Genomic DNA, 57,671 nt, shown 5'->3' on the forward strand with positions numbered 1-57,671 from the left:
TCTGCTGGATGTTTCGGGCCCTGCCCTGAGAGCCATCGCCCCTGCTCGCGTAGTTCCTCTTCCAGTTCTTCGCGTTCGGTGCCATTCATACGACCGTGTTCCATCAGATAGATCTGATGATGGCAATTTCGGTACTCATGGGATCTCTTCAGCAATTCATGCATGCGTTCCGGCGTCCCGAATGTCTGGCTGAGGAACTGCCCGTCTGCCAGGCTCAGCACCGACCTGCGGCGGCCCACCGAGCGGAGGGCGTAGAGAGAGAGGATGATCAACAGGAACCACAGGCCATAAAATGCCGCGGAGGCGCCCGCGAACACGAGCTGTCTCAGCCCCACGAGGAAGGCGAAGAGCGCGGCCATCAGAAGAAAATCCGGCCCCTCCGGACCCAGGGAAACCCTTTGCAGGCGATTCCCCTCAGACCGCTGCTTCTCGACCCTGATGCGCAGCAGCGCGACGAGCGCGATGCCGGCCAGCACCCAGGAGTAGGCGTACACCCAGCCGAGGCTCAGCAAGGGGAACCCGACCAGGAACTCGCTGACCTCTCGGGGGGTTCCGGTTCGTTCGCTGGGCCATGTGACGCGCTTCCAGTCGAGATTCGTCGCCCACCAGAAGCAGCACAGAATGACCGCTGTGATCGCCGCCAGCAGGGCCGAGACGACCGCGACCCATCGGGCCGGCGCTCTGTCCCATCTCTCGGTCCAGGATTCCCGGACCAGCCCTCCTTCCCGTGCGAAGCGCCATGCCCAGGCCGTCATGGCGGCCAGCCCCAGCCACAGCGTCGTCAGCCCCAGCAGTACGAGCCCGAAGTGGCCAGGGCTCTGTGTCGTCGGCTTCAGAACCGGCCCCTGGCCGAAGAGATGCGGGGCCGCGACCATGAGCGCGCCGAGCAGGGCCACTCCGGACGCGGTCACTTTCACGACACGGGCCTGACGGCGTTGACCACCGGGTGCGACGCTCTTCTCAGCCCCGGGCTTCTGCGCGGAGGGCCGCTCGGGTCGAATCCACGGGCGGGCGACCAGGACCAGGGCCAGCCCCGTCGCGATGCCGATGAGAGCGCGCCACGAAGGCGACTCGATCTCCTTCATGAGCAGAAGCAGCGTCAGAACGACGGCCGCGCTCAGCACGGCCCAGTACAGAACGGCCTGTCTGGGGCCCTCGTTGTGCAGCGCCCTGCCGATCCCGCCGGCCAGTCGGCGGAAGGACCTGGAGGTGTTCCCCGACTCGTCCTCCGCGGAAGACGGCCGCCGCGGCAGGGCGCGGACCGCGGCGAGCGCCATCACGACGGAGGCGCACACCCACCAGGAGGCCACGCCCACGTTGCTCAGCAGCAGCCAGAAGTGGGTCAGGACGAAGTACCGCTGCCAGGGCGGCTCCACATCGACACGGATGCCGAGGCTCTTCCCTGTGGCCCATACCAGCTCGCCATCCTTGACGGACGAGGGCTCAGGTGAGATGTGAGTGGTACCGAGGCCGCCCAGATCGACCTTGACGCGCTTCCAGTCCGCGCCCTTCAGGGCGTCCGGCGGCTTGAGCACGACCGGCCATTTCTTCTCACCGACATCGATGTCCCACGGCCCGATCAGGAAGGGTCCCGTTTGCTTGATCCAGGCGAACGCCTGGTACTCCACTGTGATCCAGCCGTTCCCTGCGGTGACCCGCGGGTTGTGGAAGCGCCATTCGGCAGCACGTTCGCCGGGTTCCTCGTTTCCGCGTAGGAGACAGTGCATCGCGTTCCGCTGCTCAGTGGATCCCTCCCCCAGGATCAGATCTCTCGCGTGAGGCCAAGTATCCGGAACCTTGACGGTCATATACGAATGCACCTGGGTCGACATGCGACCACGGTGCTGAAAATCCAGATCAGCAGCCTCGACACGCGCTTTGAGTCCGCCCGTTTGGCAAGCATCACGGGGGGCGGCGTCAGCCACATCCGATGACAGCGCCCACCACCCGGCGACCACCAGCAGCAGCGACAGCAGACGCCACCGGAGAATTCCGAATTGCGGGATCACAGTCAGAGACCGATCATGAGTACGAAAATTGAGTAGGCACTCTGCAGGAGGAGCCATGACCGAGACAGAGAATTCCCCCACCTCAACGGTGTCGCTTCCCTCTTTCGAGGAAGCCGAAGGGCTGGGGCCACAGGACGCGGAGTTCGTACGGGATCTGGTCGGAGTGCTGACGAAGCACGGAAACCTGGACCGCTTCGGCCTGTGTCTCCTACATGATCACTTCCCGCTCGGTCCGGGCGAGGTTCTGGTGGAGACGAACGATCCCAGGACGCGCACGCTCCACGCCCAAGTGGAGAAGGCGGGACAGACGAGGCATGCCAAGGCGTCGCAGTGGAGGTTTCTGCGACATGCCCAGCGCTCACCCGGCGCGGAGCTGAAGGGCGATCCCTATCAGGTGATCATGCTGTGCGATCCGCTGAAGGATCTGTGCCCTGGCCGCGAGCGCACGGGCTGACCAGAGCGCTCTCCCGTCCGGCTGGTGGGGCATGCCCGATCGACCTTCCTATGGGGAAGCGGAACGCTGCATGCCCAGAGTGAGGTGCGGAAGACGGCCACGCATCCGGGGCGCGGGAGCGATCGGCCGGACGGGCGAAGAGCCAGGCGTACCGGAAGGACCGGCGCCCGGAGCAGAGCCGCCGGACCTCAGGTCTGCGCCATGTCGACGAACCGCGAGTAGTGGCCCTGGAACGCCACCGTGATCGTCGCCGTAGGACCGTTACGGTGCTTGGCGACGATCAGGTCCGCCTCGCCGGCGCGGGGGGACTCCTTCTCGTACGCGTCCTCGCGGTGGAGCAGGATGACCATGTCCGCGTCCTGCTCGATGGAGCCCGATTCACGCAGGTCGGAGACCATCGGCTTCTTGTCCGTGCGCTGTTCGGGGCCACGGTTCAGCTGGGAGAGCGCGATCACCGGGACCTCCAGCTCCTTCGCCAGCAGCTTGAGGTTCCGGGACATGTCCGAGACCTCCTGCTGACGGCTCTCGGCGCGCTTGGAGCCACCCGACTGCATCAGCTGGAGATAGTCGATGACGACCAGCTTCAGATTGTTGCGCTGCTTGAGCCGTCGGCACTTCGCCCGGATCTCCATCATCGACAGATTGGGCGAGTCGTCGATGTAGAGCGGCGCCTGGGAGACGTCCGGCATCCGGCGGGCCAGCCGGGTCCAGTCCTCATCGGTCATCGTGCCCGAGCGCATATGGTGCAGCGCGACCCTGGCCTCGGCCGAGAGCAGACGCATCGCGATCTCGTTTCGCCCCATCTCCAGGGAGAAGATCACGCTGGGCAGATTGTTCTTGATCGAGCAGGCGCGGGCGAAGTCCAGCGCGAGCGTCGACTTACCCATGGCGGGCCGGGCCGCGATGACGATCATCTGGCCGGGGTGCAGACCGTTGGTCAGTGAGTCGAAGTCCGTGAAGCCCGTGGGGACACCGGTCATCTCCCCGCTGCGGGAGCCGATCGCCTCGATCTCGTCGAGCGCGCCCTCCATGATCTCGCCGAGCGGCAGATAGTCCTCGCTGGTGCGCTGCTCGGTGACCGCGTAGATCTCGGCCTGGGCGGAGTTGACGATCTCGTCGACATCGCCGTCCGCCGCGTATCCCATTTGCGTGATCTTGGTGCCGGCCTCCACCAGCCGCCGGAGCACCGCCCGCTCATGGACGATCTCCGCGTAGTAGGAGGCGTTGGCCGCGGTCGGCACCGACTGGACCAGGGTGTGGAGATAGGGTGCGCCGCCGACCCGGGTGATCTCGCCGCGCTTGACCAGCTCCGCCGCGACGGTGATGGGGTCGGCCGGCTCGCCCTTGGCATAGAGGTCGAGAATGGCCGTATAGACCGTCTCATGCGCGGGCCGGTAGAAGTCATGACCCTTGATGATCTCGACGACATCGGCGATCGCGTCCTTGGACAGGAGCATGCCGCCGAGAACGGACTGCTCGGCGTCCAGATCCTGCGGAGGCACCCGCTCGAACCCGGGGGAGCCTCCCTCCCAGCCCCCGCTGTCCCTGCCGCGCTCGTGCTGATCCTCACGGCCGCCGCGGCTGTCGTTACGGCGCTGCCGTGAGACGGGAAGACGATCTCCGGGGCCGCCGTCGGCCGCCCACGGGTCGTCCAAGGGCTCGGAAATGCTCACCCGGGCCCCCTCCTCCCGTCCGCTCAGCGGACCTCGCCATGCCTCCTCTTTCTACGGCACAGCACTGACAAAACGAGTGGCCCAACTCCAGTTCCGGCGCGTCGGGCGACGGTCCACGGTAGGCCCCCCGGCACCGTCAGCCAATCTGGTTATCCACAGGCCATGTGGACGAGCGACCAGATGCTGTGGAGAACCCGGCAGAACCTGTGCACGGACCGGGGGACAGCACTGTGGACAAAATCATGTCGAGCCAGATGCACCCGCTCTGACCTGCATCTTTTCCATCCACTGGCTGTGGGGAAGAAAAACTTTCCCGCCCGGGCCAAGATCAGAACAAACGGCGCACACTCAAGCCGTCACCACCCGGTGATGTAAGAGTCACTCGGCAATTGCATCTCTTACCTGTGGAAGATTACATTGAGCCCATGACACAGGCCCCCGTGACGCCGAAGGCGCTCCGGCGAAGCCATGACCGGGAGATCATCGCACTCGCTGTTCCCGCGTTCGGCGCACTCGTCGCCGAGCCGCTCTTTCTGATGGTCGACAGCGCCGTCGTCGGCCATCTCGGCACCCCGCAACTCGCGGGTCTCAGCATCGCCGCCGCCCTTCTGATGACCGCGGTGAGCGTCTTCGTCTTTCTGGCATACGCGACCACGGCGGCCGTCGCCCGCCGAGTCGGCGCGGGCGATCTCACGGCGGCCATCCGCCAGGGCATGGACGGCATCTGGCTGGCGATCATCCTGGGCGCGGCCGTCGTCGCCGTCACCCTGCCCACGGCCCCCTGGCTGGTCCAGCTCTTCGGAGCGTCCGACACCGCCGCGCCCTATGCCATCACCTATCTGAAGATCTCCAGCCTCGGCATCCCCGCGATGCTGATCGTTCTCGCCGCGACCGGCGTGCTGCGCGGCCTCCAGGACACCAGGACCCCGCTGTATGTCGCCATCGGAGGATTCGCCGCCAACGCGATCCTCAATGTCGCACTCGTCTACGGCGCCGGCCTGGGCATCGCCGGTTCCGCCTGGGGCACCGTCATCGCCCAGTACGCCATGGCCGCCGCCTATCTGATCGTGGTGGTACGCGGGGCCCGCCGCCACCGTGCCTCGCTCCGCCCCCACAGGGCAGGCATACTGGCCAGCGCCCAAGCCGGTGCGCCCCTTCTGGTGCGCACCCTCTCGCTGCGTGCCGTACTGATGATCGCGACCGCCGTCGCGGCCCGCCTCGGGGACGCCGAAGTCGCCGCCCATCAGATCGCGCTCTCCCTCTGGACCCTGATGGCCTTCGCTCTCGATGCCATCGCCATAGCCGGACAGTCGATCATCGGCCGCTATCTGGGAAGCGGTGACGCCGAAGGCGCCCGCCGGGTCTGCCGTCGGATGGTGCAGTGGGGCATCGTCTCCGGGGTGGTGCTCGGCCTTCTGGTAGTGATCTCCCGCCCCCTGTTCATCCCCTTGTTCAGCAATGACCCGGCGGTGCATGACACCCTGCTCCCCGCCCTGCTGGTGATCGCCTTCTCCCAGCCCATCGCCGGAGTGGTCTTCGTTCTCGACGGTGTGCTGATGGGAGCGGGGGACGGCCCCTATCTGGCATGGGCGATGCTGGCGACCCTGGCGGTCTTCGCGCCTGTGGCGCTTCTCGTCCCGTCCCTGGGCGGCGGACTGACCGCCCTGTGGTGGGCCATGACGCTGATGATGACCGTACGGATGGCGACCCTCTGGGCGCGCACCCGCTCCGGTCGCTGGATCGTCACCGGAGCCACCCGCTGATCCGGCTCGTAGCCGGGGTCCAGCGGGCTCCATGTTTCACGTGAAACATGGAACACCGTCTCTGACGGAGAAAGGGCCGCACCCGATGGGTGCGGCCCTTTCTTCAGCTCAGTCGAACAGCTCAGTCAACGCCACACTCAGGCGGCGATGACCTCGATGCCGAACTTCGCGGCAACCTCGGGGTGCAGACGCACGGACACCTGGTGCGAGCCCAGGGTCTTGATCGGCGCACCGAGCTCGACGCGACGCTTGTCGACCTCCGGGCCACCGGCGGACTTGATCGCCGTGGCGATGTCGGCCGGGGTGACGGAGCCGAAGAGACGGCCGGCGTCGCCGGAGCGAACAGCCAGACGCACCTTGACGGCCTCAAGCTTGGCCTTGACCTCGTTGGCCTGCTCGATGGTCGCGATCTCGTGGATCTTGCGGGCGCGGCGGATCTGCGCCACGTCCTTCTCGCCGCCCTTGGTCCAGCGGATCGCGAAACCACGCGGGACCAGGTAGTTGCGAGCGTAGCCGTCCTTGACGTCAACGACGTCACCGGCAGTACCGAGGCCGGAGACCTCGTGGGTGAGGATGATCTTCATTATTCGGTCACCCTTCCCTTAGCGCGCGGTGGACGTGTAGGGCAGCAGCGCCATCTCACGGCTGTTCTTCACGGCCGTGGCGACGTCACGCTGGTGCTGCGTGCAGTTGCCGGTAACGCGGCGGGCACGGATCTTGCCGCGGTCGGAAATGAACTTCCGCAGCATGTTCGTGTCCTTGTAGTCCACGTATACGGTCTTGTCCTTGCAGAATGCGCAGACCTTCTTCTTCGGCTTGCGCACAGGCGGCTTCGCCATGGTGATTCTCCTGTGTGATCAAGAAGTGGGGATGCGAGCACCCCAGGGAGCGATCCCTAGAAGGGGGGCTCGTCCGAGTAGCCGCCGCCGGAGCCGCCGGAGCCGCTGGAGCCGCCGGAGTTTCCACCCCAGCTGCCTCCGCCGCCCTGCTGCTGACCGCCGGAAGGCGCGCTGGTGGCCCACGGGTCGTCGGCGGGTGCACCGCCGCCGCCCTGCTGGCCGCCGCCGGAGTTTCCACCCCAGCTGCCTCCGCCGCCCTGCTGCTGTCCGCCGCCGTAACCACCCTGGCCGCCGCGACCGGTGGTCTTGGTGACCTTGGCCGTGGCGTTCTTGAGGCTGGGGCCGACTTCCTCGACGTCCAGCTCGTAGACCGTGCGCTTGACGCCCTCGCGGTCCTCATAGGACCGCTGCTTCAGACGGCCCTGCACGACGACACGCATGCCGCGCTGGAGCGACTCGGCGACGTTCTCCGCCGCCTGACGCCAGACCGAGCAGGTCAGGAAGAGGCTTTCGCCGTCCTTCCACTCATTGGTCTGACGGTCGAAGGTGCGGGGGGTGGACGCGACACGGAACTTCGCGACCGCCGCACCGGACGGGGTGAAGCGCAGCTCGGGGTCGTCGACAAGATTGCCGATGACCGTGATGACGGTCTCGCCTGCCATGGGTGAACCTCTCGGCGGGGATTGCTTCTGGCTGCTTGCTGCTACTCAAACCCGATGACCTCTGAGCGGGAAGCTCAGTGGGTCTCGGGACGGAGGACCTTGGTCCGGAGGACCGACTCGTTCAGGTTCATCTGGCGGTCGAGCTCCTTGACGACCGCAGGCTCGGCCTGAAGGTCGATGACCGAGTAGATGCCCTCGGGCTTCTTCTTGATCTCGTAAGAGAGACGACGACGGCCCCAGGTGTCGACCTTCTCAACCTTTCCGTTGCCCTCGCGGACGACGGAGAGGAAGTTCTCGATCAGGGGAGAGACAGCGCGCTCCTCCAGATCGGGGTCGAGGATGACCATCACCTCGTAGTGACGCATGTGGAACCCACCTCCTTTGGACTCAGCGGCCACGGTCGTTCCGTGGCAGGAGGGTCGTGATGCGTAAGCAACGGTGTCCGAGTAGACCAGCCGCCACTGACAGCGGCGGACGATCCGGCTTCAGCCTGAGCAGACACCGGTGCAGACCGTACACAGTACCCGCAGAGGTGCTTCCGGTTGAAATCCGGAGGCCGGGGGCCGCAATCTGTACACATCGGGTGTGCGCGGCACTACGATGCGCCGCGCTCCGGCAACGCCAGGAGGTGCCCTATGGCACAGGCAGTGCGACGTCAGACCTCCCTCTTCGCCACGGACGGCAAGCCTCATCCCCTCCAGGACACCCTGGTCGCGGTGACGCTGGCCATGGGCGTCATCGCCTTCGTCTCGTCGATGTTCGCCCATCTGCATCTGCTCAGCTCATGGGCGGGGCTCGTGGGGATCCTCACGGGCGGCTACGGACAGTTCATCTCGGTGACGACGCGCGAGCGCACCGCACTGATCATCGGGCTCGGCGCCTCCGGCTTCGGGTTCTTCCTCGGCATGGCCCACGGCGGTCTCTTCGGCGGCCTCATCGGCTGATCCGGAGGCCCTCGCGGCCGACCGGGTGAGCCGGGCGGGGGTCTCTTGAGCCGGCGGCGACCGCCTCAGAGGCGTTCAGCCGCCGGTCCAAGGGCCCTGCGCCCATTTGGGGCGCTCCCCAAGCCCAGTAGGCTTCGGCGCGAGAGCCGGAGCCCCTGACCCATGGGGACACACCTGCCGAGGAGCGCCCCGCATGAGCCTGACCCTGAGGACCATCAGCCGAGAGCAGCATCTGGCGTATATCCAGTCCCTGCCATCGGCAAGTCACTGCCAGGTTCCGGCATGGGCCGATGTGAAGACGGAATGGCGCTCGGAGAACCTGGGTTGGTTCGACAAGACGGGCCAGCTCGTCGGCGCGGGTCTGGTGCTCTACCGTCAGCTGCCCAAGATCAAGCGGTATCTCGCGTATCTGCCCGAGGGCCCGGTGATCAACTGGTACGCGCCGAACCTGGACGACTGGCTCCAGCCGATGCTCGCCCACCTGAAGCAACAGGGCGCGTTCTCCGTGAAGATGGGCCCCCCGGTGGTCATCCGCCGCTGGGACGCCCCCGCGATCAAGTCCGGTATCCAGGACCCGGATGTGAAGCGTCTGCGGGACGTCGAGGCGACCCATATCGAGCCGCGTGCCTTCGAAGTGGCCGACCGGCTGCGGAAGATGGGCTGGCAGCAGGGCGAGGACGGCGGTGCCGGCTTCGGTGACGTCCAGCCGCGGTACGTCTACCAGGTGCCGCTGGCGAACCGCTCGCTCGACGATGTCCACAAGGGCTTCAACCAGCTGTGGCGACGCAATATCAAGAAGGCCGAGAAGGCCGGTGTCGAGGTCGTCCAGGGCGGCTACTACGACCTTGAGGAGTGGCAGCGGCTCTACGAGATCACCGCGGTGCGCGACCGTTTCCGCCCCCGCCCGCTCTCGTACTTCCAGCGCATGTGGTCGGTGCTCAACACCGAGGACCCCAATCGGATGCGGCTGTACTTCGCGCGCCACAACGGAGTGAACCTCTCCGCGGCGACGATGCTCGTCGTCGGCGGGCACGTCTGGTACTCCTACGGCGCCTCGGACAACATCGGCCGTGAGGTGCGCCCCTCGAACGCGATGCAGTGGCGGATGCTCCGGGACGCGTACGCCATGGGCGCGACCGTCTACGACCTGCGCGGCATCAGCGACTCGCTCGATGAGACCGACCATCTCTTCGGTCTCATCCAGTTCAAGGTCGGCACCGGCGGCGAGGCCGTCGAGTACGTCGGAGAGTGGGACTTCCCGCTCAACAAGCTGCTGCACAAGGCCCTCGACATGTATATGTCGCGCCGCTGACGGTGGCCGTGACGCCGGACGGGCGATGCGCACAGCGTTGCTGACGCCGCGCCCGTCCACGCCGTAACCTCGTAGATCTCGTATCTGTTCTGTCCCCGACGCACACCACAGCCACCAGAAAGGTCCCGGGCCGGCCATGGCGCTCTCCCTCTACGTCGACACCACGCGCTGGCGGGCGCATCAGAAGTCCGTGATCGACCAGTTCCCCGGACTGGTCCCGGTCTGCAAGGGGAACGGTTACGGCTTCGGCCATGAGCGGCTCTCCGAGGAGACCTCCCGCTTCGGCTCCGACATGCTGGCCGTGGGCACCACCTACGAAGCGGCCCGGATCAAGGACTGGTTCGGCGGTGACCTCCTTGTCCTCACCCCCTTCCGCCGGGGCGAGGAGCCGGTTCCGCTGCCCGACCGCGTCATCCGCTCGGTCTCCTCGGTCGACGGGGTGTACGCCCTGGTCGGCGCGCGTGTCGTCATCGAGTGCATGAGCTCCATGAAGCGTCATGGGGTGTCGGAGCAGGATCTGAGCCAGCTGACCGGGGCCATCGACGACGTACGGCTGGAAGGCTTCGCCCTCCATCTGCCGCTGGACCGCACGGACGGCTCCGACGCGGTCGAGGAGGTCATCGGCTGGATGGACCGGCTGCGGGCCGCCCGGCTGCCGCTGCACACCATGTTCGTCAGCCATCTGCGGGCCGAGGAGCTGAGCCGGCTCCAGCAGCAGTTCCCGCAGACCCGCTTCCGTGCCCGTATCGGCACCCGGCTGTGGCTCGGCGACCATGAGGCGACCGAGTACCGGGGGGCGGTGCTCGATGTGACCCGGGTGTCCAAGGGGGACCGCTTCGGCTACCGCCAGCAGAAGGCCGCGTCCGACGGCTGGCTGGTCGTCGTCGCCGGCGGCACCTCCCATGGCGTGGGCCTGGAGGCCCCCAAGGCGCTCCATGGGGTGATGCCGCGCGCGAAGGGGGTCGCCCGGGCCGGTCTGGCGACCGTCAACCGCAATCTCTCGCCGTTCGTCTGGGCGGGTAAGCAGCGCTGGTTCGCCGAGCCGCCGCATATGCAGGTCTCGATCCTGTTCGTACCGTCGGACGCGCAGGAGCCGAGGGTCGGTGACGAGCTGGTGGCGCATCTGCGGCACACCACGACCCAGTTCGACCGCCTGGTGGACCGCTAGGCCGCTTCTGACGGATCAGGCCGGGGCAGTGAGCCGGCCTGATCCGAACGGAAGACCCTGGGGCCTACCGGTCCGAGGCCGTCCCGGAGGGCGGGGTGCCCCATTCCACCCTGGGGCCGTCCGCCGGGAAGCCGTCGTCGGCGGCCGTCCGCCCCAGCACGAAGACGTCATCGGCCCCGTCGAGCACACCGCCCGACGGGTCGTCCGAGCCGTCCCGTCGTACCTCGTCCCGCTCCGGCATCAGGATGTCGCGGACGACCATCGCGCACAGATACAGCGTCCCGGCCAGATGCAGCGCGATCGCCAGGTAGTAGCCGTCGGCCGGGAGTCCCTGGTTCTTCCCCCCGGTCGTGTACGCGAGGTACATCCAGATCCCGAGGAAGTACATGACCTCGCACGCCTGCCAGATCAGGAAGTCGCGCCAGCGGGGCCGGGCCAGCGCGGCGAGCGGGATGAGCCAGAGCACGTACTGCGGCGAGTAGACCTTGTTGGTCAGGATGAACGCGGCGACGATCAGAAACACGAGCTGGGCGAAGCGCGGCCGGCGGGGAGCGTACAGCGTGAGCGCCGCCATCCCCAGGAAGATCAGGACCATCAGCAGCATCGCGTAGTTGTTCGCCGTCTCCGGCTCGATGGCCACGCCCGCGCGATTCTTGATGATCAGCCAGAACGATCCGAAGTCGACCTGGCGTTCCTGGCTGAAGGTGTAGAACTTCTTCCACCCCTCGGGCGCCAGCACCATCACGGGCAGATTCACCGCGAGCCAGGTGCTCGCCGCCGCGAAGGACGCCGTGGTGAACTCGCGCCACTTCCCCGACCGCCAGCACAGCAGCAGCAGGGGAGCGAGCAGCAGGCCGGGATAGAGCTTGGCCGCGGTCGCCAGCCCGATGAGCACACCGAAGGCCACGACCCGGCCGCGCGACCACATCAGCATCGCGGCGGCGGTGAGCGCCACGGCGAGCAGATCCCAGTTGATGGTGGCGGTGAGCGCGAACGCGGGGGCCAGCGCCACCAGGAGCGCGTCCCAGGGGCGGCGGCGGTGGGTACGGGTCACACAGACGGCGATGACCGCGGTACAGATCATCAGCATGCCCGCGTTGATCAGCCAGTAGACCTGCTGCTGATTCTGGAGGGATCCGCCCGCGAGATCGAGCCAGGAGGCGATCTGCATGAAGAGCCCCGTCAGCACGGGGTACTCCAGATAGGCCATATCGCCGGGGAGCCGGTCGAAGTACGGCACGAGCCCTTCCGAGAAGCCGCGTCCCACGAACAGATGCGGGATATCGGAGTAGCAGGCGTGGGTGTACTGCGAATTGACGCCCCTGAACCATGCCCAGTTGTAGCAGGGCATCTTCTGCACCATGCCCAGCGCGAACATCCCGATGGCGACCAGTGCCACGACGCGTACGGGCGTGAGACGGCCGCCGGGGGCGCGCAGGGCGCGGCGGCCGGCCGGGCCGCCGATCAGCTCGCTGCCGGATGCGGCGATGGAATCCCGCCGGGTGGGCCGTACATCCGGCCGGTCCTGGTGCACGCTCGTCTTCTCTGCGCTGGGCATGGTGCTCATCCTGCCGTACGGAAAGGGGTACGCAGCGAGGGCCGCCGCATCGGTACGCGCAGCCGTCTGTCGTGTCCAGGCTGTGCGTACCGGGTGCGGCGGCCCTCGTGGCCGGTCCAGCCGGTGGGGTGCGGATAGGCGGCTCTAGCGCCTGGCGCCCCCTACGGGGTTTCCGTTTGCGGCTCCTTCGCTTGCCGCGCCTTCGCTTGCGGCTCCTTCGCTTGCCGCGCCTTCGCTTGCCGCGCCTTCGCTTGCCGCGCCTTCGCTTGCGGCTCCTTCGCTTGCCGCGCCTTCGTTGGCCGCGCCTTCGTTTCCGGAGCCTCCCGGCTTTCCTCCGTCGGAGCCTCCTGGCTTTCCTCCGTCGGAGCCTCCTGGCTTTCCTCCGTCGGAGCCGCCCGGGTCACCACAGGACCAGTCCTCCCACGGGTCACAGCTCTCGGACGGGGTCTCGGAAGGCTCGTCGGACGGGGTCTCGGAAGGCTCCTCGGAGGGGGGCTCGGAGGAAGGCGTCTCGGAAGGCTCCTCGGACGGGGTGGGGGGCGGGCTCACCGCTCCGCCGCCCCAGACGGCTTCGCCGATCGGCTCCGGCTTCGGGAACTGCTTCACCGGCTCGCCCTCAAGCACGTCCGACATGTACAACTTCCAGATGTCGGACGGGAACGATGCACCATGGATCTTCTGCTGGCCGCCCGTGCCGAACATCTTGAGGAACTCACGGTTCTTCTTGCTGTCGTCGTCGTCGAAGCGGTACATGTCGATGGCGGTCGACAGCTGCGGCGTGTAGCCGACGAACCACGCCGACCTGTTTCCATCGGTCGTACCGGTCTTCCCGGCGACCGGGCGGCCGGGGATCTCCGCGTTGCCGCCGGTTCCGTTCGGGGCCTCGACGACATCCTTGAGCACATCGGTCACATTGTCCGCGACGGCCTGGGTGAAGGCCCCCTTGGGCGCGTCCTTGTGCTTGAAGATCGTCTTGCCGTTCTTCTTCGCATGGGTCACGGAGTACGGATCGCGCTGCTCTCCACGGGCCGCGAAGGTCGCGTACGAGCTCGCCATGCGAATGGCGCTGGGGCTGGAGATGCCGATCGAGAACGACGGAACTTCCGCCCGGGTGAGCGAGTCCTCCAGCAGGCCCGCGTCCACGGCCGCCTGGCGCACCTGGGGGATGCCGATATCCATGCCCAGCTGCACATACGGCGAGTTCGCGGAGACGATCATGGCTTCGCGCAGATCCATGTCGGGATACGACTGATCACCGTCATTGACCTGCCGGTGATCCTTGCCGGTGTCGTCCCGCCACACCTCACCGTCGTATCTGTTGATCCTGAGCAGGTTCTTGCCGTTGTAGATCGCCTCGTCGGGGTTGATGAGGGTGCGCTGCTTCAGCGACTGCTCGGGCCCCAGCTCGGGGTCGCGTACGCCGTCACGCATCGCGGCGGCCAGAACGAACGGCTTGAAGGTCGATCCGACCTGGGCTCCGGTCACATCCGCGTTGTTGGTGAAGTGCTTGGTCGCGTCCTCACCGCCGTAGATGGCCACGATCTTCCCCGTCGCCGGCTCCACCGACGCGCCGCCGAACTGAACGTGCGTATCGGTGTCCGGGCGCTTCTTGGGGTCGATGTTCTCCTTCTGGATCTTGGTGACGGCCTTTTCCAGCTTCTTGATCTTCTCCTTGTTGAAGGTCGTGTGGATCTCATAGCCGCCCTGGGCGAGATCGTCGGCGTCGACGCCCAGGTCGTTGTTGCTGAGGAAGTTCTGCTTGGCGACGTCCACCAGGTAGCCGATCTGACCGCCGAGCTTGGCGCCCTTCTTGACCGGGTCGGGCATGGGGAAGCCCTCCTGGACGAATTTGTCGCGCTCGGCGGCGTCCAGGTGCCCGTCCTTGACCATCTCGTCGAGGATCCAGTTCCAGCGGTCCTTCGCCCGCTTGTAGTTCCCCTCCGGGGTCGCGCGGGGGTGGATGTCTGTGGCGCCCGCCGGGTCGAACCAGGTCGCCCCCTTCAGCAGCGAGGCGAGAACGGCGCACTCACTGGCGTTCAGCTTCTTGGCGTCCTTGCCGTAGTACGTACGGGCCGCGGCCTGGATTCCATGCGCGCCCCGGCCGTAGTACGAGGTGTTCAGATAGCCGGCCATGATGTCCGGCTTCTCCACATTGCTATCGATCTTGATAGAGATGAAGAGTTCCTTGAACTTACGGCTCAGGGTCTGCGACTGGTCGTTGAGTCGCGCGTTCTTCACATACTGCTGGGTGATGGTGGAGCCGCCCTGGGTGTCCTCGCCCTTGGCCATATTGAGCAGAGCGCGGCCGATGCCCACCGGGTCGACACCCGAGTCATTCCAGAAATCCTTGTTCTCCGCCGAGATCACGGCGTTCTGCATATCCATCGGGATCTGGCTGAGCTCGATGTTCTGCCGGTTTCGCTCACCACCGGTGGCGGCCATCTGGGTGCCGTCGTCCCAGTAGTAGACGTTGTTCTCCGCCTCGGCCATCTTGTCGGGGTCCGGCACTCCCACCATCGCGTAGGCGATGGTGGCGGCGGTCATCAGCGCTCCGAAGAAGCCCAGGCAGAGGCCCGAGACCAGCTTCCAGGACGGCATCCAGCGCCGCCATCCGTACTTGCCGCGGCGCGGGTAGTCGATCAGGCGCTTTCTGCCCGGCTGCCCACCGCCCCCCTCATGGCCCCCGCCCCCGCCGCCACGGCGTCCGCCGCCACGGCCGCCGTGGCCGGAGCCCGCACCGCCGTCCATACGCCGACGACTGCCGCCGCGCTGTGCGGCACGGCGGGCCTCGGCCCGGCCTCCATAAGGCCGCTCATCACTGTGCGGAACGGAAGCAGAACTCATGGTGGTTTCTCTGGGGGGGGTTGTATGGCCGACAGAGGGCTGCTGGGCGGCACGTCTGGCAGCCGTACGCCCGCCGTCTTGCTGCGGCGGTTTGCGACGGTGCTCGCTCATCGAACGACTACTCCTCGGGCAGGCGAGACGCCTGGAAGCGGCAGTGGTGTTCCGGTCCCCCCGACATGGATACGGACCGGCCCCGCAAGGGCCCCATCCGCTGTGCATCCACTGCGAGGACGCCTGAAGGCGTCGCGTGGTTCCCGGTGGTCTGCATCCGCACAGACTACGCAGGCTCAAAATATCCGTAGAGCCGAAGTTCACCCCAAAACAGGCAAGTTGCACGACATCCATTGCCGATGTGACGCCGTTCACCTTGACCCCTCTTGTCGCAGCAGGAACACCGTCCTATCGTGCTGATGTATCGAGTCGATACATCAGTCCGGCATAGGCGGCTGAGACGGCGAAGGAGGGCGATGGTGAGCAGACGCTCGGGCATCCTTGAGTTCGCCGTGCTCGGTCTGCTCCGTGAGGCCCCGATGCACGGGTATGAGCTGCGGAAACGGCTCAATACCTCGCTGGGGATCTTCCGAGCCTTCAGCTACGGAACCCTCTACCCCTGCCTGAAGACGCTGGTCGCCAACGGCCGGTTGATCGAGGAACCGGGAAGCGCTCCCGAGGACGCCCTCGCCGCTTCACTCGCGGGGCGCCGCGCCAAGATCGTCTACCGGTTGACGGCGGAAGGCAGAGAACACTTCGAGGAACTGCTCTCGCACACGGGTCCGGACAGCTGGGAGGACGAGCACTTCGCGGCTCGCTTCGCCTTCTTCGGACAGACCGAGCGCGAGGTACGCATGCGGGTGCTGGAAGGCCGGCGCAGCCGGCTGGAGGAGCGCCTGGAGAAGATGCGTGCCTCCCTGGCCCGGACCCGGGAGCGTCTCGACGACTACACCCTTGAGCTTCAGCGACACGGAATGGAGTCCGTGGAGCGCGAAGTGCGCTGGCTGAACGAGCTCATCGAAAGCGAGCGGGCGGGGCGGGATCAGCGACAGTCCGCCACCGACGGCTCGGCTCAGCAGGACAACACCACTGGTTCGTCGGGCGGCCTGCCCCGGCACAGGGATGTCGGGCCCACCGGGGACACCTCCCCCGGGCCTTTCACCCCGCCGGATCCGCCCGACGACACCGTCAACTGAGACCCCGCGGTCCGCAGGGCCTCATCCGAGATCACACAGGGAGCAACCGGAATGGGTTCGGTTCGCGTAGCCATCGTAGGCGTGGGCAACTGCGCCGCCTCACTGGTGCAGGGCGTCGAGTACTACAAGGACGCCGACCCGGACGGCAAGGTGCCGGGTCTGATGCACGTCCAGTTCGGCGACTACCACGTCCGTGACGTCGAGTTCGTGGCCGCCTTCGACGTGGACGCCAAGAAGGTCGGCCTCGACCTCTCGGACGCCATCGGCGCCAGCGAGAACAACACCATCAAGATCTGCGATGTGCCGAACAGCGGTGTCACCGTGCAGCGCGGCCACACCCTCGACGGTCTGGGCAAGTACTACCGCGAGACCATCGAGGAGTCCGCCGAGGCCCCGGTCGACATCGTCCAGGTCCTCAAGGACAAGCAGGTCGACGTTCTGGTCTGCTACCTGCCCGTGGGCTCCGAGGACGCCGCGAAGTTCTACGCGCAGTGCGCCATCGACGCCAAGGTCGGCTTCGTCAACGCCCTTCCGGTCTTCATCGCCGGCACCAAGGAGTGGGCGGACAAGTTCACCGAGGCGGGCGTTCCGATCGTCGGTGACGACATCAAGTCGCAGGTCGGCGCGACCATCACGCACCGTGTGATGGCGAAGCTCTTCGAGGACCGGGGCGTCATCCTGGACCGCACGATGCAGCTGAACGTCGGCGGCAACATGGACTTCAAGAACATGCTGGAGCGCGACCGGCTGGAGTCCAAGAAGATCTCCAAGACTCAGGCCGTCACCTCGCAGATCCCCGACCGCGACCTCGGCGAGAAGAACGTCCACATCGGCCCGTCCGACTATGTGGCCTGGCTGGACGACCGCAAGTGGGCGTATGTCCGTCTTGAGGGCCGTGCCTTCGGCGATGTCCCGCTGAACCTGGAGTACAAGCTGGAGGTCTGGGACTCCCCGAACTCCGCGGGTGTCATCATCGACGCGCTCCGCGCTGCGAAGATCGCCAAGGACCGCGGCATCGGGGGCCCGATCCTCTCCGCGTCCTCGTACTTCATGAAGTCCCCGCCGGTGCAGTACTTCGACGACAAGGCCCGCGACCAGGTCGAGAAGTTCATCAAGGGCGAGGTCGAGCGCTAAGCATCCGCTCCACCGGTTCGGTCCAGGCGTCCGCGTGAAGCCTGGTCCACCGGCGTTCAGCCGATCGACCGCGGAGGGTCCCCGGGTCATGCACCCGGGGACCCTCCGCGTATGTGACGCTTGATCGCATGCCTGCCGTGCGTGACCTGCGCGTACTCCTGCGTCTGACCGACTTCCGACGACTGCTGACGGTCCGGCTGCTCTCCCAGTCGGCCGATGGCGTCTATCAGGTCGCGCTCGCCTCCTATGTGGTGTTCTCCCCGGAGAAGCAGACCTCACCGGCGGCCATCGCCTCGGCCATGGCCGTACTGCTGCTGCCCTACTCCGTGATCGGCCCCTTCGCCGGTGTTCTGCTGGACCGCTGGCAGCGACGGCAGGTCTTCCTCTACGGGAATCTCCTGCGGGCCCTCCTCGCGATCTGCACCGCTCTGCTGATCGCGGCATCCGTGCCCGACTGGCTCTTCTATGTCTCGGCCCTGTCCGTCACCGCGGTCAATCGCTTTGTGCTGGCCGGTCTGTCCGCCGCACTGCCCCGGGTCGTCGACCAGGACCGACTCGTCATGGCGAACTCCCTCTCGCCGACGGCCGGCACACTGGCCGCGACCGCGGGCGGCGGGCTCGCCTTCGTGGTGCGTCTGGCCTCGGAGGATTCCGATGCCGCGGTGGTGCTTCTCGGCGCGGCGCTCTATCTCTGCTCGGCACTGGCCTCGCTCAGAATGGGCCGTCATCTCCTCGGCCCCGACAGCGCACCGGTGCGGCCGGGAGTGATCAGCGTCATCGCCTCCACAGCGCGCGGCCTGGCCGACGGTCTGCGGCATCTGAGGGAACGCCCGGCGGCAGCCAGGGTCCTGGTCGCGATGACCCTGATGCGCTTCAACTATGGAGCGCTGACGGTCATGCTCCTGATGCTCTGCCGCTATGCCTGGTACGACAACGAACAGGACGGTCTCGCTCTTCTCGGGCTGGCCGTCGCGGTCTCCGGCGCCGGGTTCTTCGCCGCGGCGGTGGTGACCCCCTGGGCGATCGGGCGGTTCGGCCGATTCGGCTGGCTGGTGGTCTGCGCGGGAGCGGCCGCGGTCCTCGAACCCGCTCTGGGCCTGCCATTCGCCCCAGGGCCGATGCTGGTCGCCGCCTTCGTGCTGGGGTTCATCACCCAAGGATCGAAGATCACCACGGATACCGTGGTGCAGACCTCGGTGGACGACGCCTACCGCGGCAGAGTCTTCTCCCTCTACGACGTGCTGTTCAATGTCGCGTTCGTGGGAGCGGCGGGAGCGGCGGCCCTGATGCTCCCGCCGGACGGACGGTCGGTTCAGCTGGTTGTCGTCGTCGCTCTGATCTATGCGGGGATCGCCGTGACCATGGCCCGATGGCGCCGGATGAGCACCGCTCGATAGCGATGAGGGCGATGTTTCACGTGAAACATCGCCCCTCGCTGCTTCCGCCGCCATGTTTCACGTGAAACATGGCGGCGTTTCACGACCGGCCCCACCGACTCGCAACGGAGCCCGCGTGCCCTACTCCGACTCCTGCGCCGCCCACCACGCCTTCAGCGCCGCGACCGCATCGTCCTGCTCCATGGGCCCGTTCTCCAGGCGCAGCTCCAGCAGGAAGGCATACGCCTTGCCGATCACCGGGCCGGGCCCCACGCCCAGGACCGTCTGGATCTGGTTGCCGTCTAGGTCGGGCCTGATGGCGTCGAGCTCTTCCTGCTCCTTCAGCTGGGCGATGCGGTCCTCAAGCCCGTCGTAGGCCCGGGAGAGGGCGCTCGCCTTGCGCTTATTACGCGTGGTGCAGTCCGAGCGGGTCAGCTTGTGGAGGCGGCTCAGCAGCGGACCCCCATCGCGCACATAGCGTCGAACGGCCGAGTCGGTCCACTCCCCGGTCCCATAACCGTGGAACCGCAGATGGAGCTCCACCAGTCGTGAGACGTCTTTGACCATCTCGTTGGAGTACTTGAGCGCGGCCATCCGCTTCTTGGTCATCTTCGCCCCCACCATCTCGTGATGGTGGAAGGAGACTCGCCCGTCGCTCTCGAAGCGCCGTGTCTTCGGCTTGCCGATGTCATGGAGGAGCGCGGCCAGCCGGAGCACGAGGTCCGGGCCGTCCTCCTCCAGGTCGATGGCCTGCTCCAGAACGGTCAGGGAGTGCTCGTACACGTCCTTGTGCCGGTGGTGCTCATCGCTCTCCAGACGGAGCGCGGGCAGCTCGGGAAGCACATGTGCGGCAAGGCCGGAGCCGACCAGCAGGGCCAGTCCCTTGCGGGGGTTGGCGGAGAGGATCAGCTTGTTCAGCTCGTCACGCACTCGCTCGGCGGAGACGATCTCGATGCGCTCCGCCATCCCCTTCATCGCCGTGACGACCTCGGGCGCCACCTCGAAGTCCAGCTGGGCGGCGAACCGGGCGGCGCGCATCATCCGCAGGGGGTCGTCGGAGAAGGATTCCTCGGGCGTACCGGGCGTCCGCAGCACCCGGGCGGCGAGATCCTCCAGGCCCTGATGCGGATCGATGAATTCCTTCTCGGGCAGGGCGACGGCCATCGCGTTGACCGTGAAATCACGGCGGACGAGATCCTCCTCGATGGTGTCGCCGTAGGACACCTCGGGCTTCCGGGACGTTCTGTCATACGCCTCGGAGCGATAGGTGGTGACCTCGATCTGATAGCCGTCCTTCTGGCAGCCGACCGTGCCGAAGGCGATGCCCACATCCCATACCGAGTCCGCCCATGGACGGATGATCTTCAATACGTCCTGGGGGCGGGCATCCGTCGTGAAGTCCAGATCATTGCCGAGCCGGCCGAGCAGGGCATCCCGGACCGAGCCTCCGACCAGGGCGAGACTGAATCCCGCTCCCTGGAAGCGGCGGGCGAGATCATCGGCAACGGGCGCTACACGGAGTAGTTCCGCAACCGCACGGCGTTGCACCTGGCTCAGTGCGGTGGGGTTGTCTTCATTGGCGTTCGGCACAACAGAAAAGGGTACGTGCCCCCGCACTCCCAAGCGTCCCACTTCACAGCCGCCCCACGGCCCGTTTCGCGGCGGCGCCGAAGCCCGCCGCCCGGAGGATCAAGGATCCTTGCGATCTTGTGAGGCGGTCCGCGGCACTTCGGCCCCGCGCATCTCGTTACCATGCGTGGACGCAACTAGCGACAGCGACCAACGGCAACAGACGACGAAGGACGGACGTGCGCGTGGCCGAGGCGGCAGACTTCCACGGGACGTCCCCTTCTCCTGCCCGACGGTGGCTCCGCCGCACAGCCTCCCTGCTGATCGGGGCGCCGCTGGTGGCCGGTCTGCTGGGCGGGCCGGCCGTGACTCCCGCCCATGCGGCCGTCGACAAGGCTTCCTCGGACTCCCGCACGGTGGATGTGTCCCTCAACACACTGACGCCCGCCGCGCCGGTGAAGGGCGACACGCTCACCGTCAGCGGCACGGTGGTCAATGAGGGCAAGCAGACCATCCATGACGCGGAGATCGATCTGCGGGTGGGCCCGCAGGTATTCGGCAGGACCGGAATCGACCGCGCCACCGAGCGCGACGGCTTCAATGCCGCTCTCGACGGTTCGTCCATCGACGACAAGTTCGGTGTGGAGCTGCCGAAGCTCGTGCCCGGCGTCAGCCGGGACTTCTCGCTCACGGTCCCGGTCTCCGAGCTCGGCCTCGGCGCGGACGGTGTGTACCAGCTGGGTGTGACCCTGTCGGGCCGGACGTCCCAGCAGTCGTTCGAGCAGGTGCTGGGCATCGAGCGGACGTTTCTGCCCTGGCAGCCCGAGGACCTGGAGAAGAAGACCCGGATCACCTATCTCTGGCCGCTGATCTCCTCGACCCACCTCACCTCGGAGACGGGTTCGGACGAACGGCAGACTCCGGTCTTCGAGGACGAGTCGCTGGCCGAGGAGCTCAAGCCGGAGGGAAGGCTCGGCCAGCTGGTCTCCCTCGGCCGCGATCTGCCCGTCACCTGGGTGATCGACCCCGATCTGCTCTCCACCGTCGACGCCATGACCGGCGACTACAAGGTGAAGAGCGGCGACGATGTCGTCGCCGGCAAGAATCAGGAGATCGCCAAGGCGTGGCTGAGCTCCGTCCAGTCGGCCGTCCAGGGGGAGAAAGTGATCGCGCTGCCGTTCGCCGACCCCGATCTGGCTTCGCTGGCGCACCGCGGCAAGGATGTCTCCGGCTCTCTCCGCCATCTGCAGCAGGCCACCGCGGTCGCCGCGTCGACCGTTGAGACGATCATCCATGAGAAGCCGTCCACCGACTTCGCCTGGCCCGTGAACGGGGCGATCGACTCCTCCATCGTGGACGTCGCCACCTCGGCCGGCGCCGACAAGGTGATCGCCCGGAGTGACAGCCTGCGGGACGACCTCGACTACACGGCCAGTGCGGCCCGCCCCATCGGCGGCGGGACGACGGCCGTGGTCGCCGACGTCCGGCTCTCCAGGGCCTTCGAGGGCGACATGCTGCGGGCCGGCCGCTCGACCCTCGCGGTCCAGGAGTTCCTGGCCCAGACGCTGGCGGTGACCCTTCAGGGCACCGATGAGCAGCGCAGCCTTGTCGTCGCCCCTCAGCGGACGCCGAGCGTCTCCCAGGCGCAGTCCATGGCCCGGGCGCTGGAAGCGCTGGAGCCGCAGCGCTGGACCGAGCCGCAGGACCTGATCGCGGCCTCGGCGGCCAAGCCCGACGACAACGCGAACACCAGAGTGCCCCCCGCCTCTCGCTACCCCGCCGAGCTGCGCAAGCAGGAACTGCCGGTCCAGGCGTTCCAGGACATCCGCACCACCCAGAACGAGCTCGACAACTTCACGGTCATCCTGACCCAGCGGGACCGGGTGGAGACGCCCTTCGGCCGGGCCATCGACCGGGAGATGTCCACCTCCTGGCGGGGGAACCCCGAGGCGGCCCAGCTGTACCGCGACAGTGTGCGGAGCAACCTGGACGTCCTCACCCGGCAAGTGAAACTGATCGAGAAATCGCAGATCACCCTGTCGGGGCGGAGTGCGACGATCCCGGTCACCGTGCAGAACCAGCTGGTGCAAGGGGTCGACCATCTCGTACTGCGGCTGAGTTCCGACAACGCCGCCCGGCTCAGCCTCGGCGACGGCGACCGCATCGCCGATCAGCCGATCCAGGTGCAGGGCGGTCACAGCCAGTCCGTGAAGTTCGACGCTCTGGCGAACGCCAACGGCCAGGTGCGGATGACGGCCCAGCTCCTCACCGAGGACGGAAAGCCGTACGGCGAGCCGATGCAGTTCACGGTGAAGGTCTCCGAGATCACCCCGACCGTGATGCTCGTCCTCGCGGGCGGCGTCCTGCTGCTCGTCCTCGCGGGTATCCGGATGTACACCCAGCGCAAGCGCTCGGCCGCTGCCCAGGGGCAGCCGGCGGATACCGAAGCGGACGGGACCGCCCCCGACGGAGACGACTCATCGAACGGCGGAACAGAACGCCCCGAGGGTGACATCGACGGCCCTGATCCCGGGCAGGCGAGTGACCTGACACCGGACACCGGACCGGAAAGCGACAACCCGTCGGGCACGGGTGAGAAAGTGGACCGTTGAGCGATGTCGTGGCCGGCCGGCCCGGGGACGATGAGGTGGGGTAGCAATGAACGCGCCGTACGACGGTGACCGCGGTCAGGGCGCGGGCACGGACCCGGCAGGCCAGGTTCCGCCGCAGCCCGTCCCCGACCCCGTCGCGCACGATCCATACGCGCAGGACGCCTATGCGCACGATCTGTACGCCCACGAGCAGCCGGTCCAGGATCAGCACCTCCAGGGCCCCTATGCACAGGGGCCCTATGGTCAGGACCCGTATCTTCAGGACGCCTACACACAGGACCCGTACCGGGCCCAGGATCTGTCCGCCCAGGACCCGGTGGCCGAGGCGCTCTACGACCGCGCCTCCCACCCACCGCCGCCCCCGGGCACCTACCAGGAGCCGCAGGCGCTGTACCAGCAGCCGCCCGCGCCCCAGTACGCCCCCGACCCCCGGGTCTGGGCCCAGACGCCGCCTCCCGAGCCCGCGGGACCGTCCCGGCATCTGCCCTACGGCGACGACGTCAGGACCACTCAGTACACGGGCGTCGACGAGCTGGTCACCCGGGCCGGCGAGCAGGAGCCCGAGCCGGACGCGTTCGCCCATCTCTTCCGGGACCAGCAGGGCGCCACCCAGACCGTGCCCGCTCCCGCGCCGGAACCCGCTCCGGCCCCACCGGCGCCCAAGAGCTCCGGCGGCAGATCCACCAGCCTGCTCAAATCCAGCGCCGTGATGGCGGCGGGCACGATCGTTTCGCGGATCACCGGCTTCCTCCGCACGCTGGTCATGGCCGCGGCGATCGGCGTCGGCACCCTGAACGACTCCTACCAGGTCGCCAATGTGCTGCCCACGATGATCTATGTGCTGGTCGGCGGCGGCGCGCTGAACGCGGTCTTCATCCCGCAGCTCGTTCGCGCCATGAAGAACGACGACGACGGCGGCGAAGCCTATGCCAACCGCCTGCTGACACTTGTCGTGGTGCTGCTCGCCGGAGTCACCACAGTCTGTGTCCTGGCGGCGCCGCTCCTCATCCGCATGCTGTCGGCGCCGATCGCCGCCGACCCGGAGCGGATGGAGGTGGCCGTCACCTTCGCGCGCTACTGTCTGCCCGCCATGTTCTTCATGGGCATTCATGTGGTGCTCGGCCAGATCCTCAACGCACGAGGCCGCTTCGGCGCGATGATGTGGACCCCGGTCCTCAACAACATCGTGACCATCGTGACCTTCGGCGCCTTCATCTGGGCGTTCGGCAGCTTCACCGACTCCAACGCCAGCGAGTCCACCATCACCCCCGAGGGCGTCCGGCTGCTCGCCATCGGCACCCTGCTGGGCCTGGTGGTCCAGGCGCTGGCGATGATCCCGTATCTGCGGGACGCGGGCTTCAAGATCCGGCTGCGCTTCGACTGGAAGGGCCAGGGGCTCGGCAAGGCGCTGGGGCTGGCGAAGTGGACCTTCTTCTTCGTGCTCGCCAACCAGCTCGGCATGATCGTCGTCACTCAGCTGGCCACCTGGGCCGGATCCGAGGCCGCCGAGGACAACATCCAGGGCGCGGGCATCACCGCCTTCAACTACGCGCTGCTTCTGTGGCAGATGCCGCAGGCCATCATCACGGTCTCGGTGATGACCGCCGTACTGCCCAGGATCTCCCGCGCCGCCCATGACGGCGACCCCGCCGCGGTCCGCGACGACATCTCCTACGGACTGCGCACCTCGGCCGTCGCCATCGTGCCCTGCGCCTTCGCCTTCCTCGCGCTCGGTGTGCCCATGGCGACCCTGCTCTACGCGGGCTCGGGGCCGGGCGCGCTCGGCATCGGATTCACCCTGATGGCCTTCGGACTGGGCCTGATCCCGTACTCCGTGCAGTACGTCGTACTCCGCGGTTTCTACGCGTACGAAGACACCAGGACGCCGTTCTACAACACGGTGATCGTCGCGATCGCCAACGCCTCCGGATCCACGGTCGCCTTCCTGCTGCTCCCCGCCCGCTGGGCGGTCGTCGGAATGGCGGCGTCCTACGGTCTGGCCTATATGGTCGGCGTGGGTGTGGCCTGGCGCAGGCTGAAGAAGCGGCTGGGCGGCGATCTGGACGGTTCCCATGTCATGCGCACCTACGCCCGTCTCTGCATCGCCTCACTGCCCGCCGCGGCTCTCGCGGGCGGAGTGGCCTACATGATCATCAAGGCTCTCGGCAGCGATGCCCTCGGCTCCCTCGCCGCTCTCCTGGGCGGCGGGATCGTGCTGCTGGGCGTCTTCTTCGTGGCCGCGAAGCGGATGCGCATCGAGGAGTTGAACTCCATCGTCGGCATGGTGCGCGGGCGGCTGGGCCGCTAGCCCGCCGCACTCCGCACAACCATCGTCCGCGGCCGTGTGTCGTGCATAGCAGCGGACTGTGGGCACAATTGGCTTGGCTGTTGGTTATGCGCAACGGATGGGGAGGCAGGAACGACGGTGGCGGAACGTAGCACGGCCGCCGTCGACGTGGCCGACAACAGCGGAGACGAACCGCTGACCGCCCAGGCGGACAAGGCCACGGCCGACGGGGCGGCTCAGACTCAGGAAACGGCGGATATGAAGACGCCGGACACGGGCAGCGAGCGCACGGGCACCGAGCCCGCCATCGCCACGCCCGAGCTGCACAGCGGCCATAAGCTCGCCAGACGCTACCGACTCGAAGAGTGCATCACCCGTCTGGACGGTTTCAGCAGCTGGCGAGCCGTGGACGAGAAGCTGCGCCGCGCCGTCGGAGTCCATCTGCTGCCCGCCGACCACCCCCGGGCCCGTTCCGTGCTCGCGGCGGCCCGCTCCGCCGCCCTCCTCGGCGACCCGCGTTTCGTTCAGGTGCTGGACGCCGTCGAGGAGAACGACCTCGTCTATGTGGTCCATGAGTGGCTGCCGGACGCCACCGAGCTGACCACCCTGCTCGCCATGGGCCCCATGGAGCCGCACGACGCCTATCAGCTGGTCGACCAGCTCGCCCAGGCCATGGCGGCGGCGCACCGTGAGGGCCTCGCCCATCTCAGGCTCACCCCTGGCGCCGTGCTGCGGACCTCCACCGGCCAGTACCGCATCCGTGGACTCGCGGTGAGCGCCGCCCTGCGCGGCATCACGGCCGATCGTCCACAGCGCACCGACACCGAGGCGATCGGCGCACTGCTGTACGCCGCTCTCACCCAGCGCTGGCCGTACGAGAGCGCCGCGCACGGTCTGTCCGGACTGCCCAAGGGGACCGGTCTGCTCCCCCCCGACCAGGTCCGGGCCGGCGTCCACCGCAGGCTCTCGGAGCTGGCCATGCGCGCCCTGGTCAACGACGGCGCCACCGCCTCCCGCCAGGAACCTCCCTGCACCACCCCCGATGAGCTGGCCAGGGCTGTGGCGGCGATGCCGCGTATCCGCCCGCCGGAGCCCGCCTTCGCGTCACCGCCCGAGTATCAGCCCACCAGCTATCAGCAGGGCAGCTACGGCCGTGCGATCTCCCGCCCGGGACCGGGGGTCACCCAGCTGACTCCCGCGCCTCCGGCGCCGCTGGAGAGCCGCACGGGCAGGGTTCTCAAATGGGGAGTGGCCGCGCTGCTGATCGCCGCGCTGGGGCTCGGCAGCTGGCAGATCGCGGACAAGATGATCGGCCGCGACAACAACCGGACGAACGACCCCGGCCTCTCCCAGCCGGAAGACGATGAGAAGAACAAGGACAAGAAGGCGACTCCCCCTTCCGGGAAGCCGGTCTCCATCGTCTCCGCCGTCGACTTCGACCCCTACGGCCAGCCACCCTCGGAGAAGCCCGCCGAAATAGGGAACACCTACGACGGCGACCTCAGCACCTCCTGGACCACCAACTGGTACGGGAGCCCCGACTTCGGCAACTTGAAGGCGGGACTCGGCGTCGTTCTGGATCTCGGCGAGGTTCAGCAGATCGGCACGGTCGATGTGTCCTTCCTCGGCGGCTCGACAAGCGTCGAGCTGCGCACCGCACCCGAGAACGCCGACGGCCAGCCCGCATCGCACACGGGATTCACCAAAGTCGCCGAAGGCACCGGGACCCAAGTGGCCCTCAAGCCCGACAAGGTGGTGCGGTCGCGATACGTTCTGGTCTGGCTGACCCATCTCCCGCCATCCGGGCCGGACCAGTTCCGGGGCAAGGTCGCAGAGATCAAAATCAAAAGCTGACGGCAGCAGGGGAGGGGGCTCACCGTTGGACGAGGCGACATTCCGTGACACAAGCGATCAGGAACTGCTGGACCGCCATGTCGAGGGACATCCGAATGCCTTCGGTGAGCTGGTCCGGCGGCATCGCGACAGACTCTGGGCCGTGGCCCGGCGCACGCTGGGCGACCGCGAAGAGGCGGCGGACGCCGTCCAGGACGCGCTCGTCTCCGCTTTCAGGGCCGCTCACACCTTCCGTGGGCAGTCCGCCGTCACCACATGGCTGCATCGCATCACCGTGAACGCCTGTCTCGACCGGGCCCGCAAAGCGGCCTCCCGCAAGACATCGCCCATCGATGACACCGAGCGCCTGGAACAGCTCCTTGAGCCGCATGAGTCGGCCGAGGCCCCGGCCGAACGGCAGGACCTCCACCGTGAGCTCCTGGCCGCGCTCACCCATCTCCCCGCCGATCAGCGGGCCGCACTGATCCTGGTGGACATGCAGGGATATCCGGTGGCGGAGGCGGCCCGCATCCTGGATATACCGACCGGGACCGTCAAAAGCCGCTGCGCCAGAGGCCGGGCCCGGCTGCTGCCCATGCTCACTCATCTGCGCGGTGATGCCGGGGGTAACGGCAAGCTCAGCGGGGGAAGGAACCGGACACCGGGGGATTCCGTCCCACCGGCGTCGGGGCAAAGGGATGCGGGGCCCAGTGGCCCCGCCGCTGTGAAGGGCGGAGGTGGGCGCACATGACATCCACGGCCGGTATGACCCAGCACCCGGATGTCTCGGAGATCTCTGATCTCGCCGAGGGACTGCTCCCTCCCTCACGGAGTGCCGAACTCAGGCGGCACCTCGACGACTGCGCACTCTGTGCCGATGTCCATGCGTCCCTGGAAGAGATCCGGGGATTGCTCGGCACGCTGCCCGGGGCCGCCCGGATGCCGGCGGACATCACCGAGCGCATCGACGCGGCGCTGGCGGCCGAGGCTCTGCTGGACTCCACCTCGCCCGCTGCCGACGTACATGTTTCACGTGAAACATCGCCTGTGGCGGGGCGGGAGAAGCCCGGAGCACCCAGTCGGCCCGCGGGACACACACGCGGTACCACCGGCCCCGGCCGGGTCCGCCGTACAGGACGACGGCGTGCCACCGTCCTGGGTGCCGTCCTCACCCTGGCCGCCGTCGGAGCAGGGGGTCTGCTCTTCCTTGCACAGCAGTCCGGCAGCGACCCCGGAGCATCGGCGGCGCAGGATGTGAGCAGCCAGTCCAAGAGCGCGCTGACCAAGGATTTCTCCGGCTCCGACCTCGAAGCCCAGGTGAAGAACCTGATCACCGGTGCCCAGGACACCAAGAGCACCCGAGAGACCCGGGCGGCGGCCGGCTCGTCGTTCGAGGCCGAGAAGGCGCCACAACCGATGAACGGGGCGACGACGCTCCCCCCCTGTGTCCAGCGGGCCACCAGCCGCCCGGACACCCCGATCGCGGTCGAAGAAGGCGCCTACCAGGGAGAAACCGCCTTTCTCGCGGTCTTCCCGCACAGCACCGACAGTCACCGGGTCCAGGCGTTTGTGATCGCGGAGAACTGTGTCTCAGCCGCTCCCTCATCGACCGGAGAAGTCCTGCGCACAGAGACCTTCCTCCGGCACTGACACGTTCCTCAGCGCTGCGCTGCACTCCCGGGAATGCGGGCCCTTTAGGATCCGTTGGGTTGGGTGAAAGACATTGACCCGGCCCAGTAGACAGCAGCGCAGTCTTCAGAGACGAGGAATCAACCCGTGAGCGACGTCCGTAACGTGATCATCATCGGCTCCGGGCCGGCCGGCTACACGGCGGCGCTCTACACGGCGCGCGCCTCGTTGAACCCGCTGGTCTTCGAGGGTGCTGTCACCGCCGGTGGCGCGCTGATGAACACCACCGACGTGGAGAACTTCCCCGGCTTCCGCGACGGCATCATGGGCCCGGACCTCATGGACAATATGCGGGCCCAGGCCGAGCGGTTCGGTGCCGAGCTGGTGCCGGACGACGCGGTCTCCGTCGACCTCACGGGTGAGATCAAGACCGTCACCGACACGGCGGGCACGGTGCACCGGGCGAAGGCCGTGATCGTCACCACCGGCTCGCAGCACCGCAAGCTCGGACTCCCCCGTGAAGACGCGCTCTCCGGCCGCGGTGTCTCCTGGTGCGCGACCTGCGACGGGTTCTTCTTCAAGGACCAGGACATCGCCGTGATCGGCGGCGGAGACACCGCCATGGAAGAGGCGACCTTCCTCTCCCGTTTCGCCAAGTCCGTGACCATCGTCCACCGCCGGGACACCCTCCGTGCCTCGAAGGCCATGCAGGACCGCGCCTTCGCCGACCCGAAGATCTCCTTCGCCTGGGACAGCGAGGTCGCGGAGATCCATGGCGAGCAGAAGCTCACCGGACTGACCCTGCGGAACACCAAGTCGGGTGAGACGTCCGAGCTGGCGGTCACCGGGCTGTTCATCGCCGTGGGCCACGACCCGCGGACCGAGCTCTTCAAGGGTCAGCTCGACCTGGACGACGAGGGCTATCTGCAGGTCGCGGCACCGTCGACCCGTACCAACGTCAGCGGTGTCTTCGCCGCGGGCGATGTGGTCGACCACACCTACCGTCAGGCCATCACCGCCGCCGGCACGGGCTGCTCCGCCGCCCTCGACGCCGAACGCTATCTGGCCGCGCTCGCCGACGCCGAGCAGGCCACCGAGGCCGAGAAGGCCCCCGCGGTCTGATTTCCCCTCTCCCGCCCACCCCCCAAGTCAGAAGGAGGCCGCCGTGGCCGGCGCGCTGAAGAACGTTACCGATGCCAGTTTCGACGAGGATGTCCTCAAGAGCGACAAGCCCGTGCTCGTGGACTTCTGGGCCCCCTGGTGCGGCCCGTGCCGCCAGATCGCTCCGTCCCTTGAGGCCATCGCGAGCGAGCACGGCGACAAGATCGAGATCGTCAAGCTCAACATCGACGAGAACCCGACCATCGCCGCCAAGTACGGCGTCATGTCCATCCCGACGCTGAACGTCTACCAGAACGGTGAGGTCGCCAAGACGATCGTCGGCGCCAAGCCCAAGGCCGCTCTCGTCCGCGACCTTGAGCCTTTCATCGGCTAGTAAGCACAGAGAGCGCAGCGGGCAGCCGTAGTAGCGCCGCCCGGGCGGAAGGCGATGTTTCACGTGAAACATCGCAGGGGCTCATCCCTCGTCGGGGGATGAGCCCCTTTCCATGAATGCGTCAGAGCGGTCTGAGCGCCGGCTCTTTCTGGACTGCCCCCAGCAGACGGTCCAGGGCCAGTTCCACATCTTCCTTCCAGGAGAGAGTGGTACGCAGCTCCAGTCTCAGTCGTGGAGAGGTGGGATGCGGACGCACGGTCTTGAAGCCCACCGCCAGCAGATGATCCGCCGGAAGCACACAGGCGGGATCCTTCCAGCGGGCGTCTCCGAACGCCTCGATCGCCCGGAAGCCCCGCCGCAGCAGATCCTTCGCCACGGTCTGCACCATGACCCTGCCGAGCCCTTGTCCCTGGTAGCCGGGATTGATCCAGGCCGTCATCAGCTGTACGGCGTCCACCGACACCGGGCTGGTCGGAAAGGCGGTGGATCGTGGCACATAGGCCGGGGGAGCGTAGAGAACGAAGCCCACCGGCGCATCATCGACATAGACGACCCGGCCGCAGGAGCCCCACTCCAGCAGCACGGCGGAGATCCATGCCTCCTTCTCCAGCTCCGGGTGGCCCGCCTTGACCGCCGCGTCCCCACTGACCGGGTCGAGCTCCCAGAAGACGCACGCCCGGCAGCGTCTGGGCAGATCCGACAGGTTGTCCAGTGTGAGGGGTACAAGCCGACGCCCCATGAAGGCCGTTCCTCGCTTCCTTCTCACGCCGCATACCGCCGACGCACTCCGCACGGTGGCTGCGCGTCGGCGGAACGATCGTATCGATCCGCTCTTGGGGCGGATACCAAGTCGGCAAAAGGGCGGGCCGTGTCCGGGCAGCTGCCCGGACACGGCCCGCCCTGCCGCTGTCGAAGGTCTCAGACCTCGTCGTCCGCGGTGTCGTCGGAGGGGAGCCCCTTCTCCAGCACCCTGCCCTCACCCGGAGCAAGAGTGCCGAGGATCCGCTCCAGATCGTCCATCGAAGCGAACTCGACGACGATCTTTCCCTTCTTCTGGCCGAGGTCGACCTTCACCCGCGTCTCAAAGCGGTCCGAGAGACGGGAGGCGAGATCGGAGAGAGCCGGCGAGAGTCGTGCACCAGCTCGCGGGCCCTTGGGCTTGACGGTGTCCTGGGGACCGGAGTTGATCAATGTGACGATCTCCTCCACCGCCCGCACCGACAGCCCCTCGGCCACGATCCGATGGGCGAGGCGGTTCTGCTCCTCCGGGTCCTCCACCGAGAGCAAGGCGCGCGCATGACCGGCTGACAGCACTCCGGCGGCGACCCTGCGCTGGACCGGAGGCGAAAGCCTCAGCAGCCGGAGCGTATTGGAGACCTGGGGACGTGAGCGCCCGATCCGGTCGGCCAGTTGGTCATGAGTGCAGCTGAAGTCCTTGAGCAGCTGGTCGTAGGCGGCGGCCTCTTCCAGCGGGTTCAGCTGGGCGCGGTGCAGATTCTCCAGCAACGCGTCCAGCAGAAGCTTCTCGTCCTCCGTATGCCGGACGATGGCGGGGATCCGCTCAAGACCGGCCTCACGGCAGGCCCGCCAGCGGCGCTCCCCCATGACCAGCTCATAGCGCTCGGGACCCAGTTGCCGGACGACGACCGGCTGAAGAAGCCCCACCTCCTTGATGGAGGTGACGAGCTCGGCAAGGGCGTCCTCGTCGAACACCTCACGGGGCTGACGCGGGTTGGGGGTGATGGCGTCGATCGGCACTTCAGCGAAGTGCGCCCCGGACGGTGACGCCTCGGGGACAGCAGCCGCGGTCGGCAGCGATGTCACCTTGGCCGCCGCCACACCGCGTTCCGCGGTCAGCAGCGGAGTCGCTCCCGAGGAGCCCGAGGCCCCGCTGGGAGGCACCTGCCTCTCCTGGGGAGCGGCAGGGATCAAGGCACCGAGCCCACGCCCCAACCCTCTACGTCGCTCGCTCACTGGATCGCCTCCGAGATGTTCTGCTGGCTTTTCTGTGCGCCCAGATGGGCATGCTGCGGGTCGTACTGGACCCCGACCCCCCGCAGGGCGATCTCACGGGCCGCCTCCAGATACGACAGGGCTCCACTGGAGCCCGGATCGTAGGTCAGCACCGTCTGCCCATAGCTCGGGGCCTCCGAGATACGGACCGATCGAGGAATGCTCGTCCGCAGCACCTCCTCACCGAAGTGACTGCGGACCTCCTCCGCCACCTGTGAGGCGAGCCTGGTCCGGCCGTCATACATGGTGAGAAGGATCGTGGACACATGGAGAGCGGGGTTGAGATGCCCGCGCACCAAGTCCACATTCCTCAGCAACTGCCCCAGGCCCTCCAGCGCGTAGTACTCGCACTGCATGGGGATGAGCACCTCCGCACCGGCCACCATCGCATTGACGGTCAGCAGACCGAGCGATGGAGGGCAGTCGATGAGGATGTAGTCCAAGGGCTGCTCATAAGCCTGGATGGCCCGCTGCAGTCTGCTCTCCCGCGCCACCAGCGACACCAACTCGATCTCCGCACCGGCGAGATCGATGGTGGCCGGGGCGCAGAAGAGACCTTCGACGTCCTGGACCGGCTGGACCACATCGGAGAGCGGCCTGCTCTCCACCAGGACGTCATAGATAGAGGGAACGTCGGCATGGTGGTCGATGCCCAGCGCCGTGGAGGCGTTGCCCTGTGGATCCAGGTCGACCACGAGAACGCGGGCGCCATGGAGTGCGAGGGAGGCGGCGATATTCACCGTGGTGGTGGTCTTGCCTACGCCGCCCTTCTGGTTGGCAACCACCATGACGCGTGTCTGCTCAGGTCGGGGCAGGCCCTCACCGGCACGCCCCAGGGCCTCCATGGCCAGCTGGGCAGCTCGGCCGATGGGGGTGTCGTCGAGCGGGGGCGGTGTTTCACGTGAAACATCGTCTCCCGCCGACTCGGTACGGGGGCCGGGGACCGGATCGGTCATCGGTCCCGCGATGTTGGCGTCGGACCGCAAGGATTCACTCTCCTCGACTTCAGGCTCGCGATGAACAGAGCCTGCCATGCTTTCGGGTTCATGAACCAGCGGGGCCTGTGCTTCTGTGGATGAATCCACTTCTGTGGACAACTCCGTAGCCCGCACGAGGGGCTTCCGGCTCCGAATCGGGGCGGCAGCGCGCCCGCGGCTGATGATTCCGTGCAGCAGTGAGCGACGTTTCACGTGAAACACGATGCACGGGCCCACGGACTACATCCGTGCGACACTCCGCGCTCTGTGCGTACGCCAGCTTGTATGGAGCATTCCGACCGGAGGCCGGAGAGGCCGGACTCAACCGGATCAGCGACGACGGCGGGTACGGCTTGAACGGGCAGCCTTGGCCCGCTTCGCCGCGAAGCGCACTCCGCCGGGGCTCTCTCCGACCTCGACCCGTACCACCGTGGAGAGCGGGTCGACCAGCCCTTCGCCGACATGCAGTACCGAGGTCTGCACCACTCCGAGCTTGCTCAGCGCGGCCCTGGCCCCCACGAGCTCCTCCTCCGCTGTGTCGCCCTTGAGCGCCAGCATCTCCCCGTAGGGACGGAGCAGAGGAACTCCCCAGCCGGCCAGCCGGTCCAGTGGCGCCACGGCACGAGCCGTCACCACATGCACCGGGGTGAGCGAGCCGAGCACCTCCTCGGCCCGGCCACGGACCACGGTCACATGGTCCAGCCCCAGCAGCTCGACCACTTCCTGGAGGAAGTTCGTCCGACGCAGCAACGGCTCCAGGAGCGTGATCTTCAGATCCGGCCGTACCAGCGCCAGCGGGATGCCCGGCAGGCCGGCGCCCGAACCCACATCGCAGACCGTGACACCCTCGGGGACCACCTCGGAGAGCACCGCACAGTTGAGCAGATGGCGCTCCCACAGCCGCGGTACCTCACGCGGCCCGATCAGGCCGCGCTTGACTCCGGCATCAGCCAGCAGTTCCGCATACCGAACGGCCTCCGGAAAGAAATCTCCGAAGATCGTCTGTGCCGCGTCGGGCGCCTGGGGAAGCTCTGCTGCCTCCGTCACGGGGACCGTCCTTCCGTACCGCACTATCGCAATGTGGACCTGGTGGCTGACTATCAGGCTGACAAAGATCGGCCCCGCCTGCGCACAGACGGGGCCGAGGAAACAATGATGGATCAGGCGGGGAGCACGACGACGAAGCGCTGCGGCTCCTCGCCCTCGGACTCACTGCGCAGACCAGCGGCGGCGACCGCGTCATGCACGACCTTGCGCTCGAAGGGAGTCATCGGCTTCATCTTCACCGGCTCTCCGCTGCTCTTCACCTCGTCGGCGGCCTGAGCGCCCAGCTGGGCGAGCTCCGTACGCTTCTGGGCCCGGAAGCCCGCGATGTCCAGCATCAGCCGGCTGCGGTCGCCGGTCTCCCGGTGCACGGCGAGACGGGTCAGCTCCTGGAGGGCTTCCAGAACCTCGCCGTCCCGGCCGACGAGCTTCTGGAGATCGCGGCCGCCCGGCTCGCTGACGATCGAGACAGCGGCCCGGTCGGCCTCGACGTCCATGTCGATGTCACCGTCGAGATCGGCGATGTCGAGCAGACCTTCGAGGTAGTCGGCGGCGATCTCCCCCTCCTGCTCAAGGCGGGTAAGGGTGTCGCCTTCCTCGGCGGCGGCGGGGATGGTGCCTTCCGTCACGGACTGACTCCTTCTTACTTCTTGGACGACGGGTGCTTGGGCCGCTGCTGACCCTTGCGCTGTCCCGCCTTGGGCTGCTGCCGGGCGGCGGGCTTGCCGGCCTGCTTCGGCTTGGTCTCCTTCTCCAGGGAGAGCTTGGAGTCGGACTCGTCGCCGGCGGTCTTGGCCGTGGCCTGGGAACGCTTCGCCTTGGTCTGACGCTTGGGCTGCTGCCGCCTGCCCTGGGCGCCGCTCTCGGTCTCGGCGGCGACCGTCTCGCTCTTGGCCACCGTCCCGTCCGCCTGAGCGGCGAATCCGGCCTTGGCCAGACCGCTGATGAACTTGCGCTCGTTGTCATTGCGGTCCGGGCCCTTGGCGACGATGGCCTGGACGACATTGCGCTTACGGCGCGACCGGACCTCGCCACGGACGCCGACGGACTTCAGCAGACGCTGGAGGTACTCGTCCTGAGCCTTGCTGCCGGGGGTCGGGTTCTGGTTGATCACATACATCTGCTGGCCCATGGTCCACACGTTGGTGGTCAGCCAGTAGACGAGAACGCCGACGGGGAAGTTGATGCCCATCACGGCGAAGATCACCGGGAAGATGTACATCATCATCTTCTGCTGCTGCATATACGGCGTCTTGACCGTGAGGTCGACGTTCTTCTGCATCAGCTGGCGCTGCGTGTAGAACTGCGACGCCGACATCAGGACGATCATGATCGCCGTGACGATGCGCACGCTGTTCAGCGAGGCGTCGAGAGAAGCGACCTTCTCCGGGCTGTCCATGAACTTGGCAGCGAGCGGGGCACCGAAGATATGGGCCTGCCGGGCGCTGTCGAGCAGCTGCTCATTGATCACGCCGACCGTGTTGCCGGAGGCGATGTTGGAGAGCACGTAGTACAGGGCGAAGAAGAACGGCGACTGCGCCAGAATCGGCAGACACGAGGAGAGCGGGTTGGTGCCCGTCTCCTTGTACAGCTTCATCATCTCTTCGGACTGACGCTGCTTGTCGCTCTTGTAGCGCTCCTGGATCGCCTTCATCTTCGGCTGGAGCGCCTGCATGTTCCGCATCGACTTGATCTGCTTCACAAAAAGCGGGATCAGACAGATGCGGATGAGGATCACCAGCGAAACGATCGACAGTCCCCAGGCCCAGCCCGTGTCAGGACCGAAGATCGCCCCGTAGAGCTTGTGGAACTGGACAATGATCCACGAAACAGGTGTGGTGATAAAGCTGAAGAGACTGGCAATCGTGTCCACTAATCAGGCTCCTTGAGCATTGGGCGAGGTCTCTGCGGCCGGACTCGGGGTTTCGGCGACCGAACCCCGGGAAGGCACATCGGCGGCGGAGTTCCCGCCCTTGCTGCCGCGTACGGCGTCACGCAGCATTTCGTGCCACCGCGGACGCTTGCGGGGCGGGACATGGTCCACTCCGCCCGGCGACCACGGATTGCACCGCAGAATGCGCCAGGCGGTGAGCACTGTGCCCTTGACCGCACCGTGCCGGTCGATGGCCGTGTATCCGTAGTGGGAACACGACGGGTAGTACCTGCAGACAGGCCCCAGCATGGGACTGATCGTCCACTGATACAGCTTGATCAGAGCCAGCAGCGGGTACTTCATCGCGCGCCCCCTCCCAGCAGCCGCTGGAGGGCGGCATCCAGGTCTCGGGCCAGCTGTGCATGATCGGCGTCGCCCGCACCGGGCAGCGCTCGTACGACCACCAGGCTACCGGGGGGCAGCTCGCCCAGGCGGTCGCGTATCAGATGCCTCAGCCTGCGCTTGACCTGGTTGCGCACGACCGCTCCGCCCACTGCCTTGCTCACGACGAAACCCGCACACGTCGGGGAAGCGCTCTCCCCAGGCGCGTGCGGGTCCGGTGAACCGCTGCGTAGATGGACGACGAGAAGCGGGCGTCCGGCCCGGCGGCCTCGTCGTACCGCGGTCGCGAAGTCCTCGCGCCGCCTCAGCCGATTCTCGGTAGGCAGCACGTCATGACCTGTACGCGGTCAGGCGGACAGGCGGGCGCGACCCTTGGTGCGGCGAGACGCGAGAATCGCGCGGCCGGCACGGGTGCGCATGCGCAGACGGAAGCCGTGGGTCTTCGCACGACGACGGTTGTTCGGCTGGAAGGTGCGCTTGCTCACTCGGGGGCTCCAGAAATGACTCGTAGATGGCGGGACATCGCCTGGCTGTCACCGTGCGCCCACGAGAAGCTCGCGTTCACGCCCGAGTGCACCGCTTCATAATCACGGAGAGTGATCTTTGCCCATCGGAGGCAGGCGGCAGCAGCCATCGACAACTCGACCTGGTCACGGTACGCGCGGCTACGCCATCCGGTCAAACCAGAGCGTCGGCGGGGTCCACTGTGCACAGGCTGTGGACAACAACTTGAACCTCGCGGCCCGCCCTGACTACCGTGGATGGACTTCGAACCTTTTCCTTTCTGTTCTTGCCTGTCCTTCCATCCCGTCCCGAGAACCACACATTCGTGGGACCTGCGAGAGAGCGTGCCCTGTGGCTGACGTACCTGCCGATCTTGCCGCAGTGTGGCCACGAGTGCTGGAACAGCTCCTCGCCGAGGGCCCGCAGGGCATCGAGTCGAAGGACAAGCAGTGGATCGAACGCTGCCAGCCGCTCGCGCTGGTCGCCGACACCGCACTGCTCGCCGTCCCCAACGAATGGGGCAAGCGGGTCCTGGAGGGCCGGCTCGCCCCGCTGATCAGCGACACGCTGAGCCGTGAGTGCGGCCGTCCCATCCGGATCGCGATCACCGTGGACGACTCCGTGGGCGAGCCCCCGGCCCAGCAGCCGCCCGCCTCGCAGCAGCCCTATCAGGGGCAGCAGCACGACGAGCACCAGGGCTATCAGCGGGAGGCCCCCTACGGGGGGTACGGGCACCGGACCCCGGACGACGGGCTGCCGGAGGCGCGTCCCGCGTACCCGGAGTACCAGCAGCGCCACGAGCCCGGTTCCTGGCCGCGCGGCCAGGAGGATCTCTCCTGGCAGCAGCCGCGGCTCGGCGGCTTCCAGGACCGCGATCCGTACGCCTCTCCCCGGTCCCAGCCCGACTACCACTCCCCGCAGCAGTCCGACCGGTCGGGCTATGAGTCCCGGCCGGAGCGGCGGGAGCTGCCCGAGTCCGCCCCGCAGCACCGCGGCGGCTCCACGGGCGGCGCACCCGGACCGCTGGGGGCGCAGCCCTCCCCGGCCGGCGGCCCCGGCGAGCCGCACGCGCGGCTGAACCCGAAGTACCTCTTCGACACCTTCGTCATCGGCGCCTCCAACCGGTTCGCCCACGCGGCGGCCGTGGCGGTCGCGGAGGCCCCGGCCAAGGCGTACAACCCCCTGTTCATCTATGGGGAGTCCGGTCTCGGCAAGACGCATCTGCTCCATGCCATCGGGCACTACGCGCGCAGCCTCTACCCCGGGACCCGGGTGCGGTACGTGAGCTCGGAGGAGTTCACCAACGAGTTCATCAACTCGATCCGCGACGGCAAGGGCGACACCTTCCGCAAGCGCTACCGCGATGTGGACATCCTGCTGGTCGACGACATCCAGTTCCTGGCGAGCAAGGAGTCGACGCAGGAGGAGTTCTTCCACACCTTCAACACGCTCCACAACGCCAACAAGCAGATCGTGCTCTCCTCCGACCGGCCGCCCAAGCAGCTGATGACCCTGGAGGACCGGCTCCGCAACCGCTTCGAGTGGGGGCTGACCACCGATGTGCAGCCCCCGGAGCTGGAGACCCGGATCGCGATCCTGCGGAAGAAGGCGGTCCAGGAGCAGCTGAACGCCCCGCCGGAGGTGCTGGAGTTCATCGCGTCCCGGATCTCGCGCAACATCCGTGAGCTGGAGGGCGCGCTGATCCGGGTGACGGCGTTCGCCTCGCTCAACCGGCAGCCCGTCGACCTCGGCCTCACCGAGATCGTGCTGAAGGATCTGATCCCCGGCGGCGAGGACAGCGCTCCCGAGATCACCGCGGGCGCGATCATGGCGGCGACCGCCGACTACTTCGGGCTGACGGTGGAGGATCTCTGCGGCTCCTCGCGCAGCCGGGTGCTGGTCACGGCCCGGCAGATCGCGATGTACCTCTGCCGTGAGCTGACCGATCTCTCACTGCCGAAGATCGGCGCGCAGTTCGGTGGGCGCGACCATACGACGGTGATGCACGCGGACCGGAAGATCCGGGCGCTGATGGCCGAGCGGCGGTCCATCTACAACCAGGTCACGGAGCTCACCAACCGCATCAAGAACGGCTGACACAGCGCCGCTCAGCCCCTCTCAGCCTCAGCCCGCTCAGCCCGCTCAGAAGCCCAAGGAAGCGCCCCGGGAGTGTCCCTGTCCCGGGGCGCTTCTCGCTCTCCGTGGGGCTCCCGGCGGGCCTCCGCGGACGCCTGCCGGGGTCCGGAGTACGCCGCGTACGCCGGAGAGGCCGAAGCGCCGGGTGCCTGGAGTAGCCCGGAGAGGACTGCTGAAGAGACCCGTCCAGAGGCTCCGAGAGGCCCTTCCGGAGCCTCTGGACGGGCTTCCGCGGGCTTCGCCGGGCCCGCGGGAGGCCCGCCGGGCCGATCCGGGCGCTACGACGTTGTTCGAATAGGGGTCTGTGTCACCGTGTTCTCCACAGGTTCGGGGAGAACACGCCGTCCACAGCCTGGGGACCGCGAAGTTTTCCAGACGGTGTCCACAGGCGACGCGATGCGTTGATCATCTCAGCAGGTCAGGTGCCTGTGGAATTGTGGCCAACCGCTGTCCACAGGCTGTGGACAGCGGATTCGTCCACAGGGCGTGATCACCGTTGTCCACCGGCGGCCCACAGGCCGGGGAGGGTTTCCCACAGCTTCTCCACACCGCTGTCCACTGTTCGGCAACATGAACCGCGCTCTCACCGTGTCGAGTGAAAGCCGTCACACCAAGATGCTGGATTGGGCTGTGGGGAACCTGGGTAAAGCTGGGGACAGGGCTGGGGAAAACTGCCCGCTGCCTGTGCATGGGGTGTGCAGAACTTTTCGGTGTCCACAGACACCCCCGGTTATCCACCGGTCCCACCCACAGGCACGGTGGATAAAAAACCGGGGTTGACCTGCGAAAACGACGTTATCCACCGTTTCCACAGGCCCTACTACTACTCCCACCTAGAGTTACCGGGGAATTCGCTTCGAAGTGGGTCCTGTGCACAACTCGGCTCCGCGGACCCCGGCAGCCTTGGTCACGACTTGACCGCGACCCGCGCCGACTGTCAGTGCGGTGCGTCAGACTGGTCCCCGGCGACACAGCCGACGACGAAGGCCAGCAAGGCGAGCCAGCAACAGCAGGAGGCGGTTCCGGTGAAGATCCGGGTTGAGCGCGATGTACTCGCGGAGGCGGTGGCCTGGGTGGCCAGGAGCCTCCCGGCCCGTCCGCCGGCGCCCGTGCTCGCAGGCCTGCTTCTGAAGGCCGAGGACGGCGCGCTCAGCTTCTCCAGCTTCGACTACGAGGTCTCCGCCAAGGTCTCCGTCGAGGCCGAGGTCGACGAGACCGGCACCGTTCTCGTCTCCGGCCGGCTGCTGGCGGACATCTGCCGCGCCCTCCCCAACCGCCCGGTGGAGATTTCCACAGACGGTGTACGGGCGACCGTGGTCTGCGGCTCCTCCCGCTTCACCCTCCACACCCTTCCGGTGGAGGAGTACCCGGCGCTGCCGCAGATGCCGACCGCGACCGGCACCGTGCCCGGCGAGGTCTTCGCCGCCGCCGCCGCCCAGGTCGCCATCGCGGCGGGCCGCGACGACACCCTCCCCGTCCTCACCGGCGTACGGATCGAGATCGAGGGCGACAGCGTCACCCTGGCCTCCACCGACCGCTACCGCTTCGCGGTCCGCGAGTTCCTGTGGAAGCCGGAGAACCCGGACGCCTCCGCCGTCGCGCTGGTGCCCGCCAAGACATTGCTGGACACCGCCAAGGCCCTGACCAGCGGTGACACCGTCACCCTGGCGCTCTCCGGCTCTGGTGCCGGAGAGGGCCTCATCGGCTTCGAGGGCGCGGGACGGCGGACCACCACCCGGCTGCTCGAAGGCGATCTGCCGAAGTACCGCACGCTCTTCCCCACCGAGTTCAACTCGGTGGCGGTGATCGAGACCGCGCCGTTCGTCGAGGCCGTCAAGCGGGTGGCCCTCGTCGCCGAGCGGAACACCCCGGTCCGGCTGAGCTTCGAGCAGGGCGTGCTGATCCTGGAAGCCGGCTCCAGCGACGACGCACAGGCTGTGGAGCGCGTCGACGCCCAGCTGGAGGGCGATGACATCTCCATCGCCTTCAACCCCACCTTCCTGCTCGACGGTCTGAGCGCGATCGACTCCCCGGTCGCCCAGCTGTCGTTCACCACCTCCACCAAGCCCGCGCTGCTCAGCGGCAAGCCGGGCATGGACGCCGAGGCCGACGAGGCGTACAAGTACCTGATCATGCCGGTGCGGCTCTCGGGCTGAGCCCGCTCCGGGCCGCCGGACCGTGATCGCGACGGGCCCGCTCGTACCCGAGCGGGCCCGTCGGGCTGTACGCCGCACTCCGGCGTAGGCTCGGATTCGGTTCATGAATCGGCTTTACGACGCTTAAGGACACTCAGATGGAGCTCGGCCTCGTCGGCCTCGGCAAAATGGGCGGCAACATGCGCGAGCGCATCCGCCGCGCGGGCCACACCGTCATCGGCTACGACCGGAACCCGGACGTCGCCGATGTCCACAGCCTCAAGGAGCTTGTGGACAGCCTGGAGGGTCCCCGGGTGGTGTGGGTGATGGTTCCGGCCGGAGCCGCGACCCAGTCCACCATCGATGAGCTGGCCGAGCTGCTCTCCCCCGGCGACATCGTCGTGGACGGCGGGAACTCGCGCTGGACCGACGACGAGCGGCACGCCGTCGAGCTGGGCATCAAGGGCATCGGCTTCGTGGACTGCGGAGTCTCCGGCGGCGTCTGGGGCCTGGAGAACGGCTACGCGCTGATGTACGGCGGCACCGCCGAGCATGTCGCCCGGGTGCAGCCGATCTTCGACGCGCTCAAGCCCGTGGGCGAGTTCGGCTCGGTCCACGCGGGCAAGGTGGGCGCGGGCCACTTCGCCAAGATGGTCCACAACGGCATCGAGTACGCCATGATGCAGGCCTACGCCGAGGGCTGGGAGCTGCTGGAGAAGGTCGACTCGGTCACCGATGTGCGCGAGGTCTTCCGCTCCTGGCAGGAGGGCACCGTCATCCGCTCCTGGCTGCTCGACCTCGCGGTCAACGCCCTGGACGAGGACGAGCACCTGGACAAGCTGCGCGGCTTCGCACAGGACAGCGGCGAGGGCCGGTGGACGGGGGAGGCCGCCATCGACAACGCCGTACCGCTGCCCGCGATCACCGCTTCGCTCTTCGCCCGCTTCGCCTCCCGTCAGGACGACTCCCCGCAGATGAAGATGATCGCCGCGCTGCGCAACCAGTTCGGCGGCCACGCGGTGGAGAACAAGAAGTAAACCTTTCAGCCGGAGGTCGGCCCGTACCCATGCATGTCACGCATCTGTCGCTGGCCGACTTCCGCTCGTACGCCCGGGTCGAGGTGCCGCTCGATCCGGGCGTCACCTCGTTCGTGGGGGCGAACGGGCAGGGCAAGACGAATCTGGTCGAGGCGGTCGGCTATCTGGCCACTCTCGCCAGCCACCGGGTCTCATCGGATGCGCCGCTGGTACGGGTGGGAGCGCAGCGCGCGGTGATCAGGGCGGCCGTCGCCCAGGGCGAGCGCTCCCAGCTGGTGGAGCTCGAACTCAACCCGGGGAAGGCGAACCGCGCCCGTATCAATAGATCGTCGCAGGTCAGACCGCGTGACGTGCTGGGGATCATACGGACGGTGCTCTTCGCCCCGGAGGATCTGGCGCTGGTCAAGGGCGACCCCGGCGACCGCCGGCGTTTTCTGGACGAGCTGGTCACGGCGCGTTCGCCGCGGATGGCGGGGGTGCGCTCGGACTATGAGCGGGTGCTCAAGCAGCGCAACACTCTGCTGAAGTCGGCGGCGATGGCGCGGCGGCACGGCGCGGCGAAGTCCGGGGCCGATCTGTCGACGCTGGATGTGTGGGACCAGCATCTGGCGCGGACCGGCGCGGAGCTGCTGGCGCGGCGTCTGGAGCTGATCACGGCGCTGCGACCGCTGACCGACAAGGCGTATGAATCACTGGCCCCGGGCGGCGGTCCGATCGGGCTGGACTATCGCTGTTCGGCCGGTGAGGTCGACGGCGCGCTGGGACGTGAGGAGCTCGGGGCCCTGCTGCTGGAAGCCCTGGGCGAGGCGCGGAAGCAGGAGATCGAACGGGGGGTCACGCTGGTCGGTCCGCACCGTGACGAGCTGACGCTGAAGCTGGGAGAGCTGCCCGCGAAGGGGTACGCCAGCCATGGCGAGTCCTGGTCGTACGCGCTGGCGCTGCGGCTGGCCTCGTACGACCTGCTGCGGGCGGAGGGCAATGAGCCCGTGCTCGTGCTGGACGACGTCTTCGCGGAGCTGGACGCCCGGCGGCGCGAGCGGCTGGCGGAGCTGGTGGCGCCGGGCGAGCAGGTCCTGGTGACCGCGGCGGTCGACGACGATGTTCCCGGGGTGCTGGCCGGGGCGCGGTACAAGGTGTCCGGAGGAGAGGTGGCACGGGTATGAACGAGCCTCTCGGCCCTGGTGTGGGCCGTTCCGGTACGAGCCGTTCCGGTACGAGCCGTTCCGGTGCGAACCGTGCGAGTGCGAGCGGTCCGGGGGCGGACGGCCCCGGCGCGGGCGCCCTGCCCGGCACCGGTCCGGCCGCCGACGCCGCCCCCGCAGCCGGTGCCGTTCCGGAGCCCTCGGGGGTCGATCTGGCCCGGGTCGCGCTGCGCGCGGCCAAGGAGCAGGCTCGTGCCCGTGGCGCGGCGGCTCAGGAGAAGAAGCAGGCCAGGCGGGGTGGAGGACTTCGCTCCGGGGCCCGTGCGGATGGCCGGGACCCCCTGGCGCTCGGGGCCGCGATCAACCGGCTGATCACCGAGCGGGGCTGGGAGACCCCGGCCGCGGTGGGCGGGGTGATGGGCCGCTGGCCGCAGATCGTGGGCGACGATCTGGCCAAGCACTGTGTGCCGCTGAGGTACGACGAGGATCCCGAGGAGCGGGTGCTCACCGTGCAGTGCGATTCGACGGCGTGGGCGACGCAGCTGCGGCTGCTGGCGCCGAGGCTGGTGGCGCGGCTGAACGAGGACCTGGGCCAGGGGACGGTCAGGCTGATCCGGGTGCTGGGTCCGGGCGGGCCCCGGAGGGGATACGGACCGCTGCGGGCGCCGGGGAGCGTGGGCCCGGGGGACACCTACGGATGAGCGGGCCGGGGCCGGTGGGGTCGCCGGGGTCGCCGGGGTCGCCGGGTCCGCCGGGTCTGGTGTCGTCCGGTCCCGCCGGGTCCGACCGCGTCCCGGCCCCCGCCCCGCGCCCCTCGGCCCGGCCAGGTCCGATTTATGGACATGCGTACCGGTATCACCCCCGGTCCGGGCACTCGGAACAGACGATTCCAGTCGACGCTCCCGGGCGCGCGGGCCTTCTCGGCGGGCCCTTCGGAGAGACGTCCCTCACCGTATCCGGCCATTCACAGGTCAAAGCGCTCAATGCCGGTGTGAGCCTCCTGGAGCCCCTTCCCGGATATGGGGAGTCGGACCGATGGGGTTCAGGGCGGCACATGCGGACTCAGCCACCGCCAAACCCCCATTAGCGTCGGCGGTACCGGTAGACTGGTGGACAATCCCGCCACCTCGCGGAACATGTCGAACGACGCAGCCGCTCCCGCCTGCACGGAGAACGGCTTGTGCTGTGCCAGAAAGGGCGCTTCGTGGCCGATTCCGGCAACCCCAACGAGAACAACCCGTCCACCCCCGCCGATGGATCCGGCGAGGTCACCGCCTCGTACGACGCCAGTGCGATCACCGTCCTCGAGGGGCTGGACGCGGTCCGCAAGCGCCCCGGCATGTACATCGGCTCGACCGGTGAGCGTGGGCTTCATCACTTGGTCCAGGAGGTCGTCGACAACTCCGTCGACGAGGCGATGGCCGGGCACGCGGACACCATCGACGTGACGATCCTCGCCGACGGCGGAGTGCGCGTCGTGGACAACGGCCGCGGCATCCCCGTGGGCATCGTTCCGTCCGAGAACAAGCCGGCCGTCGAGGTCGTGCTCACGGTCCTGCACGCGGGCGGCAAGTTCGGCGGCGGCGGCTACGCCGTCTCCGGTGGTCTGCACGGCGTCGGCGTCTCCGTCGTCAACGCCCTCTCCTCCAAGGTCTCCGTCGAGGTCAAGCGGGACGGCTACCGCTGGACCCAGGACTACAAGCTCGGCGTCCCCACCGCCCCCCTCGCGCGGAACGAGGCGACCGACGAGAGCGGCACCACGGTGACGTTCTGGGCCGACGGCGATGTCTTCGAGACCACCGAGTACTCCTTCGAGACGCTCTCCCGGCGCTTCCAGGAGATGGCCTTCCTCAACAAGGGCCTGACCCTGACGCTGACCGACGAGCGGGAGTCGGCCAAGGCCACGGCGGGCGCCGACAGCGCCGAGGGGCCCGACCAGGAGCAGGTGCGCTCGGTCACGTACCACTACGAGGGCGGCATCGTCGACTTCGTGAAGTACCTGAACTCGCGCAAGGGCGAGCTGATCCACCCCACCGTGATCGACATCGAGGCCGAGGACCGGGAGCGGCTGCTCTCGGTCGAGATCGCGATGCAGTGGAACTCGCAGTACACCGAGGGCGTGTACTCCTTCGCGAACACCATCCACACGCATGAGGGCGGCACCCACGAAGAGGGCTTCCGCGCCGCGCTCACGGGCCTGGTCAACCGCTACGGGCGCGACAAGAAGCTGCTGCGCGAGAAGGACGACAACCTCTCGGGCGAGGACATCCGCGAGGGTCTGACGGCGATCATCTCGGTCAAGCTGGGCGAGCCGCAGTTCGAGGGCCAGACCAAGACCAAGCTCGGCAACACCGAGGCGAAGACCTTCGTCCAGAAGGTCGTGCACGAGCACCTCACCGACTGGTTCGACCGCAACCCCAACGAGGCCGCGGACATCATCCGCAAGTCGATCCAGGCGCAGACCGCGCGGGTCGCCGCCCGCAAGGCCCGCGATCTGACCCGCCGCAAGGGCCTGCTGGAGTCGGCCTCGCTGCCGGGCAAGCTCAGCGACTGCCAGTCGAACGACCCCACCAAGTGCGAGATCTTCATCGTCGAGGGCGACTCCGCCGGCGGCTCGGCGAAGTCCGGCCGCAACCCGATGTACCAGGCCATCCTGCCCATCCGAGGCAAGATCCTGAACGTCGAGAAGGCCCGGATCGACAAGATCCTCCAGAACACCGAGGTCCAGGCGCTGATCTCGGCCTTCGGCACCGGAGTCCACGAGGACTTCGACATCGAGAAGCTCCGCTATCACAAGATCATTCTGATGGCGGACGCCGACGTCGACGGTCAGCACATCAACACCCTGCTGCTGACCTTCCTCTTCCGCTTCATGCGGCCCCTGGTCGAGGCCGGGCATGTGTTCCTGTCGCGCCCGCCGCTCTACAAAATCAAGTGGGGCCGGGACGACTTCGAGTACGGCTACTCCGACCGTGAGCGGGACGCCCTGGTCGAGCTGGGCAAGCAGCAGGGCAAGCGGATCAGGGAGGACTCGATCCAGCGCTTCAAGGGCCTGGGCGAGATGAACGCCGAAGAACTGCGCATCACCACCATGGACATCGAGCACCGCGTGCTCGGTCAGGTGACGCTGGACGACGCGGCACAGGCCGACGATCTCTTCTCGGTGCTGATGGGCGAGGACGTCGAGGCCCGGCGCTCCTTCATCCAGCGCAACGCCAAGGACGTCCGCTTCCTCGACATCTGAGTCGGCCTCAGCTGACCGCACGAAAGGACTGAAGACCAGCAATGGCCGACGAGACACCCACCCCTGCCACCACCGACGAAGAGCCCCAGGCGCGGATCGAGCCCGTCGGGCTCGAAACCGAGATGCAGCGCTCGTATCTCGACTACGCGATGTCCGTCATCGTCTCGCGCGCGCTGCCCGATGTACGGGACGGTCTCAAGCCCGTACACCGGCGTGTGCTGTACGCGATGTACGACGGCGGATACCGCCCCGAGAAGGGCTTCTACAAGTGCGCCCGCGTCGTCGGCGACGTCATGGGCACCTACCACCCGCACGGCGACACCTCGATCTACGACGCCCTGGTGCGGCTGGCCCAGCCGTGGTCCATGCGGCTGCCGCTGGTCGACTCCAACGGAAACTTCGGCTCCCCGGGCAATGACCCGGCCGCCGCCATGCGCTACACCGAGTGCAAGATGGCGCCGCTCTCCATGGAGATGCTCCGGGACATCGACGAGGAGACCGTCGACTTCCAGGACAACTACGACGGCCGTAACCAGGAGCCGACCGTCCTCCCGGCGCGCTTCCCGAACCTGCTGGTCAACGGCTCGGCGGGCATCGCGGTCGGTATGGCGACCAATATCCCGCCGCACAATCTGCGCGAGGTCGCGTCCGGCGCCCAGTGGGCGCTGGAGCACCCCGAGGCCACCCATGAGGAGCTGCTCGACGCGCTGATCGAGCGGATCAAGGGCCCGGACTTCCCGACCGGCGCGCTCGTCGTGGGCCGCAAGGGCATCGAAGAGGCGTACCGCACCGGCCGCGGCTCCATCACCATGCGCGCGGTCGTCGAGGTCGAGGAGATCCAGAACCGCCAGTGCCTGGTGGTCACGGAGCTTCCCTACCAGGTCAACCCGGACAACCTCGCGCAGAAGATCGCCGACCTGGTGAAGGACGGCAAGATCGGCGGCATCGCGGACGTACGCGATGAGACGTCCTCCCGTACCGGACAGCGACTGGTCATCGTCCTCAAGCGGGACGCCGTCGCCAAGGTCGTGCTGAACAACCTCTACAAGCACACCGACCTCCAGACCAACTTCGGCGCGAACATGCTGGCGCTGGTCGACGGGGTGCCGCGCACGCTGTCGCTGGACGCCTTCATCCGCCACTGGGTGCACCACCAGATCGAGGTCATCGTCCGGCGTACCCGCTTCCGGCTGCGCAAGGCCGAGGAGCGGGCGCACATCCTGCGCGGACTGCTCAAGGCGCTGGACTCCATCGACGAGGTCATCGCGCTGATCCGGCGCAGTGACACGGTCGAGATCGCCCGTACGGGCCTGATGGGTCTGCTGGAGATCGACGAGATCCAGGCGAACGCCATCCTGGAGATGCAGCTGCGCCGGCTGGCCGCCCTGGAGCGCCAGAAGATCGTCGCGGAGCACGACGAGCTCCAGGCGAAGATCAACGAGTACAACGCGATCCTCGCGTCGCCCGAGAAGCAGCGCGGGATCGTCAGCGACGAGCTGGCCGTCCTGGTGGAGAAGTTCGGCGACGACCGGCGCTCCCAGCTGGTGCCCTTCGACGGCGACATGTCCATGGAGGACCTGATCGCCGAGGAGGACATCGTCGTCACCATCACGCGTGGCGGCTATGTGAAGCGCACGAAGACGGACGACTACCGTTCGCAGAAGCGCGGCGGCAAGGGCGTCCGGGGCACGAAGCTCAAGGAAGACGACATCGTCGACCACTTCTTCGTCTCCACCACCCACCACTGGCTGCTCTTCTTCACCAACAAGGGCCGGGTCTACCGCGCCAAGGCGTATGAGCTGCCGGACGCCGGACGGGACGCCCGCGGCCAGCACGTGGCCAATCTGCTGGCCTTCCAGCCGGACGAGCAGATCGCCGAGATCCTCGCCGTCCGCGACTACGAGGCCGCGCCCTATCTGGTGCTCGCCACCAAGGGCGGCCTGGTCAAGAAGACCCCCCTGAAGGACTACGACTCGCCGCGATCGGGTGGCGTCATCGCGATCAACCTCCGGGAGACGGAGGCCGGCGGCGATGACGAGCTGATCGGCGCCGAGCTGGTCTCGGCCGAGGACGATCTGCTGCTCATCAGCAAGAAGGCCCAGTCGATCCGGTTCACCGCCACGGACGACGCCCTTCGTCCGATGGGACGCGCGACATCCGGCGTCAAGGGGATGAGTTTCCGCGAAGGGGACGAGCTCCTGTCGATGAATGTCGTCCGGCCGGGTACGTTCGTCTTCACCGCTACAGATGGCGGGTACGCAAAGCGAACCGCGGTGGACGAATATCGCGTCCAAGGTCGTGGTGGCCTCGGAATCAAGGCCGCCAAGATCGTGGAGGACCGTGGATCGCTCGTCGGCGCGCTCGTGGTCGAGCAGACGGACGAGATTCTGGCCATCACCCTCGGCGGCGGTGTGATTCGTACGCGAGTCAACGAAGTCAGGGAGACGGGCCGTGACACCATGGGCGTCCAGCTGATCAATCTGGGCAAGCGCGATGCCGTCGTCGGCATCGCACGGAACGCCGAGGCAGGGCGTGAGGCCGAAGAGGTCGACGGGGCCGATGAGGCTGCTGGGACCGACGAGGCCGACACCGGTCTGGCCGAAGCGGCAGTCGAGGGCACGGAGTCCTCGGCCGGGGAGCACGAGGAGTAGAAGCGTGAGTGGAGCCACGGGCGCCGGTTCGGCCGCAGGAGCGGCCAAAGCTGCTGGAAAGAGCGGTGCCCGTGGCTCTGCCGCGGACTCCCAGGGGGGTACGGTGACGGAGACCAGGGGGCCCAAGCCTCCGTACGAGATGTTCGGCGGTGACCGGCCGGGCGGCAAGCAGACCGCGCAGCCCTACCGCCCGCCGCAGGCCTACCCGTCGCCTCAGGGCGACGAGGACGCCGAGCCGGGCGCCCGGCTGCCGCGGACCGGCGCACGCACGACCCCGCGCACCCGCAAGGCACGGCTGCGGGTGGCCAAGGCCGACCCGTGGTCGGTGATGAAGGTCAGTTTCCTGCTGTCGATCGCGCTGGGCATCTGCACGGTGATCGCCGCCGCGGTGCTGTGGATGGTCATGGACGCCATGGGCGTCTTCTCCACGGTCGGCGGGACGATCAGCGAGGCCACCGGCTCGACGGAGAGCAATGGATTCGATCTCCAGTCGTTCCTGTCGCTGCCGCGGGTGCTGATCTTCACCTCGGTCGTCGCGGTCATCGATGTGGTCCTCGCCACGGCGCTGGCCACGCTCGGAGCCTTCATCTACAACCTCTCCGCCGGTTTCGTGGGCGGGGTCGAGCTGACGCTGGCGGAGGACGAGTAACCCGTCCGCCGGCCCCCGGGGAACGGATTTGGGAGCTGCGCCCCACGTGCGCTAATCTTCAGAGGTCAGCGCACGAGCGCGGCGGGGCTATAGCTCAGTTGGTTAGAGCGCATCCCTGATAAGGATGAGGCCACAGGTTCAAATCCTGTTAGCCCCACCAGCACAAAGACCCCCAGGCTGTTAAGCCCGGGGGTTTTTGACGTCTACGGCTGACATCAGCCGATAAGCGGGTCCTCCCATAGCTCCGCGAGCATGGAGACGGCCTCCCGTACGCCGTCGCCTCAGGTCGCGTTCAGCGCCACCGTCGGGTGGACACGGGAGGCGCGGATGGCCGGATAGAGGCCCGCGATCACGCCGATCAGGAGGGTGGCGGCCAGGCCGCCCGCCAGGGACCAGGGCGGGACCACCGGCGTCCACCCCTGGACGCGTGCGAAGCCGTAGGTCGCCGCCGCGCCCAGCAGTGCGCCCGTCGCCCCGCCCAGTGCCGACAGCAGCAGCGACTCGGTCAGGAACTGGAGCCGGATCGCGCTGCGGGTCGCGCCCAGTGAGCGGCGCAGGCCGATCTCCTGGCGGCGTTCCAGGACGGAGATGACCATGGTGTTGGCGACGCCCACACCGCCGACCAGGAGGGCCACCGCGCCCAGGCCGAGCATCAGGGCCGTCAGGCCCTCGTCGGTGGCGGCTTTGGCGGCCAGTGCGTCCGAGGGGCGGGAGACCCTGACGCTCGCCTCGTTGCCGGGGCTGATGGTGCGGGCCAGGATCGCCCGTACATCCTCCACCGAGGCGTCCGTGGAGCGCTCGAAGACGGTGGTGGGGTGGCCGTCGAAGCCGAAGTAGCGCTCGGCGGCGGGGAATCCGACCAGGGCGACCCGGTCCAGGGTGGGGGCCAGTTCGATCGGTCGGAGGATGCCGACGACGACCACGCGGGTGTCGTTCATCATGATCGTCTCGCCGGTGCGGGCGATGCCGAGGCGGTCCGCCGCCACCGCGCCGAGGACCGTCGCCGGGAGGCGTTCGCCGGCCCGGTCCAGCCAGGCGCCCTTCGCGACCTCGCCGCCGAGTGTGGAGAGCAGATCGGTGCGGGCCGCCTGGGCGCTGACGCCGGCGGTGCGCTCCTCGGGGACCAGGTCGCTGCGGCGGATGCGGGCGTCGATGTCGGCGGTGGCCGTGGCGTGCTGCACCGGGCCGATGCGCTCGACCATCGCGACCGCGTTCTCGGGGAGCTTGACCGGCTTCCCCAGGGGGTCCTCGCCCACCTCGGCGGTGAGGAGATTGGTGCCGAGGCGGTCGAGCCGGGCCATCAGGTCCGCGCGGCTCGACTCGGACAGGCCGACGACCGCGACCATGGTCGCGATCCCGATGGCGATGCCGAGCGCCGAGAGCACCACGCGCGCGCGGCGTGCCCGGAGGCCGACCGCGCCGACGCGGAGGACGTCGCGGGGGGAGAGCCGGGAGGGCTTGAGGTCGTTCCTCATGAACCGGCCTCTTCCGTACGGGAGGCGGAGCGCGTGCCGGGGCGCGCGCCGGAAGGCGTGTCGGAGCGCGTGCCGGAACGTGTGCCGGAACGCGAGTCCGAGACGATCTCGCCGTCCTTGAAACGGACCCGGCGCGGCAGCGAGTCCGCGATCCCGTTGTCGTGGGTGATCACACAGATGGTGGTGCCGGACGCGTTCAGCTCGTGCAGCAGCGCCATGACGATCTCGCCGGACGCGGTGTCCAGCGCCCCGGTCGGTTCGTCCGCCAGCAGCAGCCGGGGGTCTCCCACCAGGGCGCGGGCGATGGCCACGCGCTGCTTCTCGCCGCCGGACAGCTCGTTCGGCGTATGCGAGCGGCGGTGGTCGAGCCGTACCTTGGCGAGGGCCTCGCGCGCTCGCGTACGCCGTTCCCGCAGCGGTACGCCCGCGTACAGCAGTCCGTCGGCGACGTTGTCCACCGCGTCGCGGCCCGCCGCCAGGTGGAAATGCTGGAACACGAAGCCGATGTGGCGGGCGCGCAGTGCGGAGAGCCGGGAGTCGGAGAGCTCGGACACGTCGTATCCGGCGACCCGGACGGTGCCCGTGGTGGGCTTGTCGAGGGTGCCCATGATGTTGAGCATCGTGGACTTGCCGGAGCCGGACGGGCCGACGACGGCGACCAGTTCGCCCTCCTCGACGGTGAGATTCACGCCGCGCAGGGCGTGGACGCCGCCGGGGTACGACTTGGCGGCGTCCCGCAGTTCGATCACCGGGGGCGGCCTCGTGCCGGCGGCATCCCTCGGTTCGGTCACCGGAGCCGGCGCAGTGCCGGCGGCGTTCCGCGGTTCGATCACCGGGTCCCGCCTCATGACTTCGCCACTCCGACCTTCAGGCCCTCGCGCAGATCCGGGCCGCTGACCTCGATCTGCCCGTCGGCGGTCATGCCCGTCTCCACCCGCACGATCTTCGAGGCGGAGCCCTGGACGACCTGGAGGCCGTAGCCGCCGTTCTCGCCGCGCAGGGCGACGATCGCCTCGACGGGGACCGCGAGGACCCCCTCGCGCGCCTCGCTGACGAACTTCACGCTCGCCGTCGCCTTGGCATCCTCGCCGGACGCGGCGTTCACCCCGCCGTCCAGGACGACCTCGACGACGATGCCCTCCGAGGCGCCCGCGCCGCCCCCGGCGTCGGACTCCTCGGGGCGCACCGTCCCGGCGACCTCGCCGGCCACGGTCTTCCCGCTCGGCAGGGTGACCTCGACCTCGGTGCCCTTCGAGGTGAGCGCGCCGTCGGTCTGGTCCAGTTCCGCCCGTACGACGGGTTTGGTGGAGGCGATCGTCATAACCGGCGTGTCCGGGCCGACCTGGTCGGCGAGCGCCGCGTCGGCGGAGACCACCTTGACCTGGCCGGGCTGGAAGACGACATCGCCCCTGCCGACCTTGCCGCTGGTGACGCGGTTCAGGGACTTCTGCCACTGCTTGACGGCGGCCTCGGTGTCGTCGTCGTACCAGACGTCGACGTACAGACCAGCGCCGTATCCCAGGTCGCGCAGATTGCGCTCCAGCTGGAGTACGTCGCTGCCCCGGTCGCCCGTCTTCATCTCGCGGAACATCGGGACCGGACCGTAGAGGAGGGTGACCGGCTTGTCGTTCAGCTCGTACAGCGGCTGCCCCATGGTCAGCGTCTTCCCTTCGGAGGCGGCCACCGTGACGGTGCCCTCGACGGCCGACTTGACGGCGCGGGGCTGCGCGAAGTCGAGCTTGCCGTCGACCGTCTTCGACTGCACCAGGTCGGTGCGGACGACGCTCGCGACGGCGGGCGGCAGTTCGCCGCCCCGCCCGGGGGCGTCCGCGCCGCCGCCGTCGCCGAGGAACAGGACGCCCCCGGTGACGGCGGCGGCAGCGGTCGCCGCGCCGAGCGTGAGAAAGACGGTGCGGCGCTTCACTGCATGCCGTCCAGGCCGTCGAGCAGCTTCGTCTTGCACGCCTCGCGGGCCTGCTTGTACGCCGGCGACTCCTGGTCGATGGTCGGGGACCCCGGGCTCGGGTCGCCGCCCGGCACGGCGTTTCCGCCGCTCATGACCGGGTTGGTGAACTGGGAGACGCCGTTGTCCCGCATGCACTTGGCGTGCGCGAGCATCGATTCGTAGGACTTCTGCTGGTCGCGCTTGGGCTCGGCCGCCATCACGGCCTTGAGCTCGTCGACGCAGACATTGTCCTTGCCGGCCTTGATGCCGGCGTTGCGGCCGGGCTGGGAGCCGAGCTCGCCGACCTTCGACCAGTCGGGGTAGCCGCTGAGCTTGGGGTCGGGGTACTCCGGGTAGCCGCCCTTGGCGCGCATGCACTGGACGAACGTCATCTGCGCGTCGTAGAAGGCGCTCTTCCCGGCGGGCTGAGTGCTCGGCTTGTCCTTCGCGGACTTCGCGGACTTCGCGGGGTTCGCATCCTCCGCGGGCTGTGATGTTGACGAGGTGTCCGGTGCCTCGGCGATGCCATGGCTCTTCGCGCCGCCGCCGCCGTCGTCGTCACCGCCGCCGCAGGCCGCTGAGAAGACGAGCACGGGGACCGCCGCGAGCGCGGTCAGGCGCAGCCGGGCAGCAGCACGGGAGGTCATCTTGAGGATCATGACCGCAACCCTCGCCACGCCACATGACGGCCCTTCCATGGCCACATGATGAGAACGTAACAATGCCCCCGACCTGCATATCGGTCCCCGTACGGGGCGGTGGAACGGCGGTCGTGGCGCCCATAATCGAACGCATGCCGCATGTGCTGCTCATCGAGGACGACGCGTCCGTACGGGACGGAATGGAGCTCGTGCTGCGCCGGCACGGGTACGGCGTCGACACGGCGGCCACCGGCGAGCAGGCCCTCGCCCTGCTGGACGGCCCGGGCGGCGGGCGGGTCGAGCTGGCCGTGCTGGATCTGATGCTGCCCGGCATGGACGGCTTCGAGGTGTGCCGCCGTATCCGCGCCAGGACCACCGCGCTGCCGGTCATCATGCTGACCGCGCGCGGCGACGACCACGACATCGTGACCGGCCTGGAGGCGGGTGCGGATGACTACGTCGTCAAGCCGGTCACCGCGCCCGTGCTGGAGGCCCGCATCCGGGCCGCGCTGCGGCGCGCGGAACCGTCCGGGCAGGCGCCGGGAGCGTCCGGGCAGACGCCGGGGGCGCCCGCCGATCTCGCCGGGCTGGTGATCGACCGCGCCGGGCTGACCGTCACCAAGCACGGCGTCCCGGTCGCGCTGCCGCCCACCGAACTGCGGCTGCTGCTGGAGCTCTCGGCCTCCCCCTGCCGGGTCTTCAGCCGTGAGCAGCTCCTCGAATCCGTCTGGGACCACAGCTTCCTGGGGGACTCCCGGCTGGTGGACGCGGCGGTCGGACGGCTGCGGGCCAAGCTGGAGGACGTGCCGGCGAAGCCGCGGTACGTCCAGACGGTGCGGGGCTTCGGCTACCGCTTCGGGCCGCTGTGAACCGTACGGACGGAGGCCGGCACGGCACGACTGTGAACCGTACGGGCAAAGGCGGCCACGCCGCCGCCGTGAAGCGGCGCACCCGGCGGCTCGTCGGCGGGCTGCGCATCCGGCTCGTGGTCGTCTTCGTCGCGGTCGCCCTCATCAGCGCGGTGACCGCGACCGCCCTCGCCTACCGGGACGCCCGCACCGCCGTCCTCCAGCGCACCCAGAACACCGCCGTGAACGACCTCCGGGAGCAGGTCGCCGAGGTCGCCGCGGACTTCGACGTACCACCCGACCAGCGGTCGCTCGCCCGGTTCGCGGCGGAGGTCTCGGAGGGCATCGGCGCCCGCATCGTGGTCGCCCGCCATCAGGATCTCGTCGCGGTCTCCGACTCGCTCGCCGACACGGAGAGCCGGATCACCGCCGAGCTGCGCGCCGCCGTGCGCGCCGGGGACGAGGCCCGGTTCCAGCGGGTGGAGTGGCGGGGCGAGCCCTATCTGGTCGTCGGCATGCCCGTGACATACGCGGACGGGGACCGCCGCACCTCCGGCCTGGAGGTCTTCGCGATCACCGATCTGCGGGCCGAGCGCGACGACACCGCCGCCCTGCTGGACTCCGTACGGGCGGGCATCGTGCCGGTGGTGCTGCTGGCCGCCGTCCTGGCGCTGCTGGCCGCGGGGACGGTCCTGCGTCCGGTACGGAAGCTGGGCCGGGCCACCCGTGAGCTCGCGGCCGGGGACCTCGGCAGCCGGACCGCCGTCACCGGGCACGATGAACTCGCCGATCTGGCGCGGACGTTCAACGAGACCGCCGACGCGCTCCAGGCGTCCGACGCGGAGCTGCGCGAGCAGGAGGCGAAGGCCCGCCGCTTCGTGGCGGACGTGTCGCACGAACTGCGCACGCCCCTCGCGGCGATGACGATGGTGGCGACCGTGCTGGAGGAGGACGCCGACCAACTGCCGCCGGACGCGGCGCGGGCGGCCCGTACCGTCGGCGCGGAGACGGCCCGGCTGGCCCGGCTGGTCGAGGATCTGATGGAGATCTCCCGCTTCGACGCCAAGGCGGTACGGCTGAACGCGGCCGAGACCGACCTCGCCGAGACGGTACGGGCGTCGCTGGCGCTGCGCGGCTGGACGGGCCGGGTGCGGACACGCCTCCCGGAGGGCGTACGGGCGGCGGTCGACCGGCGCCGTATCGATGTGATCGTCGCGAACCTGGTGGGCAACGCGCTGCGGCACGGGGCCCCGCCGGTCACCGTGACCCTCCGGACGGTCCGCGCGGCGGACGGGGAGTGGGTGACGCTGGAGGTCGCCGACCATGGGCCCGGACTGCCGCCGGGGGCCCGGGAGCGGGTCTTCGACCGGTTCTACAAGGCGGACGAGTCCCGTACCCGGGGCGCGAGCGACGACAGCGGACAGGGCAGCGGTCTCGGCACGGCGATCGCGCTGGAGAACGCACGGCTGCACGGCGGCACGATCGACGTGGCGGGCGGGTCTCAAGGCGGCGCGGTGTTCACGCTGCGGCTGCCCCTGCGACGTACGGAAGAGGGCATGGAGTGAAGGTCCGGCAGCATGCCGCGGTCGCCGCGCTGGGGATCGCCCTCCTGGGCTGCGGCGTCCAGCCGACCGGGGTGATAGCCGCGGGCGAGCCCGCGTCCGGGCTGACGCGCGGGATACGGCTGTACTACGCGTCCGACAGCGGACTGCGCGCGGTGCCCGTGATCGACGCGAAGGTCAGGGACCTCGACTCGGTGCTCAAGCTGCTGCTGGTCCACGGACAGCCGGAGACGCTGCCCGACGGGCTCACCACTCTCGTCGACTTCGGCGGCTTCTCGGCGACCGGAACGGGCGCCCGCGTCACGGTGCGTCTTGAGGACCCCTATCCGGCGTCGGGGCGCGACCAGGGCACGGGGCAGCTGGTGTGCACGCTGGCGCGGGCCCAGTCCGTACTCGACCCGAAGGTCAGGACCGACGACGTCGAGGTCACCCTGCGCCCGCCCGAGGGCGCTGAGCTGGGGCCCTACCGGTGTGCGGAGTTCCTCAACGGGTGAGAACGGGTGAGAACGGGTGAGGACGTGCCAAGGACGCGGCCAGAGGGCTGGATTCCGTTAGCCCCACGGTTGGGAATCGGTGTGTACGACGTGACTTCGTACGGGCCGATCGCGTTGGGCGTCGCGTCGGTTCGGGACGATCGCCGGGGCCGAGAGCAAGAGGCAGACAGGTCACCGATCGGTATCGGTCGGTGTGTATAGTCGAGCGGCAGAAGTCCTCATACGTCAAGGAAAGACGAGGTCGCGCGGTGAAGAAGCTTCTCCTGGTCGCACTGGCCGCCATCGGCGGGCTCCTCGTGTACCGCCAGATCCAGGCGGATCGCGCCGAGCAGGATCTGTGGACGGAGGCAACTGACTCCGTGCCCGCGGGTTCGGGTGTGTGAGACGCAGCAGCGCTTGACGGAGCCCCGGTCGCTTTGAGCGGCCGGGGCTCCGTGCTGTCCGGGGCCGGGGTGCTTCCCGGGGGGAATCAGGTCTGGGACAGGGCCCAGAAGCCGACGGCGTAGCAGATCGCCGCCAGGATCAGCACCGGGATCACGACCTTCGGCGCC

50 protein-coding genes and 1 tRNA gene (2 of these 51 cut by a window edge) are annotated in these 57,671 nt (G+C 68.2%); 28 read left to right on the forward strand and 23 right to left on the reverse strand.

Annotation, left to right across the window (positions count from 1 at the left end):
• On the reverse strand, positions 1-2,009 hold the 5' portion of the coding sequence (locus FF041_RS03405) for a DUF6185 family protein (protein ID WP_153520957.1). The gene continues 604 nt to the left of window position 1, outside the view; the window shows 2,009 of its 2,613 coding nt (coding positions 1-2,009); its start codon is at positions 2,007-2,009; its stop codon lies beyond the left edge, outside the window.
• A gap of 55 nt (positions 2,010-2,064) precedes the next feature.
• On the opposite strand from FF041_RS03405, the gene FF041_RS03410 reads away from it, so the two are divergent.
• Entirely contained in the window at positions 2,065-2,463 is a 399-nt protein-coding gene (locus FF041_RS03410; RefSeq protein WP_153485205.1) for a hypothetical protein, read from the forward strand.
• A gap of 188 nt (positions 2,464-2,651) precedes the next feature.
• On the opposite strand, the gene dnaB is transcribed toward FF041_RS03410, so the two are convergent.
• Complete coding sequence (gene dnaB / locus FF041_RS03415; protein ID WP_153485280.1) at positions 2,652-4,118, reverse strand: replicative DNA helicase; 1,467 nt, start codon at positions 4,116-4,118, stop codon at positions 2,652-2,654.
• A gap of 443 nt (positions 4,119-4,561) precedes the next feature.
• Here dnaB and FF041_RS03420 point away from each other — a divergent pair, with 443 nt between their 5' ends.
• Positions 4,562-5,899, forward strand: a complete 1,338-nt coding sequence (locus tag FF041_RS03420; protein WP_153485204.1) for an MATE family efflux transporter — start codon at positions 4,562-4,564, stop codon at positions 5,897-5,899.
• A gap of 137 nt (positions 5,900-6,036) precedes the next feature.
• Here FF041_RS03420 and rplI read toward each other — a convergent pair whose 3' ends face one another.
• The 4 genes from rplI to rpsF form a co-directional block, all read right to left on the reverse strand.
• Positions 6,037-6,483: a 50S ribosomal protein L9 gene (gene rplI / locus FF041_RS03425; RefSeq protein WP_153485203.1), complete on the reverse strand. Its 447-nt coding sequence runs from the start codon at positions 6,481-6,483 to the stop codon at positions 6,037-6,039.
• 18 nt (positions 6,484-6,501) lie between these two features.
• Positions 6,502-6,738, reverse strand: coding sequence for a 30S ribosomal protein S18 (gene rpsR, locus FF041_RS03430; protein WP_003956534.1), 237 nt, complete (start codon positions 6,736-6,738; stop codon positions 6,502-6,504).
• Between the two features lie 56 nt (positions 6,739-6,794).
• Complete coding sequence (locus FF041_RS03435; RefSeq protein WP_153520958.1) at positions 6,795-7,400, reverse strand: single-stranded DNA-binding protein; 606 nt, start codon at positions 7,398-7,400, stop codon at positions 6,795-6,797.
• Positions 7,401-7,474: 74 nt separating this feature from the next.
• Positions 7,475-7,765 (reverse strand): 30S ribosomal protein S6, encoded by a 291-nt coding sequence (gene rpsF / locus FF041_RS03440; RefSeq protein WP_006604399.1) that lies wholly within the window; start codon positions 7,763-7,765, stop codon positions 7,475-7,477.
• A 270-nt stretch (positions 7,766-8,035) separates the two neighbouring features.
• Between rpsF and FF041_RS03445 the strand changes: the two genes are divergently transcribed.
• The 3 genes from FF041_RS03445 (at position 8,036) to FF041_RS03455 (ending at position 10,824) form a co-directional block, all read left to right on the forward strand.
• Positions 8,036-8,344, forward strand: coding sequence for a hypothetical protein (locus tag FF041_RS03445; protein ID WP_153520959.1), 309 nt, complete (start codon positions 8,036-8,038; stop codon positions 8,342-8,344).
• 193 nt (positions 8,345-8,537) lie between these two features.
• Positions 8,538-9,656 carry a lipid II:glycine glycyltransferase FemX gene (locus FF041_RS03450; RefSeq protein WP_153520960.1) on the forward strand — a complete coding sequence of 373 codons (1,119 nt, stop codon included), beginning with the start codon at positions 8,538-8,540 and terminating at the stop codon, positions 9,654-9,656.
• 136 nt (positions 9,657-9,792) lie between these two features.
• Positions 9,793-10,824, forward strand: coding sequence for an alanine racemase (locus tag FF041_RS03455; protein ID WP_153485196.1), 1,032 nt, complete (start codon positions 9,793-9,795; stop codon positions 10,822-10,824).
• Between the two features lie 64 nt (positions 10,825-10,888).
• Here FF041_RS03455 and FF041_RS03460 read toward each other — a convergent pair whose 3' ends face one another.
• Both FF041_RS03460 and FF041_RS03465 read right to left on the reverse strand, forming a co-directional pair.
• A complete protein-coding gene (locus tag FF041_RS03460) occupies positions 10,889-12,382 on the reverse strand; it encodes a glycosyltransferase family 87 protein (RefSeq protein WP_153520961.1) in 1,494 nt (497 codons plus the stop codon).
• A 144-nt stretch (positions 12,383-12,526) separates the two neighbouring features.
• On the reverse strand, positions 12,527-15,337 hold the full coding sequence (locus FF041_RS03465; RefSeq protein ID WP_153520962.1) for a transglycosylase domain-containing protein: 2,811 nt from the start codon (positions 15,335-15,337) through the stop codon (positions 12,527-12,529).
• Positions 15,338-15,696: 359 nt separating this feature from the next.
• Here FF041_RS03465 and FF041_RS03470 point away from each other — a divergent pair, with 359 nt between their 5' ends.
• The 3 genes from FF041_RS03470 (at position 15,697) to FF041_RS03480 (ending at position 18,944) form a co-directional block, all read left to right on the forward strand.
• The gene (locus FF041_RS03470; RefSeq protein WP_323372041.1) at positions 15,697-16,413 is read left to right on the forward strand and encodes a PadR family transcriptional regulator; all 717 of its coding nucleotides are present in this window, start codon (positions 15,697-15,699) and stop codon (positions 16,411-16,413) included.
• Between the two features lie 51 nt (positions 16,414-16,464).
• Positions 16,465-17,547: an inositol-3-phosphate synthase gene (locus tag FF041_RS03475; protein ID WP_153520963.1), complete on the forward strand. Its 1,083-nt coding sequence runs from the start codon at positions 16,465-16,467 to the stop codon at positions 17,545-17,547.
• 128 nt (positions 17,548-17,675) lie between these two features.
• Positions 17,676-18,944 carry an MFS transporter gene (locus FF041_RS03480; RefSeq protein ID WP_153520964.1) on the forward strand — a complete coding sequence of 423 codons (1,269 nt, stop codon included), beginning with the start codon at positions 17,676-17,678 and terminating at the stop codon, positions 18,942-18,944.
• Positions 18,945-19,064: 120 nt separating this feature from the next.
• Here FF041_RS03480 and FF041_RS03485 read toward each other — a convergent pair whose 3' ends face one another.
• Positions 19,065-20,513 (reverse strand): CCA tRNA nucleotidyltransferase, encoded by a 1,449-nt coding sequence (locus FF041_RS03485; protein ID WP_323391101.1) that lies wholly within the window; start codon positions 20,511-20,513, stop codon positions 19,065-19,067.
• 224 nt (positions 20,514-20,737) lie between these two features.
• On the opposite strand from FF041_RS03485, the gene FF041_RS03490 reads away from it, so the two are divergent.
• From FF041_RS03490 to trxA, 7 genes are all read left to right on the forward strand, one after another.
• The gene (locus FF041_RS03490) at positions 20,738-23,104 is read left to right on the forward strand and encodes a DUF6049 family protein (protein ID WP_323391103.1); all 2,367 of its coding nucleotides are present in this window, start codon (positions 20,738-20,740) and stop codon (positions 23,102-23,104) included.
• Positions 23,105-23,150: 46 nt separating this feature from the next.
• Entirely contained in the window at positions 23,151-25,412 is a 2,262-nt protein-coding gene (gene murJ, locus FF041_RS03495) for a murein biosynthesis integral membrane protein MurJ (RefSeq protein WP_153520965.1), read from the forward strand.
• Between the two features lie 117 nt (positions 25,413-25,529).
• A complete protein-coding gene (locus FF041_RS03500) occupies positions 25,530-27,245 on the forward strand; it encodes a protein kinase family protein (RefSeq protein WP_323391105.1) in 1,716 nt (571 codons plus the stop codon).
• A 25-nt stretch (positions 27,246-27,270) separates the two neighbouring features.
• Positions 27,271-27,975 (forward strand): RNA polymerase sigma factor SigM, encoded by a 705-nt coding sequence (gene sigM / locus FF041_RS03505; RefSeq protein WP_153520966.1) that lies wholly within the window; start codon positions 27,271-27,273, stop codon positions 27,973-27,975.
• The gene (locus FF041_RS03510; RefSeq protein ID WP_153520967.1) at positions 27,972-28,874 is read left to right on the forward strand and encodes an anti-sigma factor family protein; all 903 of its coding nucleotides are present in this window, start codon (positions 27,972-27,974) and stop codon (positions 28,872-28,874) included. The genes sigM and FF041_RS03510 overlap by 4 nt, the downstream gene beginning before the upstream one ends.
• A 126-nt stretch (positions 28,875-29,000) precedes the next feature.
• Positions 29,001-29,975 carry a thioredoxin-disulfide reductase gene (trxB, locus tag FF041_RS03515; protein WP_323391107.1) on the forward strand — a complete coding sequence of 325 codons (975 nt, stop codon included), beginning with the start codon at positions 29,001-29,003 and terminating at the stop codon, positions 29,973-29,975.
• A 43-nt stretch (positions 29,976-30,018) separates the two neighbouring features.
• On the forward strand, positions 30,019-30,348 hold the full coding sequence (gene trxA, locus FF041_RS03520) for a thioredoxin (RefSeq protein ID WP_323372008.1): 330 nt from the start codon (positions 30,019-30,021) through the stop codon (positions 30,346-30,348).
• A 121-nt stretch (positions 30,349-30,469) separates the two neighbouring features.
• Here the strand turns inward: trxA and FF041_RS03525 are convergent, their stop codons facing one another.
• The 9 genes from FF041_RS03525 to rpmH form a co-directional block, all read right to left on the reverse strand.
• Entirely contained in the window at positions 30,470-31,087 is a 618-nt protein-coding gene (locus FF041_RS03525) for a GNAT family N-acetyltransferase (RefSeq protein ID WP_153520968.1), read from the reverse strand.
• Positions 31,088-31,266: 179 nt separating this feature from the next.
• On the reverse strand, positions 31,267-32,322 hold the full coding sequence (locus tag FF041_RS03530) for a ParB/RepB/Spo0J family partition protein (RefSeq protein WP_323391109.1): 1,056 nt from the start codon (positions 32,320-32,322) through the stop codon (positions 31,267-31,269).
• The gene (locus FF041_RS03535) at positions 32,319-33,395 is read right to left on the reverse strand and encodes a ParA family protein (protein WP_153520969.1); all 1,077 of its coding nucleotides are present in this window, start codon (positions 33,393-33,395) and stop codon (positions 32,319-32,321) included. The genes FF041_RS03530 and FF041_RS03535 overlap by 4 nt, the downstream gene beginning before the upstream one ends.
• A 273-nt stretch (positions 33,396-33,668) precedes the next feature.
• Positions 33,669-34,385, reverse strand: a complete 717-nt coding sequence (gene rsmG / locus FF041_RS03540) for a 16S rRNA (guanine(527)-N(7))-methyltransferase RsmG (protein WP_323391111.1) — start codon at positions 34,383-34,385, stop codon at positions 33,669-33,671.
• A gap of 113 nt (positions 34,386-34,498) precedes the next feature.
• The gene (locus FF041_RS03545; RefSeq protein ID WP_323372004.1) at positions 34,499-35,011 is read right to left on the reverse strand and encodes a Jag family protein; all 513 of its coding nucleotides are present in this window, start codon (positions 35,009-35,011) and stop codon (positions 34,499-34,501) included.
• 14 nt (positions 35,012-35,025) lie between these two features.
• Positions 35,026-36,255: a membrane protein insertase YidC gene (yidC, locus tag FF041_RS03550; RefSeq protein ID WP_323391113.1), complete on the reverse strand. Its 1,230-nt coding sequence runs from the start codon at positions 36,253-36,255 to the stop codon at positions 35,026-35,028.
• A gap of 3 nt (positions 36,256-36,258) precedes the next feature.
• On the reverse strand, positions 36,259-36,618 hold the full coding sequence (gene yidD / locus FF041_RS03555) for a membrane protein insertion efficiency factor YidD (RefSeq protein WP_153520971.1): 360 nt from the start codon (positions 36,616-36,618) through the stop codon (positions 36,259-36,261).
• A complete protein-coding gene (rnpA, locus tag FF041_RS03560; RefSeq protein ID WP_323372002.1) occupies positions 36,615-36,986 on the reverse strand; it encodes a ribonuclease P protein component in 372 nt (123 codons plus the stop codon). The genes yidD and rnpA overlap by 4 nt, the downstream gene beginning before the upstream one ends.
• 18 nt (positions 36,987-37,004) lie before the next feature.
• Positions 37,005-37,142 carry a 50S ribosomal protein L34 gene (gene rpmH, locus FF041_RS03565; protein ID WP_008746848.1) on the reverse strand — a complete coding sequence of 46 codons (138 nt, stop codon included), beginning with the start codon at positions 37,140-37,142 and terminating at the stop codon, positions 37,005-37,007.
• A gap of 370 nt (positions 37,143-37,512) precedes the next feature.
• On the opposite strand from rpmH, the gene dnaA reads away from it, so the two are divergent.
• From dnaA to FF041_RS03610, 9 genes are all read left to right on the forward strand, one after another.
• Entirely contained in the window at positions 37,513-39,258 is a 1,746-nt protein-coding gene (dnaA, locus tag FF041_RS03570) for a chromosomal replication initiator protein DnaA (RefSeq protein WP_323391115.1), read from the forward strand.
• A gap of 1,064 nt (positions 39,259-40,322) precedes the next feature.
• The gene (gene dnaN, locus FF041_RS03575; RefSeq protein WP_323391117.1) at positions 40,323-41,453 is read left to right on the forward strand and encodes a DNA polymerase III subunit beta; all 1,131 of its coding nucleotides are present in this window, start codon (positions 40,323-40,325) and stop codon (positions 41,451-41,453) included.
• Positions 41,454-41,590: 137 nt separating this feature from the next.
• Positions 41,591-42,469, forward strand: a complete 879-nt coding sequence (gene gnd, locus FF041_RS03580) for a phosphogluconate dehydrogenase (NAD(+)-dependent, decarboxylating) (RefSeq protein ID WP_153520972.1) — start codon at positions 41,591-41,593, stop codon at positions 42,467-42,469.
• Between the two features lie 29 nt (positions 42,470-42,498).
• Positions 42,499-43,632 carry a DNA replication/repair protein RecF gene (gene recF, locus FF041_RS03585; RefSeq protein ID WP_153520973.1) on the forward strand — a complete coding sequence of 378 codons (1,134 nt, stop codon included), beginning with the start codon at positions 42,499-42,501 and terminating at the stop codon, positions 43,630-43,632.
• Positions 43,629-44,312, forward strand: a complete 684-nt coding sequence (locus FF041_RS03590; RefSeq protein ID WP_228388011.1) for a DUF721 domain-containing protein — start codon at positions 43,629-43,631, stop codon at positions 44,310-44,312. Before recF ends, FF041_RS03590 begins: the two co-directional genes overlap by 4 nt.
• Before the next feature lie 479 nt (positions 44,313-44,791).
• Positions 44,792-46,855, forward strand: a complete 2,064-nt coding sequence (gene gyrB / locus FF041_RS03595) for a DNA topoisomerase (ATP-hydrolyzing) subunit B (protein WP_323371996.1) — start codon at positions 44,792-44,794, stop codon at positions 46,853-46,855.
• A gap of 41 nt (positions 46,856-46,896) precedes the next feature.
• Positions 46,897-49,506: a DNA gyrase subunit A gene (gyrA, locus tag FF041_RS03600; protein WP_153520974.1), complete on the forward strand. Its 2,610-nt coding sequence runs from the start codon at positions 46,897-46,899 to the stop codon at positions 49,504-49,506.
• Between the two features lie 4 nt (positions 49,507-49,510).
• Entirely contained in the window at positions 49,511-50,155 is a 645-nt protein-coding gene (locus FF041_RS03605; protein WP_323371994.1) for a DUF3566 domain-containing protein, read from the forward strand.
• A gap of 83 nt (positions 50,156-50,238) precedes the next feature.
• Positions 50,239-50,315: transfer RNA gene (locus tag FF041_RS03610), tRNA-Ile, on the forward strand.
• Positions 50,316-50,436: 121 nt separating this feature from the next.
• On the opposite strand, the gene FF041_RS03615 is transcribed toward FF041_RS03610, so the two are convergent.
• From FF041_RS03615 to FF041_RS03630, 4 genes are all read right to left on the reverse strand, one after another.
• A complete protein-coding gene (locus FF041_RS03615) occupies positions 50,437-51,630 on the reverse strand; it encodes an ABC transporter permease (protein WP_153520976.1) in 1,194 nt (397 codons plus the stop codon).
• Entirely contained in the window at positions 51,627-52,379 is a 753-nt protein-coding gene (locus FF041_RS03620) for an ABC transporter ATP-binding protein (protein ID WP_407698102.1), read from the reverse strand. The genes FF041_RS03615 and FF041_RS03620 overlap by 4 nt, the downstream gene beginning before the upstream one ends.
• A 95-nt stretch (positions 52,380-52,474) precedes the next feature.
• Complete coding sequence (locus FF041_RS03625) at positions 52,475-53,554, reverse strand: peptidoglycan-binding domain-containing protein (protein ID WP_323391121.1); 1,080 nt, start codon at positions 53,552-53,554, stop codon at positions 52,475-52,477.
• Positions 53,551-54,234, reverse strand: coding sequence for a hypothetical protein (locus tag FF041_RS03630; protein WP_153520978.1), 684 nt, complete (start codon positions 54,232-54,234; stop codon positions 53,551-53,553). Before FF041_RS03630 ends, FF041_RS03625 begins: the two co-directional genes overlap by 4 nt.
• Before the next feature lie 134 nt (positions 54,235-54,368).
• On the opposite strand from FF041_RS03630, the gene FF041_RS03635 reads away from it, so the two are divergent.
• The 4 genes from FF041_RS03635 (at position 54,369) to FF041_RS38785 (ending at position 57,503) form a co-directional block, all read left to right on the forward strand.
• The gene (locus FF041_RS03635) at positions 54,369-55,085 is read left to right on the forward strand and encodes a response regulator transcription factor (protein ID WP_153520979.1); all 717 of its coding nucleotides are present in this window, start codon (positions 54,369-54,371) and stop codon (positions 55,083-55,085) included.
• Positions 55,086-55,117: 32 nt separating this feature from the next.
• Positions 55,118-56,629 (forward strand): HAMP domain-containing sensor histidine kinase, encoded by a 1,512-nt coding sequence (locus FF041_RS03640; protein WP_323391122.1) that lies wholly within the window; start codon positions 55,118-55,120, stop codon positions 56,627-56,629.
• Positions 56,626-57,120 carry a hypothetical protein gene (locus tag FF041_RS03645; RefSeq protein ID WP_323391124.1) on the forward strand — a complete coding sequence of 165 codons (495 nt, stop codon included), beginning with the start codon at positions 56,626-56,628 and terminating at the stop codon, positions 57,118-57,120. Before FF041_RS03640 ends, FF041_RS03645 begins: the two co-directional genes overlap by 4 nt.
• A gap of 248 nt (positions 57,121-57,368) precedes the next feature.
• Positions 57,369-57,503: a DLW-39 family protein gene (locus tag FF041_RS38785; protein WP_003958712.1), complete on the forward strand. Its 135-nt coding sequence runs from the start codon at positions 57,369-57,371 to the stop codon at positions 57,501-57,503.
• Positions 57,504-57,589: 86 nt separating this feature from the next.
• Here the strand turns inward: FF041_RS38785 and FF041_RS03655 are convergent, their stop codons facing one another.
• A protein-coding gene (locus FF041_RS03655) for a serine/threonine-protein kinase (RefSeq protein ID WP_153520980.1) crosses the window boundary here: on the reverse strand, positions 57,590-57,671 show its 3' end. It continues 1,424 nt past the right edge of the window; only the last 82 of its 1,506 coding nucleotides appear in the window; its start codon lies beyond the right edge, outside the window; the stop codon is at positions 57,590-57,592.

Origin of the sequence: Streptomyces jumonjinensis (assembly GCF_009600885.1) — a bacterium.
Taxonomy (GTDB): Bacteria; Actinomycetota; Actinomycetes; order Streptomycetales; family Streptomycetaceae; genus Streptomyces; species Streptomyces jumonjinensis.

What these genes read in the sequence shown, in the direction of transcription:
- FF041_RS03455 (WP_153485196.1), top strand. Translation starts at nt 9,793, where the DNA reads ATGGCGCTCTCCCTCTACGTCGACACCACGCGCTGGCGGGCGCATCAG.
- FF041_RS03510 (WP_153520967.1), top strand. Translation starts at nt 27,972, where the DNA reads ATGACATCCACGGCCGGTATGACCCAGCACCCGGATGTCTCGGAGATC.
- FF041_RS03450 (WP_153520960.1), top strand. Translation starts at nt 8,538, where the DNA reads ATGAGCCTGACCCTGAGGACCATCAGCCGAGAGCAGCATCTGGCGTAT.
- FF041_RS03480 (WP_153520964.1), top strand. Translation starts at nt 17,676, where the DNA reads ATGCCTGCCGTGCGTGACCTGCGCGTACTCCTGCGTCTGACCGACTTC.
- FF041_RS03435 (WP_153520958.1), bottom strand. Translation starts at nt 7,400, where the DNA reads ATGGCAGGCGAGACCGTCATCACGGTCATCGGCAATCTTGTCGACGAC.
- murJ (WP_153520965.1), top strand. Translation starts at nt 23,151, where the DNA reads ATGAACGCGCCGTACGACGGTGACCGCGGTCAGGGCGCGGGCACGGAC.
- FF041_RS03460 (WP_153520961.1), bottom strand. Translation starts at nt 12,382, where the DNA reads ATGCCCAGCGCAGAGAAGACGAGCGTGCACCAGGACCGGCCGGATGTA.
- gnd (WP_153520972.1), top strand. Translation starts at nt 41,591, where the DNA reads ATGGAGCTCGGCCTCGTCGGCCTCGGCAAAATGGGCGGCAACATGCGC.
- gyrA (WP_153520974.1), top strand. Translation starts at nt 46,897, where the DNA reads ATGGCCGACGAGACACCCACCCCTGCCACCACCGACGAAGAGCCCCAG.
- FF041_RS03535 (WP_153520969.1), bottom strand. Translation starts at nt 33,395, where the DNA reads ATGGCAGGCTCTGTTCATCGCGAGCCTGAAGTCGAGGAGAGTGAATCC.
- FF041_RS03630 (WP_153520978.1), bottom strand. Translation starts at nt 54,234, where the DNA reads ATGATCCTCAAGATGACCTCCCGTGCTGCTGCCCGGCTGCGCCTGACC.
- FF041_RS03445 (WP_153520959.1), top strand. Translation starts at nt 8,036, where the DNA reads ATGGCACAGGCAGTGCGACGTCAGACCTCCCTCTTCGCCACGGACGGC.
- FF041_RS03635 (WP_153520979.1), top strand. Translation starts at nt 54,369, where the DNA reads ATGCCGCATGTGCTGCTCATCGAGGACGACGCGTCCGTACGGGACGGA.
- rpsR (WP_003956534.1), bottom strand. Translation starts at nt 6,738, where the DNA reads ATGGCGAAGCCGCCTGTGCGCAAGCCGAAGAAGAAGGTCTGCGCATTC.
- FF041_RS03615 (WP_153520976.1), bottom strand. Translation starts at nt 51,630, where the DNA reads ATGAGGAACGACCTCAAGCCCTCCCGGCTCTCCCCCCGCGACGTCCTC.
- FF041_RS03590 (WP_228388011.1), top strand. Translation starts at nt 43,629, where the DNA reads ATGAACGAGCCTCTCGGCCCTGGTGTGGGCCGTTCCGGTACGAGCCGT.
- rplI (WP_153485203.1), bottom strand. Translation starts at nt 6,483, where the DNA reads ATGAAGATCATCCTCACCCACGAGGTCTCCGGCCTCGGTACTGCCGGT.
- FF041_RS03465 (WP_153520962.1), bottom strand. Translation starts at nt 15,337, where the DNA reads ATGAGCGAGCACCGTCGCAAACCGCCGCAGCAAGACGGCGGGCGTACG.
- FF041_RS03525 (WP_153520968.1), bottom strand. Translation starts at nt 31,087, where the DNA reads ATGGGGCGTCGGCTTGTACCCCTCACACTGGACAACCTGTCGGATCTG.
- FF041_RS03475 (WP_153520963.1), top strand. Translation starts at nt 16,465, where the DNA reads ATGGGTTCGGTTCGCGTAGCCATCGTAGGCGTGGGCAACTGCGCCGCC.
- FF041_RS03410 (WP_153485205.1), top strand. Translation starts at nt 2,065, where the DNA reads ATGACCGAGACAGAGAATTCCCCCACCTCAACGGTGTCGCTTCCCTCT.
- yidD (WP_153520971.1), bottom strand. Translation starts at nt 36,618, where the DNA reads ATGAAGTACCCGCTGCTGGCTCTGATCAAGCTGTATCAGTGGACGATC.
- rpsF (WP_006604399.1), bottom strand. Translation starts at nt 7,765, where the DNA reads ATGCGTCACTACGAGGTGATGGTCATCCTCGACCCCGATCTGGAGGAG.
- recF (WP_153520973.1), top strand. Translation starts at nt 42,499, where the DNA reads ATGCATGTCACGCATCTGTCGCTGGCCGACTTCCGCTCGTACGCCCGG.
- FF041_RS03420 (WP_153485204.1), top strand. Translation starts at nt 4,562, where the DNA reads ATGACACAGGCCCCCGTGACGCCGAAGGCGCTCCGGCGAAGCCATGAC.